The following is a 51,230-nucleotide window of genomic DNA, read 5'->3' as shown; positions in this document are numbered from 1 at the left end:
TGGGCTGTTCGCCCATTAAAGCGGTACGCGAGCTGGGTTCAGAACGTCGTGAGACAGTTCGGTCCCTATCTGTCGTGGGCGTAGGAAATTTGAGAGGAGCTGTCCTTAGTACGAGAGGACCGGGATGGACGTACCGCTGGTGCACCAGTTGTTCCGCCAGGAGCATGGCTGGGTAGCTACGTACGGACGGGATAAGCGCTGAAAGCATCTAAGCGTGAAGCCCCCCTCAAGATGAGATTTCCCAGTTTGTAAGACCCCTTGAAGACGACGAGGTAGATAGGTTGGAGGTGGAAGTGCAGCAATGCATGGAGCTGACCAATACTAATCGGTCGAGGGCTTATCCAATCTTTAAATCGCAGATTTGTTTCGGATTCAGTTTTCAGGAATCAAGTTCCTGTATGGATTTACATGGCACCAGATCGTTTGGAGAGATACCCAAGTGGCTATAAGGGGACCCTCTGCTAAGGGGTTAGACTGCGTAAGCGGTGCGAGGGTTCGAATCCCTCTCTCTCCGCCATTCCAAATCCATAACCTAATTATTGTGGCGGCGTAGCTCAGCTGGCTAGAGCGTACGGTTCATACCCGTGAGGTCGGGGGTTCGATCCCCTCTGCCGCTACCATATTCCCGGAGGCTTAGCTCAGCTGGGAGAGCATCTGCCTTACAAGCAGAGGGTCGGGGGTTCGATCCCCTCAGCCTCCACCATTTTTACCCTGTAAGACATTTAACACTGTGCCGGTGTAGCTCAATTGGTAGAGCAACTGACTTGTAATCAGTAGGTTGGGGGTTCAAGTCCTCTCGCCGGCACCATTCTTTTTACAAATGCGGAACCGTGGTGTAGTTGGCCTAACATGCCTGCCTGTCACGCAGGAGATCGCGGGTTCGAATCCCGTCGGTTCCGCCATTTTAGTTTTTGGCTTGTTGTATGGCTCGGTAGCTCAGTCGGTAGAGCAAAGGACTGAAAATCCTTGTGTCGGGGGTTCGATTCCCTCCCGCGCCACCATAACGTGGAGGCTTAGCGAAGTGGCCAAACGCATCAGACTGTAAATCTGCTCACGTACGTGTTCGGTGGTTCGAATCCATCAGCCTCCACCAGTTTTATGAGCCATTAGCTCAGTTGGTAGAGCACCTGACTTTTAATCAGGGTGTCGAAGGTTCGAGTCCTTCATGGCTCATTCCAAACAGAAAGTCATCATCTCCGGATGGTGGCTTTTTTGTATTTTCTGGAGAGTTTTCATTTTGTTTCATTATCCAGTTTAAAAATTTCTGCTTCGTTTAATTATAAGTTTATAATAACGAATAGAAATGAGGGTATTCCTGTGAGATATGATGCGGTTATTGTTGGAGGCGGGTTAGCCGGCCTTCAGGCAGCTATACAATTAGGACGCTACTCTGTGCACCGTGTACTGGTCATTGATGCAGGCGTAGGAAGATCAACGCTGTGCCGGAGCTATCATAATATACTCGGATGGCCCGATGGTATATCGGGTGAGGAGCTGCGCCAGACAGGCCGGCAGCAGGCGCAGACAGCAGGTGTGGAGTTTATAACGGACAGAATTGTCACGGCACAAAAGAGGGATGATCACTTCCTGTTAACAGGACAGCAGGGACAACAGTATGAAGGGACGACCTTGCTGCTTGCAACAGGGGTAATGGACCGTTTCCCGGAGCTTCCGGGAATAAAAGCAACTATGGGCAGAACCCTTTACGTATGTCCTGACTGCGACGGCTACGAAATTGAGAACCGGCAGACGGTCCTGCTGGGCTCTGGCGATGCCGGTGCGAATATGGCTTTTATTTTACGTGAGCGTACCGGGGATCTTACTTATATTAATCATGAACGTGAACCAGTTTCTCAAGAAAATATAGGCCGTCTCCTTGATGAGGGAATCAGGTACATTGAAAAGGCAGCTGCCAAGGTTGTTCATGAAAATGACGGATATATTAAGCAGGTTATCTTGGAGGATGGGGAAACGGTTCCGGCAGAGCGTGGGTTTATAGCTTTTGGCAAAAATCCCGTTCATTCGGAGCTTGCTGCCCAGCTGGGGGTAAGACTCCATAAGAATAAACATGCGGAAGCCGATAAGCGCTCTTTAATGACAAATGTCGAGCATCTGTGGGTAGCCGGTGATCTTGCTGTTCATGCCGAACAGGCTACGGTTGCTATGGGTGAAGGGGCGATTGCCGGGATCTGGATGAATAAAGTGCTTAAAAAGCTTAATCCCCCTAAACTTCCATTGTCCAAACATGCAGTTTACAGTACTGAAGGCACTGATTAGAGGAATTCATGTTATATCTCATATCCTTCTGAAGGCCCTTGCCGCATCTTATTGCAAAATATGATAAAATAGGCGAAAAGAGCAAAAGTGGTGGAGCATGGTGACTATGGATAGTGAGGCATTGCGTCAAAGGTTGGAGCAGCTCACGGGAAAAAGAACCGGAATCAAACAGCTCGGGAGGCAGCATTCGGCTTCCCTTTTTGGTGCAGGCACTGAACAGCAGGACCAGCCTGTTACGCATGAAGGACATCTATGGGTTCCTTTATATGAGAATGAGGGCCGATTTACCGCACTTTGGGTCGAGATGGAGGGCCTGTCTCCGCTGGAGTTGCAATTGGTCAATTATGCGGCTCGTAATTATGCTGTCGCCCTCAAGGCTACCGGTATAAAGGAAGAGGGTGAGGTCGAGGCGCGTCAGCTCAGCGTCTGGCTCAACTCCCAGCTGGAGCAGGAAAAGATTGATGCAGAAATACCTGATGATATGACACTTAAGGGCCGTTTATTCGGCGATATGATTCCTTTTCTGCTGGTCAGTGAAAATGTCCATAATCCGCAGATGACCTACCGTACTTTAATGAAGCTCCTGCGTAATTATTTCGAGAATGAAATTCTGCTTATCCCCCTGCAGGAGAAGGAGTGGCTAATTTTGGCCCGTAAGGAACTGCTCACCGGCGGAGATGATAAGGAAGACGAGGAAGAAAGTGAAGATGAGCTCCTGGCACAGACCAGCATGGGACTGCATGAGCTGATTGCCAGTGAGTGGGTGGGGGTATTCCATCTGGCTGTGGCCCCGGCAATTATCCCGGTAAAGGGCCTGACAGGCTCAGTGGCTCTTCTGCGTGAGACTATAGTGCTCGGCCGGATTTTTCAGGTCGGTGATTATATCCATCTGCCGTGGGAGCTGCACATGGAGCGCCTGATTAACAGTATTCCCGACAGCCGGCGGCGGCAGCTGCTTGGACAGATCGGCGATTACTCTTCCGTGCTGGCGGACAAGGAGATGCTGCTTACACTGGAGACGTTCTTTGAAATGGACTGCAATGTAAGCGAGACGGCCAAGAAGCTGTACATCCACCGGAACACACTGCTGTACAGGCTGGATAAGATCAAGCAGGAAACAGGAGCCGATGTCCGGAGCTTCGGAGATGCGGCAATTGTGAAGTTAGCCATGTTATTGTATAAAGTGACGAAAAGAAAATAGGTTTTTTGTGAACGTTACAAATAGCCAGTTCTGCACGTCTGGGGTAAGATAAATGTACAAGAAAGCGATTTATTTTTATCCTAATTAATTAACTCGAGGGGGAAATACAATGGCAGGCGTACGTTTAGAGCACATTTTCAAAAAATACCCGGGTTCCGATAAAGCAACAGTAATGGATATCAATCTTGATATTAAAGATAAGGAATTTCTCGTACTGGTTGGTCCTTCCGGTTGCGGTAAATCCACAACACTGCGTATGATCGCAGGTCTGGAAGAAATCTCTGAAGGAAAAATGTACATTGGCGACCGTGTAGTTAATGACGTTGCTCCTAAAGACCGCGACATCGCGATGGTATTCCAATCCTACGCTTTGTATCCGCACATGAGCGTATATCAGAACATGGCATTCGGTCTGAAACTGCGTAAAGTGAAGAAAGAAGAAATCGACAAGAAAGTACGCGAAGCTGCGAAGATCCTCGATATCGAGCACTTGCTGGAACGTAAACCAAAGGCTCTGTCCGGTGGTCAACGTCAACGTGTCGCTCTGGGCCGTGCGATCGTCCGTGATCCGCAAGTCTTCCTGATGGATGAGCCGCTCTCCAACTTGGATGCTAAACTCCGTGGTCAGATGCGTGCCGAAATCACCAAGCTGGTTAAACGTCTTGAAACCACTTGTATCTACGTAACACATGACCAGACAGAAGCTATGACGATGGGTGACCGTATCGTAGTTATGTACGACGGTATCATTCAGCAGGCTGCTTCTCCTGAAGAGCTGTACAATGAGCCTACTAACCTGTTCGTAGCCGGATTCATCGGATCCCCTACAATGAACTTCATCAATGGTACACTGAGCGAAGTGAACGGTTCTGTACGCTTCCGCGCTGAAAACCTGGATGTTGAAGTTCCAGGCGGCAAAGCTACAATCCTGCGCAGCAAAGGTTACATCGGTAAAGAAGTTATCATGGGTCTTCGTCCGGAAGATATCCATGAAGAGCCAGTATTCCTGGAAGCTTCCCCGAACACAATCTTTACTTCCCTGGTAGACGTTACAGAAAACCTTGGTCACGAAATGCTCCTCTACTTGAGCGGAGTTGGCACAGGAACTGTAATTGCCCGTGTAGACGGACGTTCCACTACCCGTGAAGGCAGCAAGCCAAAATTGGCCATCGATATGAACAAAATTCATATTTTCGATAAAGAAACCGAACTGAACGTATTGCTGGGCTAAGATAGCAGTATCTTCCCTGCTTGAGAGGCCGCCTGAAAGGGCGGCCTTTTTGATATGTAGGCCCTCTCCGGACTATGCATAGTGACAGGCATTAAGATTGCATTCATAGACGTTATACATTAAGATAGCAGGAGAATTACCTACGGTTGGGTTTATAAGAATAGCTATCCAGACGCGGACAGCGGACTTGCCGCAGGCGACGAAAGGAAGAACATACATGGCTAAGAAGGTAAAAGTATCTGAATTGGTACAGCATTTTCAATTAGAAGTGGTTTCCGGGCATGAAGGTCTCAAAAGACCGATAACAGTGGATGACCTCAACCGTCCGGGGCTGGAAATGGCCGGTTATTTCGAATATTACCCTGAAGAGCGCGTGCAGCTGCTCGGCAAAACAGAGCTGGCGTTCTTCTCCATGCTTCCCGAGGAAGAGCGTAAGAGCCGCATCGAGGGAATCTGCACTGACAATACGCCATGTATTGTAATTACTAGAGCACTGGATGTACCGCAGGAGCTGATTGACACCAGTAATGAGAAGGGACTTCCGGTTCTGCGAAGCTCGATGGCGACAACGATTTTTTCCAGCCGGCTGACCAGCTTCCTGGAAGGCAGACTGGCTCCTACTGCAACCATTCATGGGGTTCTGGTCGATGTTAACGGTGTGGGCATGCTGATTACAGGCAGCAGTGGTATCGGTAAAAGTGAAACGGCACTTGAGCTGGTTAAACGCGGACACCGCCTGATTGCCGATGATGCAGTGGAAATCCGCCAAACCTCGGATAATCAGCTGCACGGAACTGCGCCTGAGCTGATCCGCCATCTGCTGGAAATCCGCGGGGTCGGGATTATTAATGTAATGACCTTGTTTGGTGCGGGTGCCATCCGTAATCATAAACGGATAACGCTTGTTGTACGTCTTGAAGCATGGCAGCAGGACAAACAATATGACCGGCTGGGGCTGGACGAGGAGACCACACGGATTATAGATACGGATGTTACGCTTGTAACCATTCCGGTGCGTCCGGGACGAAATCTTGCCGTTATTATTGAGGTTGCGGCCATGAACTACCGTCTGAAGCAAATGGGCTTTAACGCAGCTCTTCAGTTTACCAATAAACTTACAGCCACCATCTCTGAAGACATGGATGATCTGGACTAGGAGGAGTGTGTGAACATGTTTTTCTCATTGGCGATTAATCCCATTGTTTTCTCCATCGGGTCGCTGCCGGTACACTGGTATGGTCTGATTCTGGGGACCGGAGCGCTTGTAGGCCTGTTTTTGGCCATCCGGGAGGGTAAACGGTTTAATATTCCGCAGGAATTTTTCATGGATTTGCTGCTGCTGGGTGTGCCTTCGGCCATTATCGGTGCGCGGATCTACTTCGTTGCCTTCATGTGGGACGATTATAAGGACAACCTGATTGATGTCTTTAAAATCTGGAACGGCGGTATTGCCATATACGGCGCCTTAATCGGAGCTATCATCTGTGGCATTATCTATTTCCGATACAAAGGGTACCCGTTCTGGCGAATCGTGGATATATGCGCACCGAGTCTGCTTGCCGGACAAATGATTGGCCGTTGGGGCAACTTTGTTAATCAGGAAGCCTATGGCGGTCCGATCGAAGAATCTTTCCTGCGTGACAAGCTGCATCTGCCGGACTTCATTGTTAATCAAATGTACATAGGTGATGCGTTTCACCATCCGACGTTTTTGTATGAATCGCTGTGGAGTCTGCTGGGGATTGCACTGCTGATGGTACTGCGCCGCCAGAAATTTGTACGGGCCGGTGAGATCTTCCTTTCCTACTTCATCTGGTACTCCATTGGACGCTTCTTCATTGAAGCACTGCGCACCGACAGCCTGGGCTTCAATGGAAGCAGCGGTGTAGCTTCACTGATTGACGGGCTCTGGAGCCCGATGAAATGGCTGGGCTTTGAACAGGGCTATTTCGATCCGGCATACGGGAACATCCGGATCTCACAGCTGCTTGCCCTGCTGATTATCATCGCGGCGATTATCATTATTGTCGTACGCAGAGTGACCGGCCAGGCGAATGCTTATTACTCTGACCCTATTGTCAGCACGAAGGCTGCAGCCAGTGAACCGGTTGTGCCGGAGCATGCCGCGGTTACTCCGCACAAAGCCCCGCAGGATGTACAGTCTGAAGCAGACAAAGCGGAGAATGAGCAACGTAAGGAGTAAAGATTGAAATGATAGAATATGTGTTGTTCGATCTGGATGGAACCATTGTTAATACTAACGAGCTGATCATAAACTCATTTATGCATGCGCTCAAGGAGAATAATCTGCCCCCGCTAAGCCGGGAGCAGATTATTCCTCATATGGGGACAACGCTGCAGCAGCAGATAAGCACTTTCTCCGGTCTGGTGGATACAAGTGCACTTGAACTGTCCTACCGTGCGTATAACAACGCTCACCATGATGAGCTGATTGCAGCCTTTCCGCATGTAAATGAGACGATGGACGAGCTGCTGCGGCGCGGGATCAAGCTGGGTATTGTCACGACTAAGATTCGGCCGACTACCCTTAGAGCGCTGGAGATGTTTGATCTGCTCAAGTACATGGAGACCATTGTTACCGTGAATGACGTAGAACACCCCAAGCCACACCCGGAGCCGGTGCTGACGGCACTTCGCAACCTGAATGCAGATCCGCAGCGGACGCTTATGGTCGGGGACAGTGCAGTTGATATCCAATCAGCCCAGGCAGCCGGGGTTCGTGTAGCCGGAGTCTCATGGTCGCTAAAAGGGGAAGAGACGCTGCGTAAATATCATCCGGATTATATCATTCAGGATATGACCGATTTACTGACTATTGTAGAGCAAGGGTGAAATGAACCGTGAGAAAAGTTACCCGTTATCCGGTCGAAGGGCATAACTCGCTCTGGTATATTTATCGTACGGTCAGCCCCTGGAAGGGTGTGCGCAATTTCATCTTTATCCAGATTGCCAGGTACTGTCCAATTCTGCCGGTCAAAAACTGGATTTACCGCAGCATACTCGGTATGAAGGTCGGAAAGCATACGGCGTTCGGCCTTATGGCGATGGTCGATGTGTTTTTTCCGGAGAAGATAACAGTCGGCGAAAATTCAATCATTGGCTACAATACGACGATTCTGGCGCATGAGTATCTCATCAAGGAGTATCGTCTGGGTGAGGTCATTATCGGTGAAAATGTACTGATCGGAGCGAACACAACCATTCTGCCGGGCGTTACGATTGGGGACGGGGCCGTTGTTGCCGCAGGCTCGGTAGTCCACAAGGACGTGGCGCCCGGCTCCTTTGTCGGCGGCAATCCGCTCCGGGAGCTGCATCCGGCTTCCGCAGGAGCGCTGCAGGAAGAAGAATAACAGACAGGATACCGGAATAGCCCTGCAGTTTCAGAATGCGTGTACCGGCGCAGAAGCTGCAGGGTTATTTTAATGTAACAGGGGGCTGCAGCGGAGATTATCGTACTGTTCTTAAAAAATTCAGAAAGCTTTAAGTGCCCCGGCAGAGAAAGAAGCGGTATACTTGTACTTATGATAAAGGTGTAGCTGACACAAGGACGCTGCAGAAAATACATCAGAATGAATAAACAGCATAGGAAGGCTTCCTGATGGGTTCAGTCATCATGTTCCGCTCGCTTGGCGTCTATATGAACAGCCATTATAAGCAGAGAAGAGGATAATTATCATGAATGAAGCCAGACCGGAAAGACTGCCGCAGCTGGATATTTACCGCGCCCTGGCGATTACGGGCGTTCTGCATGTACATTCTTCATCTTTTGCCGCCGGGGAGCAGGCGCTGAATTCTCCCTATTATTACTGGCTTAACTGGATCAATATCTTTTTCAAGTTCGGGACTCCGTCGTTTATTTTTCTCAGCAGCTTTGTGCTGTTCTACAATTATTACGGGCGTCCGGTTACGAAAAGTCTGATCGGCAGCTTTTACCGGCGCAGGCTGAAGTACATTTTGCTGCCCTATCTTCTTGCTTCAACCGGATATTACGCGCTGACGCTGTATGTGAACGGAGTACTGATGCAGCAGCCGGCAGAGAACCTGTCCAGCTTTCTTGAAGCGCTTTTCTCAGGATCGGCATATGCGCATTTGTATTTTGTCTTTATCAGTATCCAGTTCTATCTGCTGTTTCCCTTACTATTGAAGCTGCTGCAGAGCTCGGAATTTTGGGTAAAGTGGGCTTTCCCGCTTGGACTGCTGCTGCAATGGGGATTTATTTTCTGGAACAAATATCAGCTTCATATCGTGGAGAAGGGCAGTCTGGCTATCTCTTATCTGGCTTATTATATGCTCGGTGCGTATATCGCAGTTAACTTTGAAAAGGTGAAGCAGTGGCTGGTAAAGCCATGGAGCGGACTTACGGCTATGCATAAAAAGCTGACCGTGCTGCTGTTTACCGCCTGGCTGGCGGCAGCTTTTATCCATGTCCAGTTATGGTATGAAGCCCGCCGCTTCGGCAACTGGACAGATTCTTTGTGGTATGAGCTGCTATGGAATGTGCATACACTGCTGTCGGCGCTGGTGCTGCTGTACGTAACTTTTTTGCTCTACAGGAAGGCTCCGCGCCGGCTGGTTGCTTTTTTGACAAGGCTGGGGGAGCTGTCGTTCGCAATCTATTTGATTCATCCGCTGCTGCTCGCCGTGTACAGACGGTTCCGCTACGGCATTTCGCCTGATTCATTGCTCTATGTGGGGTTTATCTACGGAGGGCTTCTGGTTGCGCTGGCTGGCAGCTGGATTATCGTGCAGTTTGCTTTCCGCAGATTTCCGCTGGGCTGGATTGCTTTCGGCAATGTGCCGCGTTCACTGGCCTCTGAAGCTAAGGTGAAGCAGGCGGGAAGTGGGCAGGCGCGCTCTGAGATGAAAGGAAATCATGGGCTATAAAAGGGACTAATCATAAGCTGGGTAATGAGCATCTGAGATGCGGAGCTTAACAGGAGGAAGGTAAATGCGACAAAAGGAAAGAATTCCGCAGCTGGATATTTTCCGGGCAATTGCAATTTTTGCGGTACTGGCGATTCACGCCACTTCACGGACATTATCGGAGACACTGGACACAGGGATGTTTCATCCGTTTTTGTTCATCAATAAATTCAGCCAGTTTGCAGTGCCGTCTTTTGTATTTTTAAGCGGATTTGTACTGTTTTATAACTATATCGACCGTCCGCTCAGCGGGAAGACACTGGGGAAATTTTATAGCCGGCGGCTGATTTATATTATTGTGCCTTATTTCGTTTTTTCGCTGCTGTATTTTATCCTGAAAATGACGGCCGGGTATACCTGGAACATGCCGCTGGAGGATATGGCAGCCAAGCTGTGGAAGTACCTCTGGACGGGGACGGCTTATACCCATCTGTATTACATCATTATTATTATCCAGTTCTATGTTCTGTTTCCGCTTATGCTGTGGTGCCTGCAAAAGGCCCGTAAGCTTGCTGCCTGGGCACCGGTCCTCGGACTTGCCCTGCAATGGGGCTTCGTGCTGCTGAACAAATATATGACGAACAACGGATACTGGCAGCTGTCCAAGGGCAGTCTCTCAATCACCTATTTCTCCTATTTCCTGCTGGGAGCGGCGGTTGCCGTGTACTACAGCTCTCTGAAAAAATGGCTGATTCCTTCCCGCGAGGGCTGGAAATCCGGCAGAGGCGGAGTCTGGATCGCACTGTGGCTGTTATGGGCGGCGGCGGGCGTTATCCATGTGCAGCTGTGGTTCAACAACTACACCAGGAAAACAGTGATCAACAGCCTCTGGTATGAGGGTTTTTCTAACCTTCATGCGCTGCTGTCCTGTCTGGTGCTGCTGCAGCTGTCTTTCCTGCTGTATGGAGCGGGCCGCAGTCTGCTGACGCGTATGCTGATCTCAGTGGGCGCGTGCTCGTTTGGCATTTATCTCGTACATCCGGCGGTTCTGTTTTTTTACCGGAAGATTCCGTTTCATGGCGGTTCACTGGCCTATACGGCGGCTATTGCGGGAGGATTCCTGGCGGCCCTCCTGCTCTCTTGGGTGGTCGTGGCAGTAGCCTTCCGTTATATTAAGCCGGCCTGGATTTTGTTCGGATCAGCGCCGCAGAAACCGAAATCCAAAGCAGCTGTATAAACCTGAATAAAGCGCCGGCATGGTCTGTGTGATGCAGACTGTGCCGGCGCTTTATTTATGATGGGTAGGCCGCTGCTTATTCTCCTGCCTGTTCACGCTGGAACTGGGCTATGGCTTCATACTGGCTCTCCAGGCTGCGGAAGACTGAGATAAAGATAGGCAGCAGCTGCTTGTAAACCTTGGCATGCGCTTCTACCGGTTCATGCCGGTAAGTGGAGCCGATCATGTCAAATACAATATCGAGCGATGCAGCCCGCCCGGTAGCATACAGCCCCAGCACGACTGCTCCAAGGCAGGAGCTCTCAATACTCTCCGGTATGATGACCTCCTGGTCAAAAATATCGGCCATCATCTGCCGCCAGAGCGCGGAGCGGGCAAATCCGCCGGTAGCGAGAATCCGGCTTGGGCGGCCAATGCGCTCCTCCATGGCCAGGAGCACGGTGTACATGTTGAAAATGACACCCTCCAGCACGGAACGGATCATATGCTCCTTGCGGTGGGTCATGCTCAGCCCGAAGAAGGAGCCGCGTGCATCCGGATTCCATAACGGAGCTCGTTCACCGGTGAGGTATGGATGAAACAGCAGCCCGTTGCTGCCCGGAGGCACCTGCTCGGCTATACGCGTGAGTACCTCGTAAGGATCAATACCAAGACGCTTCGCGGTTTCCACTTCCGAGGCGGCGAACTCATCGCGCACCCAGCGGAACAGCATGCCGCCATTGTTCACCGGACCGCCGATCACCCAGTGATTCTCGGTCAGTGCATAGCAGAAAATCCGGCCCTTCGGATCAGTCAGCGGGCGGTCCACCACGGTACGGATGGCGCCGCTCGTACCGATGGTAGCAGCTACTACGCCAGGTTCGATCGCGCCTACGCCAAGATTGGACAATACCCCGTCACTGGCGCCAATGACGAATGGGGTTGAATCAAGCAGTCCAAGCTGCTCTGCAAAGCCGGGAAGCAGCCCTTCGATTACCCGGGTAGTCGGCACAGGTTCGGACAGCTTGTCGGCGGTTATTCCGGCAATAGACAGTGCCTCCGGGTCCCAGTCGAGATTCTCCAGATTGAACATGCCAGTGCAGGATGCAATGGAATGATCGACAACATATTTACCAAACAGCTTGGCGAAGACATATTCCTTAATGGAAATGAATTTATAGGTCTGCCGGAACAGCTCCGGCTGCTCCTCACCCAGCCACATCAGCTTGGTAATAGGCGACATAGGATGAACCGGTGTGCCTGTGCGCAGGTACAGTTCATGTCCGTTCAGCTCATTTTTGAGACGGGCGGCAGCAGCGCTGCTCCGGTTATCGGCCCAGGTAATACAGGCGGTAAGAGGCTTGCCGGCAGAATCAACAGCGATTACGCTGTGCATCGCGGAGCTGAAGGAGAGAAACAGCAGCTCGTCCGGACGGATGGCGCTTTGCTGCATCACTGCTGCTATCGTATGAAGGACAGCGTCCAGGATCTGATCCGGGTCCTGCTCGGCGACGGAGGGAGACGGCTGATGCAGCGGGTAACCTTCACTCGCCTGAGTTACGATGCTTCCATCCTCTCTGAAGAGGACGGACTTGGTGCTTGTAGTTCCAATATCAACGCCGATCATATACGATGGATTCAAGTTCACAGTCCTTCTTTCTGCTTGAGAATAGATACTTGGAACGCTAAATGCGAAAAATGCTGTGGAATTATATTAGTTCATTATAGTATCCGCAGAGCAGAGTGGCAAAGATAGGAATCATCAAGTTGGGTAAGTAACGAAAGAGGGGCTGGAGAAGAGGTGTCATCCGGTGTAAAGGTAAGGTATTATTGACGTAGGAAGACAGTCCATGATACGATGTTCCCACCACTTTACTTTACTACCACTTTACCATAGTAAAGCGAATTACATATATATTTATGAACTCTGACGAGGTGACCCATGAAGATGTCCAAGCCGAAGGGATTCGAAAAACCGGCGGGTGTGCGCGATTATCTGCCGCGCGCAGTCAAGAAGCTGCGCAAGATTGAACACGATGTGCTGCACTGCATGAGCCGCTGGGGATATCAGCAGATGATAACCCCTACACTGGAATATTACGATACGGTTGGTGTGGCCAGCTCTACATCCGACCAGAAACTTTATAAACTGCTGAACAACCGGGGGCAGGCGCTGGTGCTCCGCTCGGAAATGACAGCTCCGGTAGCGCGGGTGGTATCCTCCCTGCTCAAGGATGAGCCGCTTCCGCTGCGTCTGTCTTACCACGCCAATGTCTTCCGGGCTATTGAAGAGGAAGCGGGCCGGGAGGCGGAATTCTTCCAGACCGGCGTGGAGCTGGTCGGTGATGATTCCCCTGAGGCGGATGCCGAGGTTGTTGCGCTGGCGATTGCCTCGCTGCAGGCAGCCGGGGTAAAGTCCTTCAAGATCGCCATGGGCCATGTGGGCTTCCTTGACGGCTTGTTTCAGGAAGCCGTACCGAACCTGCCGGAGGCGCAGGAGGAGCTCAAGAGCCATTTGCTCGGCCGCGACTATGTAGCCTTCAGAGATACGCTGCGGCGGCTTGACCTGACGGATGACCAGAAGAATGAGCTGTACGGGCTGCTGCGCCTGCGCGGCGGCAAGGAAATCTGCGGGCAGGCGCTGGAGCTCAGTAGCCACCCGCTGGCACGTACCTCCATCGAGCATTTGTGCAAGGTGTGGGAAGTGCTTGTATCGTATGGGGTTTCGGAGCATGTGCTGATCGACCTGACCATGATTGGTGATTTCTCCTATTATACCGGAATGACCTTTGAAGGCTATGCGTCTGAGCTTGGCTTCCCGGTATGCAGCGGGGGACGTTACGACAACCTGCTGCAGCAGTTTGGCCGGGCGGTTCCGTCAACAGGCTTCTCCCTGAAAACGAACCGGATTCTGGACGGAGTAACGGGTATGCCGGAGGAAGAGGAGCTGCCTGTTCTGATCCAGTATGATGCGCAGCGGCGGACCGAGGGACTGGCGGAAGCCGCAAGACTGCGGTCCGAGGGGCACATGGTGGTAACCCGGCTTGCCGCAGGCCCGGAGGATCTGAAGACCGTAAAACGGCTTGATCCGGAGACGGTTCTGGCAGACGGCGGGCAGTACGGTGAAATCTATACCTTCGTGTCCTTTGTAAGCGAGCATGGCTAAGCGGAAGAGAAACAGATGAACTTATAAAGCAGTAAAAGAGTGATAAGAAACGGAGGCAAGTGACATGGGGCAGATATTGAAGGTAGCCATGCCGAAAGGCCGGATTTACAATAAAGCGGCAGAGATGTTCCGCCAGGCGGGCCTGCCGATTCCCCCGGACGGGGAGGAGTCGCGCAAGCTGGTCATTTCATTGCCTGAGGCGGGGATGGAATTCATTCTGGCCAAGCCGGTTGATGTGCCGACCTATGTGGAATATGGCGTAGCGGACATCGGAATTGTCGGAAAGGACGTGCTGCTCGAAGAGGAACGTGATGTGTATGAGCTGCTTGATCTGGGCATTGCGCGCTGCCGGATGTCCATTATCGGCCTGCCCAACTGGCAGCCGGGCATTCAGCAGCGGGTAGCCACCAAATATCCGAATGTCGCATCGCGTTATTTCCGGGAGCAGGGCCAGCAGGTAGAGGTTGTGAAGCTGAACGGCTCCATTGAGCTTGCGCCGCTGATCGGTCTGGCCGACCGGATCGTCGATATGGTGGAGACGGGCCAGACACTGAAGGATAACGGGCTTGTCGAGATGAAGAGCATCTTCGAAATTACGAGCCGCCTTGTGGCCAACCGGGTAAGCTACCGGATGAAAAATAATGAGATCCAGCAGCTGTGCGACCGTCTGCAGGCCGTTATCGGCGAGCCGGGACTACAGCTGAAATAATAACGGGAAGCTAAGCAACAGCCAGTCTCACGAAGATGTACGGGCAGGCGAATGCTAAATAGAAGGCGCTGGGATACAGGAACAAAGCTTTACATGTGCAAAAGGGGGAAGCGGCGGTGAAGGTGAAGTCGAGCAAGGATTTTAAGCTGCAGCGGGATGTGGAGTACGGAACGCCGGAGCAGAACGAGACCGTAAAGCAAATCGTAGCTACTATAAAAAAAGAAGGCGATGCCGCGCTGCTCCGGTACACGGAGCAGTTTGACCGCACGGTGCTGACTGCAACGGAGCTGCGGGTGACGCCAGAGGAGCTGCAGGCTGCGTACAGCCAGGTGGAGGATTCATTCGTTACCGCGATCCGCGCCGCTGCGGTGAATATCCGGGCGTTCCACGCCCGCCAGAAGCGCAGCTCATGGATGGATCTGCAGCCGGACGGCACGATCCTCGGCCAGATCATCCGCCCGCTGAAGCGGGTGGGCGTCTATGTTCCCGGAGGCACGGCGGCTTATCCGTCGTCCGTGCTGATGAACGTCATTCCGGCACAGATTGCCGGTGTGCCGGAGATCGTCATGGTCACCCCGCCGGCCACGGGCGGCAAGGCGGGGATTGACCCTTACATTCTCGTTGCCGCCGCTGAAGCGGGCGTAAACGAGATTTACCGGGTAGGCGGCGCCCAGGCGGTCGCCGCCCTGGCCTTCGGCACGGAATCAATCGCGCCGGTCGATAAGATCTGCGGGCCGGGCAACATTTATGTTGCCCTTGCCAAACGCGAGGTCTACGGCGCTGTCGATATCGACAGCATCGCCGGACCGAGTGAAATCGTCGTGCTCGCCGACGATACCGCCGAGCCGGCCTACGTCGCGGCCGACCTGCTCTCCCAGGCCGAGCATGACACAATGGCCTCGGCCATTTTGGTGACGCCATCGCAGAGCCTGGCGGACAGCGTTGCTGCCGAGGTGGAGCGGCAGCTGCGGGACCTGCCGCGCGAGGCGGTGGCGCGCGCCTCGGTCGAGAACCACGGCGCGATTATCGTAACGGAATCGCTGCAGGAGGGCATTGAGGTGGTCAACCGGCTGGCGCCGGAGCACCTCGAGGTTGTGGCGGCTGATCCGATGGGCCTGCTGGGCAGCATCGAGAATGCCGGGGCGATCTTCCTCGGCCCCTACAGCTCGGAGCCGGTGGGCGATTATTTTGCCGGACCGAATCACATTATACCGACCAACGGTACGGCGCGGTTTGCTTCGCCGGTCGATGTGGACGATTTTATCAAAAAATCAAGCCTGATCTACTATAGCAAGGAAGCGCTCCTGCGCGACGGGGAGACGATTATGGAGCTGGCCAGACGTGAAGGTCTTGAGGGCCATGCAAGGGCGATTCAAATCAGACTGGAGAACGAAGCGAAGGGTGGAGCAGAAGATGGAGAATAACAATAATGAGCTGGCAGAACGCAAGGCCGGACTTAGCCGCACAACAAATGAAACGGACATTAAGCTGTCGCTTGGCGTTGACGGCAGCGGTGTTGCCGAGCTGGAAACGGATGTGCCTTTCCTGAATCATATGCTGGATCTGTTCGCCAAGCACGGCCAGTTCGACCTGTCGGTGCAGGCCCGTGGAGATATTGATATAGATGACCACCACACTGTGGAGGATATCGGCATTTGTCTGGGACAGGCGCTGCGTGAAGCGCTGGGCGATAAAAAAGGAATCAAACGTTATGCCAGCGTGTTTGTTCCGATGGATGAGGCCCTGGCGCAGGTTGTGATCGATATCAGTAACCGTCCGCATTTTGAGTACCGTGCCGAGTATCCGTCACAGCAGGTAGGCAGCTTCTCTACGGAGCTTGTACATGAGTTCCTCTGGAAGTTCGCGCTGGAGGCACGGATTACGCTGCACGTTATTGTGCACTACGGCTCCAATACCCACCACATGATTGAGGCGGTATTCAAGGCCCTGGGCCGGGCGCTGGATGAAGCGACACTGATTGATCCGCGTGTAAAGGGCGTGCCTTCTACGAAGGGAGTGCTGTAGCATGACCGTTGCAATCGTCGATTACGGCATGGGCAACCTGCACAGTGTCAGCAAAGCCGTGGAGCGGCTGGGCTACGAAAGTCTGGTGACAGGCAAGGCTGAGGAGATTTTTGCAGCGGACAGCGTCATCCTGCCGGGAGTCGGTGCGTTTGGCGATGCGATGGAGCAGCTGCGCGCAAGCGGTCTCGACGGGATCGTGAAGCAGGCTGCCGCCGGCGGCCAGCCTGTACTCGGCATCTGCCTGGGCATGCAGCTGCTGTTCAGCAGCAGCGAGGAGCACGGAGAGCATACCGGACTGGATATGCTTCCGGGAGCGGTCGTCCGGTTCGCCGCACGTGAAGGCTACAAGGTGCCGCATATGGGCTGGAACCGCTTAAGCTTCCGCCAGCCGCAAAGTCCGCTGCTTGAGGGGCTTGAAGAAGGGCATGTGTATTTTGTCCACTCCTATCATGCACAGGTGGAGCAGGAAAGTGACCTGATTGCCGTCACAGATTACGGGCATCCGGTAACGGCAGTAGTCGGACGGGATAACGTGTATGGCATGCAGTTTCACCCGGAGAAAAGCGGGGAGCTGGGCATGAAGCTGCTGAGAAATTTTTTGCAGATTAAGAACGGGCAGAAGCGGGCGTAAGCACGCTATCAATCTATTATAGGGAAAGCAGGGGCGCCAGATGTCTTCTTTTATCGTATATCCGGCAATTGATATCCGGGATGGAAAATGTGTAAGACTGCAGCAGGGGGATTATGCCCAGGAGACGATTTACAACGACAGTCCGGTCGAGGTGGCAAAATCGTGGGAAGAGCAAGGCGGGAAATTCATCCACCTCGTCGATCTGGACGGTGCCAAAGCCGGCCATCCGGTAAATGATGTTATCATCGGCGCAATCGCCAAAAATGCAAATGTTCCTGTACAGGTCGGCGGTGGGCTGCGCTCGCTTGCTGATGTGGAGAAGCTGCTCGGGCTCGGTGTCAGCCGGGTGATTATCGGAACGGCGGCCATCAACGACCATGCTTTTACGGAAGCGGTGCTGGCCAAGTATGGCGATAAAGTGGCTATCGGGATTGATGCCCGTAACGGATACGTGGCAACCCACGGCTGGCTTAACACTTCGGAAGTGCGTGCCGAGGATCTGGCAAAAGAGCTCGCGGGCAAGGGAGCGGAAACGTTCATCTACACCGACATCTCGCGCGACGGTATGATGCAGGGCCCGAACATTGAAGGTATCCTCTCCATGGCTGCTGCCAGCGGACGGACCGTTATCGCCTCCGGCGGCGTCACCGTCTTGGATGACCTGCTGCGCCTTAACGTACATAGCGGCAGCGGTATCGGCGGAGCCATCGTCGGCAAGGCGCTGTACACCGGCAATATCAACTTGACCGAAGCGCTTTCAGCGCTTGGGCAGAGATAGAAGCAAGTAGCATTTAAAGGTTTTTGCAGTTTTGCACTTTTGTGTTTTTACAGTTTTGCACTTTTGCGTTTTCGCAGCTTTGCACTTTTGCAGGAGCGCCTATTGTTCAAGCGGCCCCGCAGGGGCTAGCGCTGCCTGCTCCTTGTTGCCGGGTGCTCCTCGGTCTCTCCTAAGACAGCTATCCGGGTGTCCAGAGGGCCGGGGCCCTTGGGGTCCCCCTTGGCTAAGGGGGATTTAGGGGGATCGAAAATGCCTTTTGTCTGGGTTTTTTGATCTGAAAAGCCTTTGGTAAGCCTTTAGGTTTGATTGGTTTGATCGAATTTTTTTGATTTTAAGTATTTTTACTGAAAATTTTACACGGTAAGGTTTTACTTTTGGAGGGATGCCGCATGTTAGCCAAACGTATCATTCCCTGCCTGGACGTAAAGGACGGGCGGGTAGTCAAGGGTGTGAATTTTGTTAATCTTCGCGATGCCGGGGACCCGGTGGAGCTGGCGGCGATCTATGACCGTGAAGGTGCTGACGAGCTGGTGTTCCTGGACATTTCCGCCTCGGTGGAAGGGCGGGCGACCATGGTTGAGGTTGTCCGCCAGACCGCCGGGGAGATCGCGATTCCTTTTACAGTCGGCGGCGGCATCTCGACTCCGGACGATATGAAGCGGATTCTGCGCGCCGGTGCCGATAAGATCGGCATCAACACGGCTGCAGTGAACAATCCCCAGCTTATTCTTGAAGGGGCGCGCCGCTTTGGCTCCCAATGTATTGTAGTGGCAATGGATGCCAAATATAATGAGGCTTGGGGCGAATGGGAAGTGTATACGCACGGCGGTCGCAAGCCAACCGGTATCCGGGCGCTGTCCTGGGCGAAGGAGGCTGAACGGATGGGCGCCGGCGAGATTCTGCTCACCAGCATGGATGCTGACGGAACCAAGGACGGATTCGATCTGAAGCTGACAGCAGCGGTGAGCAGCCTGGTAGGCATTCCTGTCATCGCTTCCGGCGGAGCCGGTAAGATCGGTGACTTCTACGATGTATTTACCGAAGGTAAGGCCGATGCAGGGCTTGCCGCTACTATTTTTCACTATAAAGAAATTGCAATACATGATCTGAAGGCAGACTTGAAGTCTAAAGGGGTAGAAATCCGATGAGCCAAGAACAAGAAGCCATTATCGAAAATATCCGCTGGAACGAATCCGGGCTGCTGCCTGCTGTTGTTCAGGATGCTCGTACGTTGGAGGTGCTGATGTTCGCCTACATGAACCCGGAGTCGCTGCGGCTCTCGCTTGAGACCGGACAGACCTGGTTCTGGAGCCGTTCCCGCAGTGAGCTGTGGCATAAGGGCGGAACCTCGGGCAACACCCAGGCGATTACTTCCATTCATTACGACTGTGACAGTGATACGCTGCTGGTGAAGGTGGTTCCGGAGGGACCTGCCTGCCATACAGGTGAAAATACATGCTTTTACCGCGAAATCCCGCTTACCGGTCAGGCAGCAGCTGCGCCTCAGCGCACCGCAATTGCAGATGAAGGGCGTTTTGCCGTACTGGGCGAGCTGGAGCGGGTGATTGCCGAGCGGGAAATCGAGCGTCCGGAGGGTGCTTATACAACCTATCTGTTCGATAAAGGCGTAGACAAGATTCTTAAAAAGGTGGGCGAGGAAGCTTCCGAGACGATTATCGCCGCCAAAAATAAAGACAATGCCGAGCTCCGCCTCGAAGTGAGCGATCTGATCTATCACCTGCTGGTGCTGCTGCAGGAGCGCAAACTGCCGCTGGATGAGATTCTGGACGAGCTGAGCGCCCGCCATGAACGTCCGCGCCGCGACTAGGAGGGGATAGAGGGATGCATATCGACTATCATACCCATCATGAGCGCTGCGGTCATGCGGTAGGGAAGCTGGAGGAGTATGTGCAGCGCGGGATTGAGCTTGGCCTGCAGCAGCTGGGCCTGTCCGATCATCTGCCGCTGATTCATGTGAATCCGGACAGCTACTACCCTGAAATGGCCATGCCGCTGGCAGAGCTTCCGCGGTATGTCGAGGAATGCCTGACGCTGAAGGAGCGCTACCGCGGAATCATTGATCTGCGTGTGGGGCTGGAAGCGGATTATATTGAAGGCTATGAGGAGCAGATCCGCGAGCTTTTGTCACCCTATCCGTGGGATTATCTGATCGGCTCTGTGCATTTTCTCGGGGAATGGGATATTACGGATCACCGGCAGACCGGCGGCTGGGAAGGCAAGGATGTAATGGAGGTATACCGCCGTTATTATGATGCCGTACGGAAGTCGGCGTTATCGGGATTATATGATATTATAGGACATATGGATGTGATCAAACGGTTCGGCTACGGCCCGCAGACTCCGGAGGAGAAGGCCGAAGCCAGGGAACTGGAGCTTAGCGCGCTGAAGGCGATCGCCTCAAGCGGGATTGCCATGGAGCTGAATGCTTCCGGACTGACCAAGCCCTGTGCCGAAATGTTCCCGGCGGAGCATGTATTGCAGCAGGCGTTTACGCTGGGCATTCCGCTTACACTCGGCTCTGATGCCCACGACCCGGCCAAGCTGGGTGACGGGCTGCAGGAAGCCCGCAGTCTGCTATGGCATACCGGCTTCCGCGAGGTGGCGGTGTTTGAAGGCCGGCGCCGTTCATCGGTACCGTTTGAGCTTAAATTATGATCTAAATTATGATCCCAGGAGGGTATTATGCAGCATCATCAATTGCGTATTTTTTCCGGTTCGTCAAATCCGAAGCTGGCCGCAGACATTGCGGAACGTCTTGGTGCACCCCTCAGCCCGATTAAGCTGACCCGTTTCAAGAGCGGTGAGATTTATGTGCATTATGAGGAGAGCATCCGGAACTGCGACGTATTTTTGGTGCAATCCCTCGCTCATCCTATTAATGAGCTGTTCGTAGAGCTGCTTGTGATGATTGATGCCGCCAAACGCGCCTCGGCAAGGACAGTGAACATTATCGTTCCTTACTACGGCTATGCCCGGCAGGAGCGGAAATCTGCACCCCGGGAGCCGATCTCGGCCAAAATGGTTGCCGATGTGCTGACCACTGCAGGGGCAACCCGGGTCATTACCATTGATCTGCATGCGGCTGCCATTCAGGGCTTCTTCAACATTCCGGTGGATCATCTGACTGCGCTTGATCTGATCAGCGGTTACCTGAAGGTTAAGAATATCTCGAACCCTGTGGTGGTATCGCCGGATGCAGGACGTGCCTCCATGGCCGAGAAGCTGGCCAGCCGGCTGGATTCACCGTTTGCGATTATGATCAAGAAACGTCCGGCACATAATGAATCCGTCATCACTCATGTGATAGGAGATGTTGAGGGAAGAACGCCAATCATCATCGAGGACCTGATTGATACCGGCACGACAATTGTGAATGTGGTTGAGGGACTGAAGGAGCGGGGAGCCGGCAACAGTATTGTCTGTGCGACACACGGGCTGTTCTCCGGTGATGCGCTGACACGCATGGATCATGACAATATTGATGAGATTGTTGTCACCGACTCGATTGCGCTGCCAGACGATCACTCTACACGTTACAAGGTGCTGTCCGTTGCGCCGATGCTGGCAGAAGCCACACGCATTATCATTGAAGGCGGATCTATTGATAAATTGTTCAGAGACGCGGGGATTTGATTCCCGCGTTTTTTGCTGTGCTTGCGGCGGTGAAGGAGCTGCTTCATCTATTTTCCTGAGGAGCCACCTTCCCTTAGCTTGAGAATCCCCCGCTCACTTGTGTTATACTGTGTGAAGCAGCTAAGCCCAGAGATGGAAACGATAGACTGCTTTAGGATAGGAGCCCGGAGTGCCCTTTACGGCACAACTCTCCTGTTTTTGCGCGAGGATAAGGAAGCTTACAAAGGGAGGTGCCTTGCTTCCATGATTGAGAGAACTTCAGATGAGACGGAGTTAAGCAATGTCATTCCGGTGACTCTGGATGCCAATTTTTTCTTTGAAAGAGCCGTTCGGTCGCTGGACCGCTTTCAATATGATAAGGCATTAAAGAATTTCCGCAAAGCTGTTGAATATGAGCCGGAGAATCCGGTAAATCACTGTAACATGGCAGGCATCTTATCGGAGATGGGTAATTATAAAGCATCCAATGAGATTCTGACCCATGTGCTGGAAAAGATCGACCCGGCGATGACGGAATGCCACTTCTATATGGCTAACAATTATGCCAATATGGAGAGCTTCGAGGAGGCAGAGCGCTCGCTGATGACGTATCTGGAGCAGGATGGCGCCGGTGAGTATCTGGCGGAGTCCGAGGAGCTGATGGAGCTGCTGCAGTATGAGCTGGACCGTCCGGCTCCGCTGATCAAGATCCGCAGCCGTGAAGGGGTTGTGGAGCACGACCGTGCCCGTGCCCTGCTTGAGGAAGGGAAGTTTCCCCAGGCGGTGGATCTGCTGGAGGAGATCGTGAAAGTGACTCCTGACTTTCTGGCAGCCCATAACAATCTGGCATTAGCCTACTTCTATATGGGCCGTTTTGCAAGAGCGAAGGAATGTCTCGGAGAGGTGCTGGAGCAGGACCCGGGAAATCTGCATGCCCTGTGCAATATGGCTATCTTTCTGCAGTATGCCGGGGACCGTGACCAGCTGGATACGCTGCTTGCAAGGCTTGAGACCACCGTGCCCTTCCATAAGGAGCATGTGTTCAAAATGGCCACCACGATGGGCATTCTGGGCCGGCACAAGACGGCCTACAGTCACTTCCGCCGCCTGCTGAAGGATGAAGAGGTTGGCGCAGACGCGAGCCTGTTCCATTATTGCGCTGCTGCTGCGAGCAACAGCGGATTGCACAGCGACGCCTTGCGCTGCTGGCGGCAGGCCTCCAAGCTTGATCCGGCATCGCCCGTACCGGCTTTCTTCCTGGCCCAGCTGCAGCAGGCGCTGGCAGAGGGCCGGGCAATGTCGCCGGTCAGCTATAATTACCAGCTGCCCTTTCAGGAGCAGCTGAAGCAGTGGAAGAACAATGCGAGCAGCTTCACAGCTGAAGTTCGCAGCAATCCGCTGCTGCGGGCCTCCTTCTTCTGGGCGCTGCGCTACGGCGATTCCGGGACCAGAATGCAGGTTACCGAGGCGCTCCGCTGGATTGAGGACGAAGAGATGTCCGAGGTGCTGGGAGAATTGCTGCAGCAGGAACCGCTCCAGGAGGAGAAGCTGCAGGAAGCGGCGCTGATCAGCCTGCAGCGGCTGATCGGAAGCAGCCTGAAGGAAAACCCCGTTTCGGCAGAAGAGCAGGAACTGGCGCAGGGGGATTTGCCTTCTTCAACAGAGAAGGTATAACCCCGGCAAGGTAATATAAGCAAGCAGGTATAAATGAAGCGGGATTCTGCATCCTTATATTGTTTACCAGAAACAGTGAGAGGGCTTCTTCTGAAGCTCCGCCGCTGTTTCTTCTTATAAATCATTACCTACTCGTAAGGAGGCCATAGTGATGTACAAAACGATTGTAATCGGAACAGGCCCGGCAGGGCTGACTGCCGCTATTTATCTAGCCCGCGCCAATCTCAGCCCGCTCGTAATTGAAGGCTTGCAGCCGGGCGGACAACTGACAACGACGACAGAAGTGGAGAACTTTCCTGGCTTTCCTGAGGGAATTCTCGGCCCTGATCTGATGGAGAATATGCGCAAGCAGGCTGAGCGCTTCGGTGCACAGTTCAAGAACGGCTGGGTGGAATCGGTCGATTTCTCACAGCGTCCGTTCAAAGTGAAGGTGGATGGGCTGGGTGTGCTTGAGGCGGAATCGGTCATTATTTCAACCGGCGCTTCGGCGCGGTATCTGGGAATTCCGGGCGAGCAGGAGAATGTAGGGCGCGGGGTAAGCACATGCGCCACCTGTGACGGATTCTTTTTCCGCGGCAAAAAAATTATTGTTGTCGGAGGCGGAGACTCCGCCATGGAGGAGGCCAGCTTCCTGACCCGCTTCGCTTCTAACGTAACGCTGGTTCACCGCCGTGAGGAGCTGCGCGCTTCCAAGATCATGCAGGACCGGGCGCGTGATAACAGCAAGGTAACTTGGGCGCTGAACCGTACCCCGCTGGCCGTAACAGTCGGAGATACAGGCATAGTCAAAGGATTAACCGTCCGCAATAATGAGACAGGCCAGGAAGAGCTCATTGAAGCAGACGGCGTATTTGTCGCTATCGGCCACACGCCGAATACAGGCTTTCTGGGCGGGCAGATTACAACGGATGCCAATGGATACATTGTGGTGAACCCGGGTACGACGGAGACGAACATTCCGGGCGTATTCGCCTGCGGCGACGTGCAGGATACCCGCTACCGGCAGGCCATCTCTGCAGCCGGAACCGGATGTATGGCCGCGATGGATGCCGAGAAGTATCTGGAGGGCACAATGGTGCATGACTGGAGCGAAAGCCTTGATAAGTAAAGTTTGAAGTATACTACAGGATCAAGCCGGTAATTCCGCTTATGCGGGATGCCGGTTTTTTTGTGCGGGGAACGGCTGATTACCCTTGGCAGTAACCCGCGCAGCAGCAAGGTGCAGGCGGCATTCGATTTATTTAAAAAATAAAGTACATACCGGCTCCAACTTAGTGATTGCAATCACAATCTGTGATTAGGGCCTATGCTAAGCTGATGTTGAGAAGAGTTCTCAATATGTGGGTTAAAGGAATGGTGTCCATGAACAAAGTGCTGAAGATGGATGAGTCCATATTCGAGTTGGTGAGCCGGCATCCCGAAGTAAGCGGCATTATGGTGGAGCTGGGGTTTCAGGATATTGCCAAACCGGGGATGCTGCAGACCGCAGGCCGGTTCATGACCCTGTCGAAGGGAATCAAACTGAAGAAAATGGATCCTGAAACCGTTAGGCAGACCTTTGTCCGTCATGGTTTCGAGATTGTTGAATAGAAGTATTCCGCATATAAAGGAGAGAGTATCATGAGTGAATTAATTAATAACCGTGAAGTGGATGTACCCGAGCAGACCCGCCGCCAGGCGATGCTCAAGGAAATTATTAAAGAGCTGCATGCCGGCAAAAGTGTAGATGAGGTCAAAGCGCGCTTTGCTGAAGCGGTTGGCGATGTGACGGTAGCGGAAATTTCTGCAATGGAGCATTCGCTGATGACGGAGGAAGGTATTCCGGTAGAAGAAGTCCAGCGGCTGTGTTCGGTCCATACCGCAATCTTTAAAGGCTCGATCGAGCAAATTCACCGTTCCTCGAAGCCGGAGGAGCAGCCTGGTCATCCGGTGCACACCTTCAAGCAGGAGAACCGGGAAATTGAGCGGCTGGTTAACTTCCGTCTGGAGCTGCATGCCGGCAAGTTCCTGAAGAATGAGAGCGACGAAATGATTTTCAAGCTGCTGGAGGATTTGAGTCTGCTGCTTGATCTTGATAAGCACTACAGCCGCAAGGAGAATCTGCTGTTCCCTTACCTGGAAAAGTACGGTATCTACGGGCCGACTAAAGTTATGTGGGGTGTGGATGACGGCATCCGTGCGATGATTAAAGGGGCTAAGGCAGCACTTAGCCAGTACAAGGGCAACAAGGAAGAGATCGGTGAACAGCTGGCTCAGATTATACAGGAAGTTAACGAAATGATCTTTAAGGAAGAAAATATTCTGCTGCCGATGGCGCTCGACAAGCTGACTGAGGATGAATGGGTCAAAATTGCCCGCGAAAGCGACGAGATCGGCTTCTGTCTGACAGCGCCGGAGCAGGAGTGGATACCGGAACGCTCACCTGAACCGGAAGGTGCCGCGGTCTCTGCTGAGGAGCAGCAGGCAGGCGAAAGCCCGCAGGGCTTTATCCGGTTTGAAACCGGCCTGCTGTCGCTGCACCAGTTGGAGACTATCATGAACCATCTGCCGGTTGACCTGACCTTTATCGATGAAAATGATGTGGTCCGTTATTTCTCCCACGGTAAGGAGCGGATATTTGCCCGGACCAAAGCGGTCATTGGCCGTACCGTCCAGAACTGCCATCCGCCGCAAAGTGTGCATGTCGTGGAGAAGCTGCTGGAAGACTTCAAGGCAGGACGCAAGGATGCCGAGGATTTCTGGATTAGTATAAAGGATAAGTTCATCTATATCCGTTACTTTGCAGTCCGGGATGAAGCCGGCCGTTACATGGGAACGCTGGAGTTCACCCAGAATATCGCCCCGATCCGCGCGCTGGAAGGACAGAAACGGATTTTATCGGAATAGAGTTAATTCTTCATAAGGTGCGGGCCTCAGGGCCTGTGCCTTTTTCTGCTGGCAGAGAGTGTAACCTGCTATGAGGATACCTGTAATAGTGTACAAGTCATAGATTATAGTGATAACGCATACAACGTTAATATGGCCGATTAAGGAAGCCCCGACGCCTGCTCTGCCAGTCTCTTTTTGTCCAGCCTGGTTTTTAGAGTAGGGTATACAGCCGGGTGTGCCGCCTTTCCTTGACCGCAGGGGAGGCTTCTATTATAGTGGGTACGTAGGATTAACTATTTTAGCATAGAAAAAGGTGGCTTGTTACATGTCTGAGAATATCTACGTTGGCGTGGATTTAGGTGGAACCACGATTAAGGTTGGAATCTGCAATGCCGAGGGAACCCTGCTGCACACTTACGAGGGACCTACGGGGACTGCGGATGGCGTCGATGCCGTTATCGATAACATCGAGAAGTATGTACGCCTGATTGTGGAAGAATCCCCGTACTCCTGGGAACAGCTCGCCGGTGTGGGAGCAGGCCTGGCCGGATTTACGAATATTCGTGAAGGAATCATCATTCTTGCGCCTAACATAGGATTTAGAGATGTGCCGATCCGTTCCATCCTGGAAGGACGCCTTAACAAGCCAGTCAAAATAGACAATGATGCGAATGTGGCTGCGCTGGGTGAAGCCTGGAGCGGCGCAGGCCGCGGCATTGAGAACTGCGTCTGCTATACACTGGGAACCGGTGTGGGCGGCGGTATTATCATTAACGGCAAGGTATACCAGGGCTTCGGCGGTCTGGCCGGAGAGCTGGGCCATATCTCGGTTGTGCCTGATCTGGAAGCCATTCAATGCGGCTGCGGCAATATGGGCTGCCTGGAGACCGTATCCTCGGCCACCGGCATTATCCGTATGGCTAACGACGCTGTAGCACGCGGAGACCGTACTTCGCTCTCTTCGGTGGAGAAGATTGCAGCGAAGGAAGTATTCGATGCTGCAAAAGCGGGCGACGAGGTCGCACTGCGCATTGTTAACCGTGCCGCATTTTACCTGGGCAAGTCCATGGCGGCAGTTGCTGCCGTGCTGAATCCGGAAGTCTTTATCGTCGGCGGCGGAGTATCCAAGGCAGGCGACATTCTGTTTGATGAGGTGCGCCGTGTGTTCGCCAAGCTGGCTCCAGAGCCGCTGCAGAAGGGCGTTACCATCGTGCCTGCGGAGCTTGGAAATGATGCCGGTATTATTGGTGCGGCGGGTCTCCTGCTGCGTTCTTAATAAGCGGGACTTATTCATATACTAATCTTAGGGAGGGAACGCTCTCATGACCGAATTGGAGCACTCCGAAACGGCCGGCGCCACCCTGATCATTATTACAGGCATGTCGGGCGCAGGCAAAACAATTGCTGTTCAGAGTTTGGAAGACCTTGGTTTTTTCTGTGTGGATAATCTGCCGCCGGTGCTGATACCGAAATTTGCTGAACTGATTGAGCAGTCCAAAGGCAAGATCGCCAAAGTGGCACTCGTTATTGATTTGCGGGGACGGGAATTTTTTACGGCGCTTTCTGAATCGCTGACCTACATCAAAAATGAGTCAACGATCGGCTGCGAAATTCTCTTCCTCGATGCTACGGACTCCGTGCTTGTGCAGCGTTATAAGGAGAGCCGGCGGCATCATCCGCTGGCCCCCAAGGGGATGCCGCTTGACGGTATCCGGCTGGAGCGCCAGATGCTGGATGAGCTGAAGAATTCGGCTACCCTGTGTCTGGACACAAGCAGCATGAAGCCGGCCCAGCTGAAGGAGAAGATTGTCTCCAGATTTTCTCACCTTGGCAAAAGCACACTCTCCGTTAATATTACTTCGTTTGGTTTTAAGTATGGTATTCCGATTGATGCAGACCTCGTGTTTGACGTCCGCTTTTTGCCGAATCCGCACTATGTGGATCAACTGCGGCCCAAGACCGGCCAGGACAGCGATGTATACGACTATGTAATGAAATGGCCCGAAACGCAGGCTTTTCTGACCAAGCTGCTGGATATGCTTCATTTCCTGATTCCTCAATACCGCAAAGAGGGCAAGTCCCAGATTATTATCGGCATCGGCTGTACCGGCGGGAAACACCGTTCAGTCGCCATATCCGAGTATCTGGGTAAGATGCTGGGAGTCAGCGAGACGGAGACGGTAGCGGTCAGCCATCGGGATTCCGAGCGTGACCGGCATTAACGAGAGAAGGGGTCTAAGTGTCCGAAGAACAAGAGAAACGTCCGAAGATCGTCGTAATGGGCGGCGGCACAGGACTTTCTGTTATGCTTCGCGGTTTGAAAGAGAAGCCGCTTGATATTACAGCAATTGTAACTGTGGCAGATGACGGAGGCAGCTCCGGTATTCTGCGCAGTGAGCTGCAGATGCCGCCTCCCGGCGATATCCGCAATGTGCTGACAGCCATGGCGGATGTAGAGCCGCTTATGGCGCAGATTATGAGATACCGCTTCAGCAGTGGGGAAGGACTTGCCGGGCATAGTCTCGGCAATCTTATTCTCGCGGCGCTTACCGATATCTCGGGTGATTTTGTGACCGCGGTGCGGGAGCTGAGCCGGCTGTTCGCTGTCCGCGGGCGTGTATTGCCCGCCGCCGGTGAAGCGGTGGTGCTGCATGCCGAGATGGCCGATGGTACAATTGTTACAGGTGAGTCCAAAATACCCGAGGCCGGCGGCCGGATCAAACAGGTGTTTTTGGAGCCCGCAGATGTGGAACCGCTGCCGGAGGCGCTGGAGGCGATCCGTGGTGCCGACGCCATTCTATGCGGTCCGGGCAGCCTGTACACCAGCATCCTGCCCAACCTGCTGGTGCCCAAGCTGGCAGAGGCTGTTGTAGAATCCGATGCGATCAAAATCTTCGTCTGCAATGTAATGACCCAGCCGGGCGAAACGGACAACTATACCGTCAGCGATCATCTCCAGGCCGTATATGATCACATCGGGCTGCATTTGTTCGATTATGTGATAGTCAACGACGGGGAGATCCCGGAGCAGGTACAGGTTAAATATGCCGAGAAGGGCGCACGCCCCGTGCTGCTTGACCGGGATGTGCTTGATGGCAACGGGTATAAGGTAATTGCTGATAAGCTGGTATTGTTCAAGACCTATTTGAGGCATGATACGGATAAGCTCAGCCACCATATTTACCAGCTGGTCAAGGATTGGATTTCCAGATAAACAAGCTTCAATGAACATGAAAGAGGTGAGCCCCTTGTCTTTTGCGGCACTTACCAAAAAAGAGCTGACGATGGTGGAGAGCCCGCCCTGCTGCGAGAAGGCGGAGATGTCGGCGCTGATCCGGATGAACGGGTCCGTGCAGCTTTCAAGCAAAAAGGTGGTTCTGGACATCTCGACGGAGAACGCCGCGATTGCAAGGCGGGTATATTCTTTGCTTAAGAAATATTACCAGGTCCATATCGAGCTGCTCGTGCGTAAAAAAATGCGTTTGAAGAAAAATAACGTCTATATTGTCCGAATCCCTAGCCGGGTGCAGGAGATCCTGAAGGACCTGCGGATTGTATCCGAGGGCTTCATCTTCAATGACGGAATTGACGAGGAAATCGTCAGAAAAAACTGCTGTAAACGGGCGTATCTCCGCGGAGCCTTCATGGCCGGCGGGTCGGTAAACAATCCCGAGGGCTCGTCCTATCATTTGGAAATCGCTTCCATGTATGAAGAGCACTGCAAAGCGCTGGTGGATCTGGCTGGTGAATTTCACCTGAACGCCCGCTGCATAGAGCGCAAAAAAGGCTTTATCCTATACATTAAGGAAGGCGAGAAGATCATCGAGTTCCTGAACCTGATCGGTGCGCACCAGGCGCTGTTCAAATTTGAGGATGTGCGGATTATGCGCGACATGCGCAACTCCGTAAACCGCATCGTCAACTGCGAAACGGCCAACCTGAACAAAACGATCAGTGCGGCTGTTCGGCAGATTGAGAACATCAAGCTGCTGCAGCGTGAGGTGGGGCTGGAGAGCCTTCCGGATAAGCTGCGCGAGGTCGCAGAAATCAGGCTGGCACACCCGGACATCAACCTGAAGGAAGTCGGTGAGATGCTGAAGGGGAATGTCAGTAAATCGGGAGTAAACCACCGTTTACGCAAAATTGACGAGCTGGCAGAGAAAGTCCGCGGCGGCTAATTATTTTTTTTCTAGTGTGGATGCGGTTATAATGATATAATATTATAAAATTAATGTGAAATTTTTGGGCAGATCTCAAATAGGGGGTAAGCGTTTCATGACAAAGCACCCGGTAGTTGTACGGTTGAAGACGGGGCTCCACGCTCGGCCGGCAGCATTGTTCGTGCAAGAAGCCAACAAGTTTTCGTCGGAGATTTTCGTGGAAAAAGACGATAAAAAAGTTAACGCCAAAAGCATCATGGGCATTATGAGCCTGGCGATCAGTTCCGGCACGGAGATTTATATCAGCGCGGATGGCGCCGATGCGGATCAGGCTGTAACCGCTTTGACAAGTCTTGTCAGCAAGGAAGAGCTGGAGAACCAATAGGTTTCCGCCTTGCTTACGATGTAGTTACAAAAAGCCCCTAACGGGGCTTTTTTTACTTTAACGAAAAAATGTTTTTGAAATGCGCACCTGAATGCAACTTTTACCAAAGAGGCCCGTCTAGAGGATACCAAACAAATAAAGGATCTGAAAGGGGATGTTAAGCATGAAGAAATGGGGCAAATCACTTGGAGCGGTACTGCTGGCAGGAAGCTTAATTGTTGGAGGAATGGGGCTGAGCAGTGTGTTCAAAGGACCTGAAAAGGCTTACGCCGCAGAGGAAATTACCCGCAATATTGTCAGCGTAACAGGTAAGGGCGAGTTGTCGATCAAGCCGGATATCGTCTATCTGTCGATTGGAGCGAATTCATCTGCGGCAACGGCGCAGGAAGCGCAGAAGGCCAATGCAGCCAAAATTGCCAAAGTGACAGAACAGCTCAAGACCACTTGGGGAATCGCCGACAAGGACATCCAGAGCACCCAGTTCAGCGTTCAGCCTAACTACACCTACAGCGAAAAGGACGGACAGCAGGTAAAAGGTTACATCGCACAGCACACACTGCAGGTGGCTTACCGTGACCTGACCAAGGTAGGAGCACTGCTCGATGCTGCTTCGGCTGCAGGCGCGAACAACATTGGCAGCGCACAATTTGCAATTGAAGATCCTTCCGCTTTTGAAGCACAGGTTATCGAAAAGGCTATGGCGAATGCGGATGTAAAAGCTGCAGCTATCGCCAAAGCGGCTAAACGCAGTCTGGGCCAGGTTGTTACCGTAACCCAGAACGATGTAGGCAATAACCCTGTGTACTACATGGAAAATGCGGCAATGAGCAAGGCTGCTGCAGATACTGCCGGAGGCACTTCGGTTGAACCGGGCCAGGTAAAGGTTACTACCCAGCTCAGCGTAGTATATGAATTGAAATAGGAAACGGAATAACGGGACCCTGCTTCAGCCTTCAACGGCACAGCGGGGTCTTTTTTTAGCTAATTAGACACTTTGGGGTAGAAATTCTCTCATTTTGTTTAAGGAAAAGTAACAAGACCCTTTAAATATGCTGTAAATGCTTAAGAAACTGTAAGGGAATTTGTAACAATCACGGCAGCCCTACTCTCTATAATAAGAGGAGTGGACCAGGGGGCCAGGCTTTCCGGGTCTTAGGGGGAACATCAAGTCAATCATCGTACCTGCGGAAGGAGAAATCGGAATGAATATTATACTTAAGGAACAAGCGCGCAAATGGGGAACGGGAATCATGGCGGCAAGCCTGCTGCTCGGAGGTGGAGTGCTGTCAGCGGGAGCCGCCCAAGCAGCACCGGCTGCAGCACAGGCTAAGGCGGCCCAGTCAACAGTAGTACTGAAATGGAACGGCAGCATTACGCAGCAGACCGGCATTCTCAGCGGGGGCAAGGTCTGGGTACCTGTCAGCTTCCTGCGGGATACACTGGGTATGCCCGTGACCTATGATAAAACCGATAAGACCTATTCCATCGGCAAAGGCAACACGCTGACCAAGCTGATGGTTTCGGATTACAGCATAGCTATTTCTGTAAATAATTATTTTCTGGGCGACTATGAAGCGAAAAATATAAATAACCGGCTGTATATACCGTATGACCTGATGACGGATTATCTGGGCTATCAGGGGGACTGGAGCGCGGCTACCGGCCGTCTGAACGTCATGAAGCAGAAGCAAAATCCTATTACGATCACTACCGAAAGCTTTGTAAAGGAGTCTGAGGTTGCTCCGATCAAGCTGGATTACCCGCAGGTGAGCGGGCTGGCTAATGCTGCAGCACAGAAGTCGATCAATGATACGATCAAGCAGCTTGTCCTTAATTATGCGGCAGATGCCGAGAAACAAATTGCCAACAGGGCACAGGATGACCGGCCATATGAGTTCCAGGGCGGATATGTAGTTACGTACAATAAGGACGGGGTGCTCAGCCTGGTAACTGAACAGTACGGCTATACCGGTGGTGCGCACGGAATGACCCTCCGCAATGCCTTCACATTCTCGCTGAAGGACGGTAAACGCCTGCTGATCGGTGATCTGCTGAAGGCCAATCCGAATTATAAAAAAGAGCTCAACACCAAGCTTTCTAAGCGGATTAAGGCTGAGGGCGGTTACCTCGGCGGATTTACCGGACTAAACACAGAGAAATATTTTTATTTAAAAGAAGGCAAGCTTGTCGTGTTCTTCCAGCTGTACGAATACACCGCATATGCTTCGGGGTTCCCGCAGTTTGACTTTACCTTTAAGGAATTGCTGCCCGATGGAAGCAGTCCATTCGCAGCTTTTAAATAAAGGCCCAGTCTGCACCTCCGTGCATTGTAAAGAGCCCTTCTGCTGCCCCTTTAGGGCGCTGGAGGGCTTTTTGCCGCCTGAATCCTCCGCACATACATATAAGGATGTCATGCCGTTACGGGGCGCCTCTCCTGTTCATATGCTGTAGAAAGTACCGCTTAACAGGAAGGGGGAAGAAAAGGATGAGCTATCAGTATACGGCGATCGGGGACTCCCTGACCACAGGCTTCGGAGCACTGCCCGGAAACGGGTTCGTGCCGGTCTACCGGAGAATGGCGGAGGCCCGCCTGAGAACGCCAGTCCGGCTGACGAACCTTGGTGTAAACGGACTGACTACAGACGGTCTGGAGCAGCGGCTGAAGGGCAATTATAACTTCCGTCTGGCCGTACAGGAGGCTGACATGATCACAATCTCCATTGGCGGCAATGACCTGATCAAAGCTGCCAAGGCTGCCGGCAGCCATCCCGGTGATCTGTCACCGCTGCTGCAGCAGGCTCTGCGCGGCTGCAAACGGAATATCAGTGATATCATGGGTACGCTGTCACAGCTCAAGGCCGGCATGAATAAGCCGTACATCATCCGGATTGTCGGATTGTACAATCCCTATCCGCAGATAGATGAAGCTACGGAATGGGTCCGGCAGTTCAACCGGTATACTGCCGGCTACAGCAGCCGGGTCTGCGGATTTGCCTCTATTTACAATGAGTTCGCCGGCAATGAGCGCGGCTTATTGTTTCTTGACCATATCCATCCTAACAGCAGGGGCTACCGGGTCATTGCGAATAAGCTGGACGGCTTGGGGTATGGGCGGCTGGGTTAAGTTTATACGGGTTTGGAACTGAATATATAAGTATGTAAATATATAGAAGTATGTAAAAAAAGGCTGCCGGGACCCTTAAGGGTCTCGGCAGCCTTTTATGCTGTTATTCAGCTTACACGCCGGCTGGCAGTGTCTTCTCGATAACTTTATCGACGATACCGTACTCGGCTGCATCAGCAGCACTCATGAAGTAATCGCGGTCTGTATCCTTCTCAATACGTTCCAGCGGCTGGCCGGTACGCTCGGAGAGGATGCGGTTCAGCTTGTCGCGCAGCTTCAGGATGCGGCGGGCGCGGATTTCGATATCCGTTGCCTGGCCCTGAGCCCCGCCCAGCGGCTGGTGAATCATGATTTCGCTGTTCGGCAGCGCAAAGCGCTTGCCCTTGGCACCGGCGTTCAGCAGGAAGGCTCCCATGGAAGCAGCCATACCTACGCAGATTGTGGATACATCCGGTTTGATGTATTGCATTGTATCAAAGATAGCCATGCCGGCTGTGATCGAACCGCCCGGGCTGTTGATATACAGGTGAATGTCCTTATCCGGGTCTTCGGCAGCCAGGAACAGCATTTGTGCGATGATGGAATTGGCTACCACGTCATTAACATCCGTTCCAAGGAAAATAATGCGGTCCTTCAGCAGGCGGGAATAGATGTCATAAGCGCGTTCGCCGCGGTTGCTCTGTTCTACTACCATTGGAATATAACTCACGTGTAAAACCTCCTTGAATGGGTTCTTCGGAATGTGTTCATTTTTTACTGTTACCGTATTAACCACATGATAAACAAAATCAAACAAAAAGTCAAAGAAAGTCAAACTTAGTTTTAAAAAAAAGAGCCGACAAGCGGCTCTTTGGTTAATTAACAGTAGGACTACTGCTAAATTATGTACAAACATGAAAATAATGGCGCGCCCGCCAAGAATCGAACTTGGATCTCAGGCTTCGGAGGCCTACGTCATATCCATTGGACCACGGGCGCAACAGAATTTATTATAATACATGAAATCAGAAATTGCAATAAACATTAAAAGGGTCCTTTAAAATAACTTTGTGTACTTTTAAAAATTCCCGTTTTCTGCTCGTTCACCAGAGGGAACACTGGCTGTTTCGGCTGTGCCCAGGGGGATTCAAGACTCTTACACCCTGTGATAGATGTATAAGATGAAAAGCGGTTGAGAATTATACTCTCGGATGACTTGCACTCCGCGTAATATTTGGTTAGAATATGAGTGGGACTTAAAAAGTTAACCCGGGACATTTTGAGACCACGAACAAGGGAATAGAGAAAGACGAAGTTGCAGGAGTGAAAGCATGCGCAATTTATTGGAAATCCAAAAGCAGCTTCTGCCGGATCTCATGGAAACCCTTAAGAGGCGTTACACGATTCTACATCAGATCATGCTGTCCGATATTATTGGGCGCAGAACACTGGCCGCGTCGCTGGATATGACCGAGCGGGTGCTGCGTGCCGAGACGGATCTTCTGAAATCGCAAGGGCTCATTGAGATCGAGAATGTCGGCATGCGCATTAGCGATGCCGGTCGCAGAACGCTTGACCTGCTGGAGCCGATCGCCAAGAGCCTGTTCGGCTTGGATGATCTGGAAGAGAAGATCCGCTCAACGTATGATCTTAGCAAAGTTATTATCGTGCCTGGGGATTGTGAATCATCTCCGTTCACCAAGCGTGAGCTGGGACGTGCAGGCGCCAAGGCCTTTCTCGGTGTGCTGCGCGGTGACGATACCATTGCTGTAACAGGCGGCTCTACACTGGCTGAGATGGCCGATCAGCTGACCCTGCCCTTATCCGCCTCCTATAAGAATGCATGGGTTGTCCCTGCACGCGGAGGGCTTGGAGAGAGCATGGAGATTCAGGCCAATACGATTGCTTCTACCATGGCCAAGCGGATCGGAGCGAATTACCGTCTGCTGCATGTGCCGGATCTGCTCAGCGAGGAAGCCTACCAGTCGCTGGGGCATGACTCGAACATCGGGGAGATTGTACAAATTATCCGCAGATCGCGTATCATTGTTCATGGGATCGGTGATGCACTGGAAATGACCCGCCGCCGCAGGCTGGATGAGACTACGGTCTCGGAGATTCAGGCTGAAGGTGCGGTTGCCGAATCGTTCGGCTACTATTTCAATGAAGCCGGCGAGGTTGTTCATACCATGCGTACGATCGGACTCCGTTTAGAGGATATACTCCGTACAGAGGTCGTTATCGGTATCGCAGGGGGCAAACGCAAAGCCAAAGCAATCCACGCAATGCTGCGCTTCGGGCAAGAGGATATTCTGGTTATTGATGAGGCGGCTGCCGTCGAAATCGGCAAAGAAATCGACACAGAGTTGCAGCATGTGCTATAGATTCCAGGATATGGGGAGCTTTCGCAGTTATTTTGCATTATACTTAACATTGTTGTCTTGACGAGCTTCACGGCTTGTCTTGAATAAATAAAACGAAATCTAGGAGGAACTATTCAATGAGTGTAAAAGTTGGTATTAACGGTTTTGGACGTATTGGACGCCTTGCATTCCGCCGTATTCAAAATGTAGAAGGTATCGAAGTGGTAGCAATCAACGACTTGACTGACGCTAAGATGCTTGCTCATTTGCTTAAATATGATACAACTCAAGGTAAATTCCAGGGAGACGTTGAAGTTCATGACGGATTCTTCAAAGTAAACGGTAAAGAAGTTAAGGTTCTTGCGAACCGTAACCCGGAAGAACTGCCTTGGGGCGACCTCGGCGTAGACATCGTTCTGGAGTGCACAGGCTTCTTCACAACTAAAGAAGCTGCTGAAAAGCACCTTAAAGGCGGAGCTAAAAAAGTAGTTATCTCTGCTCCAGCTACAGGCGACATGAAAACTGTTGTTTACAACGTTAACCATGACATCCTTGATGGTTCCGAAACAGTTATCTCCGGCGCATCTTGCACAACCAACTGCCTGGCTCCAATGGCAAAAGTCCTGAACGACAAGTTCGGTGTGGTTGAAGGCCTGATGACTACAATCCACGCTTACACTGGCGACCAGAACACTCTTGATGCTCCACACGCTAAAGGTGACTTCAGACGCGCTCGTGCAGCTGCTGAGAACATCATCCCTAACACTACCGGTGCTGCAAAAGCAATCGGTCTGGTTATTCCAGAACTGAAAGGCAAACTTGACGGAGCAGCACAACGCGTGCCTGTTGCTACAGGTTCCCTGACTGAGCTGGTTACTGTTCTTGAGAAGAACGTAACTGTTGAAGAAATCAACGCAGCAATGAAGGAAGCTTCCGATCCAGAAACTTACGGCTACACTGAAGATGAAATCGTATCTTCCGACATCAAGGGCATGACTTTCGGTTCCCTGTACGATGCAACACAAACCAAAGTCCTGACTGTTGGCGACAAACAACTGGTTAAAACTGTTGCTTGGTACGACAACGAAATGTCCTACACTGCACAGCTGGTTCGCACTTTGGAACACTTCGCAAAACTGGCTAAGTAAGACCGGCTTAACATAAGCAGCATCTATAGAGCGGAAACAGAAGTTCCTTGTTTCCGCTCTTTCTAAATTTGGGTGTGGAGGAAGACTAATCATGAACAAAAAAAGCGTCCGTGATGTAGAAGTAGCAGGCAAACGCGTATTCGTGCGCGTCGATTTTAACGTTCCGGTGGAAGACGGCAAGATCACAGATGATACCCGTATCCGCGAAACCCTTCCAACGATTAAGTACCTGATCGAAAACGGTGCTAAGGTCATTTTGGCGAGCCACATGGGCCGTCCAAAGGGCCAATTCGTTGATTCCATGCGTCTTACCGTTGCTGCAGAGCGTCTGTCCGAGCTGCTCGGCAAACCGGTAGCCAAAGCTGATGAAGCTGTCGGCGAGGCTGTTAAAGCGCAAATCGCTGAGCTGAACGACGGCGACGTGCTTGTGCTTGAGAATGTCCGTTTCTATCCGGGCGAAGAAAAGAACGATCCTGAACTGGCTAAGCAGTTCGCTGAACTGGCTGACCTGTTCGTAAATGACGCGTTCGGCGCGGCTCACCGTGCTCATGCTTCTACTGAAGGTATCGCTCACTTCCTGCCGGCTGTATCCGGTCTTCTGATGGAGAAGGAATTGTCCGTACTGGGCAAAGCTCTTTCGAACCCTGAGCGTCCTTTCACTGCCATCATCGGCGGTTCCAAGGTTAAGGACAAAATCGACGTTATCGACAACCTCTTGAACCTGGCTGACAATGTTCTGATCGGCGGCGGCCTTTCTTATACATTCACCAAAGCTCAAGGCTATGAAATCGGCAAATCGCTGGTAGACAACGATAAAATCGACGCTGCGCTCGGATTCATCGAGAAGGCTAAAAAACTGGGCAAAAACTTCGTACTTCCGGTTGACGTTGTTGTCGCTGACAAGTTCGGTGCGGATGCCAACACCAAAATTGTAGATGTTACTGAAATTCCTGCTGACTGGGAAGGTCTGGACATCGGTCCTAAAACCCGTGAAATCTACGCCAATATCATTAAAGATTCCAAGCTGGTTGTATGGAACGGACCTATGGGCGTATTCGAAATCGATATCTTTGCTGAAGGAACCAAGGCAGTAGCGCAGGCTTGCGCAACAACTGAAGGTTACACTGTCATCGGCGGCGGCGATTCCGCAGCTGCAGCAGAAAAATTCCAGCTGGCTGACCAAATGGATCACATCTCTACTGGCGGCGGCGCATCCCTGGAGTTCATGGAAGGTAAGGCACTTCCTGGCGTAGAAGCACTGAACGACAAGTAAGAGGCAAAGAAGGAGGCAATACAAGATTATGAGCAGAACACCTATTATCGCCGGCAACTGGAAAATGTTCAAAACCGTTCCGGAAGCAGAAGGCTTTATCGCTGAAGTTAAAGGCCAGGCAGAAGTAGAAGGCGTGGAAACTGTCATTTGCGCTCCTTTCACCAACCTGCCTGCACTGGTAGCAGCGGTTAAAGGTACATCCATCAAAATCGGTGCACAGAACCTGCACTTCGAAGACAACGGTGCTTACACAGGTGAAATCAGCGGCGTTATGCTGAAAGATCTGGGCGTAGACTACGTTATCATCGGCCACTCCGAGCGCCGCGCTTATTTCGGCGAAACGGATGAAATTGTAAACAAAAAAATGCACGCGGCATTCCGCCACGGCATTACTCCAATCGTATGTGTCGGCGAAAAGCTTGAAGAGCGCGAAGCTGACCAGACCAAGGAAGTTTGCAAGGTTCAAACTGAAGGTGCCTTTGCCGGTCTGAGTGCTGAACAGGCAGCTCAGGTTGTTATCGCTTATGAGCCAATCTGGGCGATCGGTACAGGTAAATCCTCTACTTCCCAGGACGCTAACGAAGTTATTGCTTACATCCGTACCCTTGTAAAAGACCTGTACGATGAAGCAACAGCCGAAGCTGTACGTATTCAATACGGCGGCAGCGTGAAGCCGGAGAATGTAACGGAGTACATGAGTCAAAGCGACATCGACGGCGCTCTCGTCGGCGGTGCCAGCCTGCAGCCTGCTTCCTTCGTTTCACTCGTTGAGGGGGCATTGTAAGGATGTCATCTCCAAGACCGGTAGCATTAATCATCATGGACGGATTCGGATTGCGGAATACGGATGAAGGCAACGCGGTTGCCCAAGCCAATAAGCCGAACTACGACCGTTACCTGAAGCAATATCCGAACACTACGCTTACCGCCTGCGGCGAAGCTGTAGGTCTGCCTGAAGGACAAATGGGCAACTCGGAAGTAGGTCACCTTAACATCGGCGCAGGCCGGATCGTATACCAGGATCTGACCCGTATCGACAAGTCGATCCGTGACGGTGAATTCTTTGAGAACGAAACGCTGGTTGCTGCTGTAAGAAGCGCCAAGTCCACCGGCAAAAAGCTTCACCTGTATGCGCTCGTTTCCGACGGCGGCGTGCACAGTCACATCAATCACCTGTTCGCCATGCTCGATCTGGCCAAGAAAGAAGATATGCACGAAGTGTATATCCATGCTTTCATGGACGGACGCGACGTTGCGCCTGACAGCGGACAAAAGTTCGTTCAGGATCTGATCGCGAAGATCGAAGAAGTTGGCGTAGGTACAATCGCTACGGTATCCGGACGTTACTACGCGATGGACCGTGACAAGCGCTGGGAGCGTGTAGAGAAGGCTTACCGGGCAATGGTATATGGCGAAGGCCCTAAATATACCGATGCGCTGCAGGCCATCACTGCATCCTACCAGAATTCCGTGTATGATGAATTCGTAGAGCCTAGCGTAATCGTTGACAGCAACGACCAGCCGGTAGGAGTAGTGGAAAGCGGCGATTCTGTCGTATTCCTGAACTTCCGTCCTGACCGTGCGATCCAGCTGTCGCAGGTATTCACGAACTCTGATTTCCGCGGTTTCGACCGTGGTCCTTTGTTCCCGCAGGATCTGCACTTCGTGTGCCTGACTACGTTCAGTGAAACGGTACAGGGCTATGTAGCCTACTCACCGAAGAACCTGGACAATACTCTGGGTGAAGTGCTTGTACAGAACAACAAGAAGCAGCTGCGTATTGCGGAAACTGAAAAGTACCCGCACGTAACCTTCTTCTTCAGCGGCGGACGCGACGAAGAGCTTCCGGGCGAAACCCGCATCCTGATTAACTCGCCAAAAGTGGCAACCTATGATCTGAAGCCTGAGATGAGCGCATACGAAGTGGCGGCGGCCTGCGTAGCTGAAATCGAGGCGGACAGACAGGATGCCATCATCCTGAACTTTGCGAACCCTGATATGGTTGGACACTCCGGCATGCTGGAGCCTACGATCAAGGCGGTTGAAGTTACGGATGAATGTGTGGGTAAAGTCGTTGATGCAGTTGTTGCCAAGGGCGGCGTTGCGATCATCATTGCCGACCACGGTAATGCGGATATGGTATTTGACGAGCAGGGACGTCCGTTCACCGCTCACACCACCAATCCGGTTCCGTTCATTGTAACCACTGAGAATGTTGTTCTGCGCGAATCCGGTATCCTTGCCGATGTAGCACCGACCATTCTGGATCTGATGGGACTTCCGCAGCCTGCGGAAATGACCGGACAATCCATGATTGCCAGCCGCAAATAAGCAGGAGCCTAACGAACGCTTTGCAATAACCAAAACCATAGTTAAAAGGAGATTAACTTACATGACTATTATTTCTGATGTATATGCACGCGAAGTCCTTGACTCCCGCGGTAACCCTACTGTAGAGGTTGACGTTTACCTGGAATCCGGCGCTAAAGGCCGCGCTATCGTTCCTTCCGGCGCTTCCACTGGCGCTCATGAAGCTGTAGAGCTTCGTGACGGCGACAAATCCCGTTACCTGGGCAAAGGCGTTCTGAAGGCTGTTGAGAACGTAAACGAAATCATCGCTCCAGAAGTAATCGGTATGGACGCTCTTGACCAAGTGGGCATCGACAAGCTGATGATCACTCTGGACGGAACTCCTAACAAAGGCAAGCTGGGCGCTAACGCAATCCTGGCTGTATCCATGGCAGTAGCTCGCGCAGCTGCAGCAGCTCTGGATATTCCTTTGTACGTATACCTGGGCGGATTCAACGCTAAAGCACTGCCAGTACCAATGATGAACATCATCAACGGTGGTGAGCATGCTGATAACAACATCGACGTTCAAGAGTTCATGGTTCTGCCAGTAGGCGCTCCAAGCTTCAAAGAAGCTCTGCGTACAGGTGCTGAAATCTTCCACAACCTGAAATCCGTACTGCAGTCCAAAGGCCTGAACACAGCTGTAGGTGACGAAGGCGGCTTCGCTCCTAACCTTGGTTCCAACGAAGAAGCAATCACTACAATCATCGAAGCTATCGAAAAAGCCGGCTACAAACCAGGTGTTGACGTATTCCTGGGTATGGACGTTGCTTCCACTGAGTTCTACAAAGATGGCAAGTACACACTTGCTGGCGAAGGCAAATCCTACACTTCCGCTGAGTATGTTGACCTGCTGGCTTCCTGGGTTGAGAAGTACCCAATCATCACAATCGAAGACGGTATGTCCGAAGACGACTGGGATGGCTGGAAATTGCTCACTGAAAAATTGGGCGACAAAGTTCAATTGGTTGGTGACGACCTGTTCGTTACTAACACTGAGCGTCTTGCTACAGGTATCGAAAAAGGTATCGGTAACTCCATCCTGGTTAAGGTTAACCAGATTGGTACACTGACTGAAACTTTCGATGCTATCGAAATGGCTAAACGTGCAGGCTACACTGCTGTTATCTCCCACCGTTCCGGTGAGTCCGAAGACAGCACAATCGCTGACATCGCTGTTGCTACCAATGCTGGCCAGATCAAAACAGGTGCTCCTTCCCGTACAGACCGCGTTGCCAAGTACAACCAACTGCTTCGCATCGAAGACGAACTGGGTGAACTGGCTCAATACAACGGCCTGAAATCCTTCTACAACCTCAAAAGATAATTTCTTTTGATATAGCTTTAAGAGCCTGCCGGTTTACGGCGGGCTTTTTTTGTGATGGCCGCAGGGATAAGGTTGTATTCGCTTTAACGCTATGATAAAATAAAAATGCTGTTTATGAATCGTGAAATCTAAATTACCATAGATAGTGATGCTTGACGTAGGAGGTGGAAGTGAATGGATATCTTTTTGAAAATTGTGCTCCTGATTTTTTCCGTCGGTCTGATTGCGGTCGTTCTTCTGCAAAAAGGGAAAAGCGCAGGTCTTTCCGGTGCCATCTCCGGCGGTGCTGAGCATCTCTTCGGTAAAACCAAAGCTCGCGGTATGGAACTCGTACTGCAGCGTGTAACAGTTGCATTGGCAGCCGGATTCTTTATCATGTCAATCGTTGTTGCCATTTTTGTTGACTAAACTGCATACACTAAGCCTTCGCTCTGTTCTGAATGGAATGGGGCGGGGGCTTTTTATTTTTGCATTTTTGAGCCTGCGTTAACCTTGGGATAATCATAACAGGGATGGGCGGGATTGATTTCGTGTATACTAGGGTATGAAGTATATAGAGGTAAAATTTACTTGATGCAAGAAAAACCAAAGAGGACAAGACGTACATATTTGCCGGCAGCATACGATGCTGCGAAAGGGCCGAGGTGACTTATTTGATAACACAGGAAATATTACTCGATTTTATGCGGGAAACCGCTTATAAGCCGCTGACTTACGATGAGCTGGTCAGCCATTTTGCGATAGAGGATAGCGCTTCGTTCAAGGCGTTTGAGGATTTGCTCTCCGAACTGGAGCAGGACGGCCGGATCGTACTGACCCGGAATAACCGTTATGGTGTGCCGGAGCGGATGGATCTTTTAAGGGGGCGGCTGCAGGCGCATGCTAAGGGCTTCGCTTTCCTGATTCCTGATGACCGCGACCATCCTGATGTCTACGTTCATGCCAATGATCTCAAAGGTGCAATGAACGGCGATATTGTGCTGATCCGGATTACCTCCAAAAGTCCGTCCGGCGGGCGGATGGAAGGTGAAGTGGTGCGGATTGTCAAGCGCGGCGTATTGCAGACTGTCGGTGTGTTCCAGAGCCTGGAGACTTACGGATTTGTGCTGCCTGATGATAAGCGGATAAACCGTGACATTTTTATTCCGAAGCAGTCGTTTGGCGGTGCGGTTGACGGCGAAAAGGTTGTCGTGCGCATCGTTAATTATCCTGAGGGCCGGGCAGCGGCAGAGGGGGAAATCATCGAGATTCTCGGGCACAAGGATGACCCGGGTGTTGATATTCTTTCCGTTATCCGCAAGCATCAGCTGCCGGAGGCTTTTCCTGCTGAGGTAATGCGGGAAGCGGAGCAGGCTCCGGATTCCATTACGGAAGAAGAGATTGTACAGCAGGGCCGGCGCGATCTGCGCGGACTGAACATTGTGACCATCGACGGCGCTGATGCCAAGGACCTTGATGATGCGGTTAATGTGCAGCGTCTGGAGAACGGAAACTACAAGCTGGGCGTTCATATTGCCGATGTCGGTTATTACGTGCGTGAGGGCTCGGAGCTGGATAAGGAAGCTTATGACCGGGGATGCAGCGTCTACCTGGTAGACCGGGTTATTCCGATGCTGCCGCACCGGCTCTCGAACGGGATCTGCAGTCTTAATCCCAAGGTGGACCGGCTCACCATGTCCTGTGAGATGGAGTTCAACGAGCATATGAAGGTCGTGAAGCATGATGTCTTTACGAGCGTTATCCGTACCAAAGAAAGAATGACCTATTCCGACGTCCGCAAAATTGTGGAGGATGAAGATCCGGAGCTGCTGGAGCGCTACAGCCCGCTGATCGAGGATTTCCGTCTGATGAAAGAGCTGGCGATGAAGCTGCGGGCGGCCCGGATGCGGCGCGGGGCGGTTGATTTTGACTTTGAAGAAAGCAAGATTATCGTTGATGAGACAGGCAAGGCGATTGATATCGTAAAACGCGAGCGTTCCGTGGCTGAGCAGATTATTGAGGAGTTTATGCTGGCGGCTAACGAGACGGTGGCTGAGCATTTCCACTGGCTGAAGGTGCCGTTCCTGTACCGGATACATGAGGACCCGGATCAGGAGAAGCTGCAGAACTTCATGGCTTTTGCCGCTAACTTCGGCTACCATGTCAAAGGCCGGGGGAATTCCATTCACCCGCGTGCCCTGCAGGATCTGCTGGAGCAGATCGAAGGGACGAAGGAACAGACCGTAATCAGCACCATGATGCTGCGCTCGATGAAGCAGGCGAAGTATGATGCCGAGAGCACAGGCCACTTTGGACTGGCTGCCGAATACTATTCCCATTTCACTTCACCGATCCGCCGTTATCCTGACCTTGTCATTCACCGCGTAATGCGTGAGGTGCTGGAGAACGGCGGGGCGCTGACCGAGAAACGGCATGAGTATCTGGCCAGCCGGATGCCGGATATTGCCCAGCAGTCCTCGGAGCGTGAGCGCGTAGCCGTTGAAGCTGAACGTGATACCGAACAGCTGAAGAAGGCTGAGTATATGCAGGATAAGGTCGGTGAGGAGTTCGAGGCGATGGTCAGCAGTGTGACCAGCTTCGGGATGTTCATCGAGCTTGAAAATACTGTCGAAGGCCTGATCCGTCTCAGCGCCCTGACGGATGACTATTACCACTTTGACGAAGCCCATATGGCGCTGATCGGTGAGCGCACCTCCAAGGTATTCCGCATCGGTGACGAGGTGAAGATCCGTGTCGCCAAGGTGAACATGGACGACCACACCATCGACTTCGAGCTGGTCGACATGAAGCCGCGTGCTGCGGGTGAACACCGCAGCTACGGCGGCCGGCCGGGCAAAGGCGGCGGCTTCGCCGGGGGTAAAGGCGGGCGCGGCGGCAAGGACCGCGGCGGCTTTGGTAAAACGGGCGCCGCTGGTAAAGGCAAGGCTGGCGCAGGTAAAGGCGTTGCCGCCGGTAAGGGCAAGGCCGGCGGCAAGCGCAAAGCCGGTGCCGTGACCACCGGCACCTGGGAAACGGCGCCGCGCAGCGAGGCGGCGCCTGGCAGCGGCGCGCCGGCGGATGCGCCTGCGCGCGGCAAGCGCGGGGGCGGCGGCCCGGCTGAGGCCGCGCGCCGTGCCTTTGCCGCCCTGAACGGCGAAGCGGGCGGCAGTGGCAGTGCGCCGCGCGAGCGCAGCGGCGGCGGAAGAGGCCGCGGCGGAGCGGCTGGAGGCGATGCCGCAGGGCGCGGCATCAGCTTCAGCTTCGGCTCCGGCAAGGGCGGCTACGGCGCGCCGCTCGGCGACGGCGCGGGCAGCGGCGAGCTGCGCGGGGTTGACGCGAACACCCGGTTCACGAGCCGGGAGGATCGCGGGTTCGAGAGCCGCGGCAGCAGCAGCGGCAAGGACAAGGGCCGCCGCAAGAAGAAAGGCGGCGTCTTCACCAGCCCGGCTGTCACGCCGGGCGGCCAGGGGAGCGGCAACGCGGAGAACGCCGTGCGCCGCAAGAAAAAGAAGAAGAAGTCTCAGGAATAGACTGAGACTGAGGGGCGCCCCGAGCAGCTTATATGGCTGCTTGGGGTGCTTTTTTTGCATGGAGCTGTGACCTGCGGACTGCTTGTTCAGCACAACGAACCTAACGGACTCAGACGCCGTTATTCTCTGCATATTACCCTCCTGCAGCTTGTTGCGGACTCCAGTGACCTTATGTGTTGCTAAAATGTGAAAATTGCAGTAATCCAGCATAAATAGCGTTATCTATGTCCGTTAGAATATCAAACGGCACGAATATCACCCAATAAGGTCCCCTGAGTCCGTTACAGTAACCAATTGTGTACATCTCTCCTGACACAGTGGGTAGTACAGTATGAAGGGAGTCCCCTAAAGGAGTACAGTTATGCTGTAATGACCGTTAATTGAGGATGATATAGCATAGTGCATACCCTTTTATCTAACTACCTGACATACAGTTGTCAAAATAGAGGTGGGCGAGCAAGCCGATGTCCTGCAATGTCAATACAAGTGCTTCCTTGCGCTTAGCGGATCCATTTTGATACAATATAGATCTGACACTAACTCCGCTTCCTGCGGGGAAATCGATTCAAGGAGTGACTTTCATGGGTAAAAAAGCAGACGGGAAAGTGCTCGCCCAGAACAAAAAAGCTTCCCATGATTATTTTATCGAGGACACTTATGAAGCGGGTATGGTGCTGACCGGTACAGAGATCAAGTCGCTGCGTAATGGCCGCGCTAACATTGGTGATGCGTTCGCTACCATCCGTAACGGCGAGATTCATATCCACAATATGCACATTAGCCCTTTTGAGCAGGGTAACCGTTCCAATCCTGACGATCCGACGCGTACGCGCAAGCTGCTGATGCACAAGGTGCAGATTAACAAGCTGCTCGGCTTATCCAAGCAGGATGGCTACTCGATAGTGCCGCTGAAGATCTATGTGCGTAACGGCTATGCCAAGCTGCTGATCGGCCTCGGTAAAGGTAAGAAGCAATACGACAAACGCGACTCTGCCGCCAAAAAGGACGCTCAACGCGATATCCAGCGAGCGCTGCGGGAAAAGCAGAAGATCGCCAGATAAGCTGCTAACGTGTTACCGCAAGCAGGAATTCCAGATTGCTCCTTCAATTCCTTTAACCCACGTGTTAAAGTGTTGATAAATGTGCTATACTGTGTAAGTAAGATTTTTGCTTCGTGGCAGTCCTCAGGTTAGAGGCTGCAGATTGGATCTCTCTTGCTTAGAAGATCCGCTTGATCCGAAGCGCCCTTTTTAATGAGGGGCCGTTCTTGGATTCGACGGGGGTAGTTCGAGCATGAGCAGCGAGTAGTGGGGACGCGTCCGCTTCATCAACGCTAAAGCCTATTAAACGGCAAACAAAACAACAACTACGCTTTCGCAGCTTAATAACCTGTGTGCGTGCTTCTACCCTGCATCGCCCATGTGACAGGGATAGGGGCTAACAAGTAGTGGGATACGCTGTCTGGTCTCCGCCTGGGGTCAGCAGAAGAAGATAATCAGGCTGACCCAACGTATAGCCGGTTACGGGGCGATACTCGGGTGACATCAAATCTGTAACTACACTCGTAGAAACTTATGTGCCGTTATCTTCGGACAGGGGTTCGACTCCCCTCGGCTCCATATGGAGTATCAGAAAAAGACCCTTGGGGGTCTTTTTTTCGTGTTATCATACTCGACGCGGATGGTTTATCCGCGTGGCTATAGGGTTTCTTCCTTGTGTGATGTCGAATAAGAAATAGTTCTGAGCAATCAGGTTTATTTGGGCCGGCGTGTATGGAACCGGAAACGCAGTGCGGATGATTTAATTGTGACCGAAGATGCTCATCCTCCGATCATCGACATGGAACTGTGGAATGCCGCTCAGGCTTCCTTATTGATTCGCAGACAGTCCAATTAATAGTAGCTTTATTTATCAGCAGGTATGCCCACATGGGTGTGCCTGCTTTTTTTATGCCCAAAAATCGATATACGAGAGGAAAGTGTATTTATGAAGGTAGCCTATTATGTCCGTGTGTCATTCAAGCGTCAAGCAGAGAAAGAGTTATCCATTCCAGCTCAAATAAAAGCCATACAACAATACTGCATGGAGAAAAACTGGAGTATCGTCTGTGAATTTATTGAAAAAGGGAAATCTGCCAAAACGGATGATCGGCCGGAATTTCAGAAGATGATCGCTTTAGCCAAACGTTCCAATCGTCCTTTGATGCGGTGATCGTCCACAAGTTCGACAGGTTTTCCCGCAAACGTGACGACCATGTTATTTACAAGGCGTTGCTTAATCAATGTGGGGTGAAGGTCATTTCTACTACGGAGAAAACGGAAGGGGAGACACCGCAGGATATGCTGCTGGAGGGAATGCTTGAAAACATCTCTGAGTTCTTCATTGCCAATCTTGCTGTAGAGGTGCGGAAAGGAATGGCTCAGAATGCCAAACTGGGTTACAACAATGGTGGAATGCCGCCATACGGATATCGGACGGAACACATCGCTTTGGGACAGCAGAATACGAAATCGGTGTGGGTGCCGGGGCCACGTGAAGAGATTGATATTATCCGGTGGTTATTTAATCAGTATGTTTTTGAAAACAAAGGCTACCATAAAATCGCATCTGAATTGAATCAACAGCAAGTGCCTACGCAAAAAGGCGGAACATGGTCGGCCAGTACCATCCGTGCAATCATTATTAATGAATCGTATATCGGAAGCAAAGTGTGGAATAAGCAAGACTATCAAACCAAGGGGAAAAAGTGGAGAGATCGCTCCGAATGGATCATTACCGAGAATGCTCATCCAGCGTTGATTACGAAGGAACTATTTGAACAGTGCCAGGCCGCTGCCAATCGACGCAACAATGGTGGAGGTGAAACTCATAAGCCCTTCGGTAATAAGACCGCGTAGCATCATGGTCTGCGACAAATGCGGATCGCGAATGGTTGGTTGGCAACTCTGCATCCACACGCAGTAAGAGCGGTGGACAGCGATACTACACTTGTGGCGGATATCTGAGAAAGGGAAAAGAATTCTGTTCATATGTCGGCTGGAGAAAAGAGCGTGTGGAAGAGGTTGTGACAAATAAGCTCAGAACAACGCTGATGCGGTTGTCGATGGATAACCAGTTGGAGGAAGAGATTCGCATGTACCATAACGAGAAGAACAAGCATGTCATTGCTCAAGTATCGAGCCTTGCGGCCGGGATCGAATTTTTGGAGAAACGTGTAGATGCTGTTGTAGGTGACATGAACGCAGGGAAAGGAAAGTCATTTCATCAGGAGATGTTGGATGAGATGAAGACGGAGTTAGTGGAGAAGAAGGCAGAGCATGCGGCATTGTCGGAAGGGCTACGAAAGTTCGATGTTCCAGAGGAATACATCGCGTCTGTGAAATATGATATTCAGACATTAATTGGTCTGCTGGATGCAGAGGTTCAGAATCCGCAGATGTTGCATCAGATCGTGAGTAAGTTTGTATCGAAGGTGGTTGTGCAGAGGGAGACGAAGAATGTTTATGTGAAGGTGCAATTTGTGAATGCGGATGATGTTTTGTACGAGAAGAACATTGTAGCCGAAATGTAATAAAGCTCTCTGTATGGAGCGGTCGACAATTCTTCTGACAGTAAATTCATGGTATGAGAATATTGCCATATAACATTCCAATATCTTGAAGGAGTTGATAGAGTTGTCGGCTGAACTTCGTATAAGCATTCAAGGTGCGAATCCCCCTGCTTGGACTCTGGGAAAGCAAAATGACTCTTACTTCTCATACTACGAGAATGAACATGGCGAACAATGGGTAGCAAAACGTGAAGGTGATACTCTTCGGATTTCTGGTCTTGATATCGGCTGGAAGGAGTATCAACTCACGATTAAGGAAGCAGAGGCTGAATATAGCCGAATTCTTGATCAAATCATTGCTCGTACGCTTATGCAGGCGAAGAGCGTTCCTGAGAGTCTTAGCCAAACTTATTTAGAAACGGCTGTTGCACGATTACGGGAGTATGAAGGAGAGATGCCTCTTGCTCAAGTTGTTTTAGAGGTTAGTGAATTATTGTGGTTAGCTTCTGTGTTAAATGCTGCTATTCCGCAGATGAAATGGTCAAAAGAACGAAACTAATAATAAAGGGATGGGATAAATTGTGTTGCAGCCAGGCGAAATAGTGAAATTTAATAGTATGAAAAACTTTAGACATCTCTCACCTTTGGGTGCCGGAGGTACTGGAGATGCTCATCTCTTTAAAGATGAAACGACCGACATGCTATTTGCTTTTAAAAAGTATTCGCCAAAAGGTTCTAATGATACTGATGATACATTTAGACGTTTTGTTGATGAGATAAAGATTTTATTCAAGGTGTCTCATCATAATATAGTTAGAAACTTTAATTATTATTTATACCCTGAAGCTAAATCAGGTTATTTGCAAATGGAATATGTAGACAGAGTAGCTATTCACAAATTTGAACCAACCTTTCGAAAGACTTGGACAGACATATTTAAAGAGGTTATATATGCCTTTGAATATCTAGAAGAAAATCAAATATTACATAGAGATATTAGACCGTCTAATATAATGATAGATAAGGACGAAAATGTAAAGATCATTGATTTTGGCTTCGGAAAAAAACTACAGGTTGAGGAAAAAGAGGGGAGAAGTGTATTTCTCAATTGGCCTGTTACACAGCTACCTAATGAAACACAATTAGAAGGAGTATATAATCATCAGACTGAAATCTATTTCATTGGAAAACTATTTCAAAGTATTCTTAGGGATAGAATTAAAAAAGACAATTTTAAATTTGATTATATTGTTGATAAGATGACCAAAATTGATCCATGTGATCGTTATGGCTCTTTCAATGAAATATCCCAAGTCATATCAGCTGGAGTAATGAGTGAAATAAATTTCTCGAATCTCGAATAAGGAAAAGGAGACATATAAACATTTTGCGGATGCCTTAGTCAGTCATATATCTAACTATTATGATAAGTACGACCCAATAAACGATATTGAAACTCTCAAGCCCCCTAATCGAATTGGAGTCCTCAAGATGCATAAGGTACACTAATAGAGAAGGGGATGAGGAACATGAAGAGCAATAAGTTGTACGACGAACAACGGATCAAAGTTGCCCAAGAAGCGATTAATGGAACAAAGATATCTTTCCTTGCCCGTAAGTATTCAGTTTCTCCGAGCACGATTGCGAACTGGGTGAAGTTCTACAAAGAACGATTCGGTGAGCAGGCAACACCCTCTGTTAGCGAACGTATCGAAGATGCAAAACGTGTTCAGGAGTTAGAGGACAAGATGGACACTGCGATTAAAC

49 protein-coding genes, 9 tRNA genes, 1 rRNA gene, 1 other RNA gene and 1 pseudogene are annotated in these 51,230 nt (G+C 51.7%); 58 read left to right on the top strand and 3 right to left on the bottom strand.

What is annotated here, in order from left to right; translation table 11 throughout:
- From BLR64_RS24520 to BLR64_RS24435, 18 genes are all read left to right on the top strand, one after another.
- Positions 1-345, top strand: a 23S ribosomal RNA gene (locus tag BLR64_RS24520); the annotation flags it as partial.
- Positions 346-425: 80 nt separating this feature from the next.
- Positions 426-517 (top strand) — tRNA-Ser (locus tag BLR64_RS24515).
- Between the two features lie 26 nt (positions 518-543).
- Positions 544-620, top strand: a tRNA-Met gene (locus BLR64_RS24510).
- Positions 621-627: 7 nt separating this feature from the next.
- A tRNA-Val gene (locus tag BLR64_RS24505) sits at positions 628-703 on the top strand.
- 29 nt (positions 704-732) lie between these two features.
- Positions 733-808, top strand: a tRNA-Thr gene (locus tag BLR64_RS24500).
- A 16-nt stretch (positions 809-824) separates the two neighbouring features.
- Positions 825-902, top strand: a tRNA-Asp gene (locus BLR64_RS24495).
- Positions 903-925: 23 nt separating this feature from the next.
- Positions 926-1,001, top strand: a tRNA-Phe gene (locus BLR64_RS24490).
- A 6-nt stretch (positions 1,002-1,007) separates the two neighbouring features.
- A tRNA-Tyr gene (locus tag BLR64_RS24485) sits at positions 1,008-1,093 on the top strand.
- Positions 1,094-1,100: 7 nt separating this feature from the next.
- Positions 1,101-1,173, top strand: a tRNA-Lys gene (locus BLR64_RS24480).
- Positions 1,174-1,317: 144 nt separating this feature from the next.
- Complete coding sequence (locus BLR64_RS24475) at positions 1,318-2,277, top strand: NAD(P)/FAD-dependent oxidoreductase (protein WP_208607225.1); 960 nt, start codon at positions 1,318-1,320, stop codon at positions 2,275-2,277.
- A gap of 106 nt (positions 2,278-2,383) precedes the next feature.
- Positions 2,384-3,478 carry a PucR family transcriptional regulator gene (locus BLR64_RS24470; protein WP_090718645.1) on the top strand — a complete coding sequence of 365 codons (1,095 nt, stop codon included), beginning with the start codon at positions 2,384-2,386 and terminating at the stop codon, positions 3,476-3,478.
- 109 nt (positions 3,479-3,587) lie between these two features.
- A complete protein-coding gene (locus BLR64_RS24465; protein WP_090718643.1) occupies positions 3,588-4,709 on the top strand; it encodes an ABC transporter ATP-binding protein in 1,122 nt (373 codons plus the stop codon).
- 217 nt (positions 4,710-4,926) lie between these two features.
- Positions 4,927-5,865: an HPr(Ser) kinase/phosphatase gene (gene hprK, locus BLR64_RS24460; protein ID WP_090718642.1), complete on the top strand. Its 939-nt coding sequence runs from the start codon at positions 4,927-4,929 to the stop codon at positions 5,863-5,865.
- A gap of 15 nt (positions 5,866-5,880) precedes the next feature.
- Positions 5,881-6,912: a prolipoprotein diacylglyceryl transferase gene (gene lgt / locus BLR64_RS24455; RefSeq protein ID WP_090718639.1), complete on the top strand. Its 1,032-nt coding sequence runs from the start codon at positions 5,881-5,883 to the stop codon at positions 6,910-6,912.
- Positions 6,913-6,920: 8 nt separating this feature from the next.
- On the top strand, positions 6,921-7,562 hold the full coding sequence (gene ppaX, locus BLR64_RS24450) for a pyrophosphatase PpaX (RefSeq protein WP_090718637.1): 642 nt from the start codon (positions 6,921-6,923) through the stop codon (positions 7,560-7,562).
- A gap of 8 nt (positions 7,563-7,570) precedes the next feature.
- Positions 7,571-8,080: an acyltransferase gene (locus tag BLR64_RS24445; protein WP_090718635.1), complete on the top strand. Its 510-nt coding sequence runs from the start codon at positions 7,571-7,573 to the stop codon at positions 8,078-8,080.
- 325 nt (positions 8,081-8,405) lie between these two features.
- The gene (locus tag BLR64_RS24440; RefSeq protein ID WP_090718634.1) at positions 8,406-9,614 is read left to right on the top strand and encodes an acyltransferase; all 1,209 of its coding nucleotides are present in this window, start codon (positions 8,406-8,408) and stop codon (positions 9,612-9,614) included.
- A gap of 64 nt (positions 9,615-9,678) precedes the next feature.
- Complete coding sequence (locus BLR64_RS24435) at positions 9,679-10,830, top strand: acyltransferase (protein WP_090718632.1); 1,152 nt, start codon at positions 9,679-9,681, stop codon at positions 10,828-10,830.
- A 76-nt stretch (positions 10,831-10,906) separates the two neighbouring features.
- Here BLR64_RS24435 and gntK read toward each other — a convergent pair whose 3' ends face one another.
- Positions 10,907-12,436: a gluconokinase gene (gene gntK / locus BLR64_RS24430; protein WP_090718630.1), complete on the bottom strand. Its 1,530-nt coding sequence runs from the start codon at positions 12,434-12,436 to the stop codon at positions 10,907-10,909.
- Between the two features lie 321 nt (positions 12,437-12,757).
- Here gntK and BLR64_RS24425 point away from each other — a divergent pair, with 321 nt between their 5' ends.
- The 22 genes from BLR64_RS24425 (at position 12,758) to BLR64_RS24320 (ending at position 33,962) form a co-directional block, all read left to right on the top strand.
- The gene (locus BLR64_RS24425; protein ID WP_090718628.1) at positions 12,758-13,975 is read left to right on the top strand and encodes an ATP phosphoribosyltransferase regulatory subunit; all 1,218 of its coding nucleotides are present in this window, start codon (positions 12,758-12,760) and stop codon (positions 13,973-13,975) included.
- A gap of 64 nt (positions 13,976-14,039) precedes the next feature.
- A complete protein-coding gene (gene hisG / locus BLR64_RS24420) occupies positions 14,040-14,684 on the top strand; it encodes an ATP phosphoribosyltransferase (RefSeq protein WP_039869025.1) in 645 nt (214 codons plus the stop codon).
- A gap of 116 nt (positions 14,685-14,800) precedes the next feature.
- Positions 14,801-16,108: a histidinol dehydrogenase gene (gene hisD / locus BLR64_RS24415; RefSeq protein ID WP_090718626.1), complete on the top strand. Its 1,308-nt coding sequence runs from the start codon at positions 14,801-14,803 to the stop codon at positions 16,106-16,108.
- Positions 16,098-16,709, top strand: coding sequence for an imidazoleglycerol-phosphate dehydratase HisB (hisB, locus tag BLR64_RS24410; protein WP_090718624.1), 612 nt, complete (start codon positions 16,098-16,100; stop codon positions 16,707-16,709). Before hisD ends, hisB begins: the two co-directional genes overlap by 11 nt.
- Position 16,710: 1 nt before the next feature.
- A complete protein-coding gene (gene hisH / locus BLR64_RS24405; protein WP_090718622.1) occupies positions 16,711-17,340 on the top strand; it encodes an imidazole glycerol phosphate synthase subunit HisH in 630 nt (209 codons plus the stop codon).
- Between the two features lie 40 nt (positions 17,341-17,380).
- Entirely contained in the window at positions 17,381-18,118 is a 738-nt protein-coding gene (gene hisA / locus BLR64_RS24400) for a 1-(5-phosphoribosyl)-5-[(5-phosphoribosylamino)methylideneamino]imidazole-4-carboxamide isomerase (RefSeq protein WP_090718620.1), read from the top strand.
- Between the two features lie 389 nt (positions 18,119-18,507).
- The gene (hisF, locus tag BLR64_RS24395) at positions 18,508-19,266 is read left to right on the top strand and encodes an imidazole glycerol phosphate synthase subunit HisF (RefSeq protein ID WP_090718618.1); all 759 of its coding nucleotides are present in this window, start codon (positions 18,508-18,510) and stop codon (positions 19,264-19,266) included.
- The gene (gene hisIE, locus BLR64_RS24390; protein ID WP_090718616.1) at positions 19,263-19,946 is read left to right on the top strand and encodes a bifunctional phosphoribosyl-AMP cyclohydrolase/phosphoribosyl-ATP diphosphatase HisIE; all 684 of its coding nucleotides are present in this window, start codon (positions 19,263-19,265) and stop codon (positions 19,944-19,946) included. The genes hisF and hisIE overlap by 4 nt, the downstream gene beginning before the upstream one ends.
- Before the next feature lie 14 nt (positions 19,947-19,960).
- On the top strand, positions 19,961-20,794 hold the full coding sequence (hisJ, locus tag BLR64_RS24385) for a histidinol-phosphatase HisJ (protein WP_090718615.1): 834 nt from the start codon (positions 19,961-19,963) through the stop codon (positions 20,792-20,794).
- A gap of 27 nt (positions 20,795-20,821) precedes the next feature.
- Complete coding sequence (locus BLR64_RS24380) at positions 20,822-21,772, top strand: ribose-phosphate diphosphokinase (protein WP_039869041.1); 951 nt, start codon at positions 20,822-20,824, stop codon at positions 21,770-21,772.
- Positions 21,773-22,015: 243 nt separating this feature from the next.
- Positions 22,016-23,425, top strand: coding sequence for a tetratricopeptide repeat protein (locus BLR64_RS24375; protein WP_244157842.1), 1,410 nt, complete (start codon positions 22,016-22,018; stop codon positions 23,423-23,425).
- A 151-nt stretch (positions 23,426-23,576) separates the two neighbouring features.
- The gene (gene trxB, locus BLR64_RS24370; RefSeq protein ID WP_090718613.1) at positions 23,577-24,533 is read left to right on the top strand and encodes a thioredoxin-disulfide reductase; all 957 of its coding nucleotides are present in this window, start codon (positions 23,577-23,579) and stop codon (positions 24,531-24,533) included.
- 254 nt (positions 24,534-24,787) lie between these two features.
- Positions 24,788-25,015 carry a DUF1858 domain-containing protein gene (locus BLR64_RS24365; RefSeq protein WP_090718648.1) on the top strand — a complete coding sequence of 76 codons (228 nt, stop codon included), beginning with the start codon at positions 24,788-24,790 and terminating at the stop codon, positions 25,013-25,015.
- A gap of 30 nt (positions 25,016-25,045) precedes the next feature.
- Entirely contained in the window at positions 25,046-26,311 is a 1,266-nt protein-coding gene (locus tag BLR64_RS24360) for a DUF438 domain-containing protein (RefSeq protein ID WP_090718611.1), read from the top strand.
- 307 nt (positions 26,312-26,618) lie between these two features.
- Positions 26,619-27,569: an ROK family glucokinase gene (locus BLR64_RS24355; protein WP_090718609.1), complete on the top strand. Its 951-nt coding sequence runs from the start codon at positions 26,619-26,621 to the stop codon at positions 27,567-27,569.
- A 46-nt stretch (positions 27,570-27,615) separates the two neighbouring features.
- On the top strand, positions 27,616-28,515 hold the full coding sequence (gene rapZ / locus BLR64_RS24350; protein WP_068721683.1) for an RNase adapter RapZ: 900 nt from the start codon (positions 27,616-27,618) through the stop codon (positions 28,513-28,515).
- A gap of 56 nt (positions 28,516-28,571) precedes the next feature.
- Positions 28,572-29,507, top strand: coding sequence for a gluconeogenesis factor YvcK family protein (locus tag BLR64_RS24345; RefSeq protein ID WP_167360777.1), 936 nt, complete (start codon positions 28,572-28,574; stop codon positions 29,505-29,507).
- A gap of 34 nt (positions 29,508-29,541) precedes the next feature.
- Positions 29,542-30,471: a DNA-binding protein WhiA gene (whiA, locus tag BLR64_RS24340; protein WP_068721687.1), complete on the top strand. Its 930-nt coding sequence runs from the start codon at positions 29,542-29,544 to the stop codon at positions 30,469-30,471.
- Positions 30,472-30,568: 97 nt separating this feature from the next.
- On the top strand, positions 30,569-30,838 hold the full coding sequence (locus tag BLR64_RS24335) for an HPr family phosphocarrier protein (RefSeq protein WP_019914358.1): 270 nt from the start codon (positions 30,569-30,571) through the stop codon (positions 30,836-30,838).
- Between the two features lie 163 nt (positions 30,839-31,001).
- Positions 31,002-31,760 (top strand): SIMPL domain-containing protein, encoded by a 759-nt coding sequence (locus tag BLR64_RS24330; protein WP_090718606.1) that lies wholly within the window; start codon positions 31,002-31,004, stop codon positions 31,758-31,760.
- 280 nt (positions 31,761-32,040) lie between these two features.
- Positions 32,041-33,141: a PdaC/SigV domain-containing protein gene (locus BLR64_RS24325; RefSeq protein ID WP_090718604.1), complete on the top strand. Its 1,101-nt coding sequence runs from the start codon at positions 32,041-32,043 to the stop codon at positions 33,139-33,141.
- A 182-nt stretch (positions 33,142-33,323) separates the two neighbouring features.
- A complete protein-coding gene (locus BLR64_RS24320) occupies positions 33,324-33,962 on the top strand; it encodes a GDSL-type esterase/lipase family protein (RefSeq protein WP_090718602.1) in 639 nt (212 codons plus the stop codon).
- Between the two features lie 112 nt (positions 33,963-34,074).
- On the opposite strand, the gene clpP is transcribed toward BLR64_RS24320, so the two are convergent.
- Positions 34,075-34,671, bottom strand: coding sequence for an ATP-dependent Clp endopeptidase proteolytic subunit ClpP (gene clpP, locus BLR64_RS24315; RefSeq protein ID WP_068721693.1), 597 nt, complete (start codon positions 34,669-34,671; stop codon positions 34,075-34,077).
- Between the two features lie 194 nt (positions 34,672-34,865).
- Positions 34,866-34,940, bottom strand: a tRNA-Arg gene (locus BLR64_RS24310).
- Positions 34,941-35,272: 332 nt separating this feature from the next.
- On the opposite strand from BLR64_RS24310, the gene BLR64_RS24305 reads away from it, so the two are divergent.
- From BLR64_RS24305 to BLR64_RS24235, 18 genes and pseudogenes are all read left to right on the top strand, one after another.
- Positions 35,273-36,325 carry a sugar-binding transcriptional regulator gene (locus BLR64_RS24305; protein WP_090718600.1) on the top strand — a complete coding sequence of 351 codons (1,053 nt, stop codon included), beginning with the start codon at positions 35,273-35,275 and terminating at the stop codon, positions 36,323-36,325.
- A gap of 116 nt (positions 36,326-36,441) precedes the next feature.
- The gene (gene gap / locus BLR64_RS24300; RefSeq protein WP_068721698.1) at positions 36,442-37,452 is read left to right on the top strand and encodes a type I glyceraldehyde-3-phosphate dehydrogenase; all 1,011 of its coding nucleotides are present in this window, start codon (positions 36,442-36,444) and stop codon (positions 37,450-37,452) included.
- A 91-nt stretch (positions 37,453-37,543) separates the two neighbouring features.
- Positions 37,544-38,725 (top strand): phosphoglycerate kinase, encoded by a 1,182-nt coding sequence (locus BLR64_RS24295; protein WP_068721700.1) that lies wholly within the window; start codon positions 37,544-37,546, stop codon positions 38,723-38,725.
- A 28-nt stretch (positions 38,726-38,753) separates the two neighbouring features.
- Positions 38,754-39,509, top strand: coding sequence for a triose-phosphate isomerase (tpiA, locus tag BLR64_RS24290; RefSeq protein WP_090718598.1), 756 nt, complete (start codon positions 38,754-38,756; stop codon positions 39,507-39,509).
- Positions 39,510-39,511: 2 nt separating this feature from the next.
- On the top strand, positions 39,512-41,056 hold the full coding sequence (gene gpmI, locus BLR64_RS24285; protein ID WP_090718597.1) for a 2,3-bisphosphoglycerate-independent phosphoglycerate mutase: 1,545 nt from the start codon (positions 39,512-39,514) through the stop codon (positions 41,054-41,056).
- A 61-nt stretch (positions 41,057-41,117) separates the two neighbouring features.
- Positions 41,118-42,404 carry a phosphopyruvate hydratase gene (eno, locus tag BLR64_RS24280; RefSeq protein WP_090718595.1) on the top strand — a complete coding sequence of 429 codons (1,287 nt, stop codon included), beginning with the start codon at positions 41,118-41,120 and terminating at the stop codon, positions 42,402-42,404.
- Between the two features lie 174 nt (positions 42,405-42,578).
- Positions 42,579-42,812, top strand: a complete 234-nt coding sequence (gene secG / locus BLR64_RS24275; RefSeq protein ID WP_068721708.1) for a preprotein translocase subunit SecG — start codon at positions 42,579-42,581, stop codon at positions 42,810-42,812.
- Between the two features lie 245 nt (positions 42,813-43,057).
- Entirely contained in the window at positions 43,058-45,913 is a 2,856-nt protein-coding gene (gene rnr / locus BLR64_RS24270; protein ID WP_244157841.1) for a ribonuclease R, read from the top strand.
- Positions 45,914-46,494: 581 nt separating this feature from the next.
- Positions 46,495-46,974: an SsrA-binding protein SmpB gene (gene smpB / locus BLR64_RS24265; protein ID WP_090718591.1), complete on the top strand. Its 480-nt coding sequence runs from the start codon at positions 46,495-46,497 to the stop codon at positions 46,972-46,974.
- 196 nt (positions 46,975-47,170) lie between these two features.
- Positions 47,171-47,535: a transfer-messenger RNA gene (ssrA, locus tag BLR64_RS24260) on the top strand.
- A gap of 112 nt (positions 47,536-47,647) precedes the next feature.
- Positions 47,648-47,809, top strand: a complete 162-nt coding sequence (locus BLR64_RS24255; RefSeq protein ID WP_090718589.1) for a recombinase family protein — start codon at positions 47,648-47,650, stop codon at positions 47,807-47,809.
- 90 nt (positions 47,810-47,899) lie between these two features.
- Entirely contained in the window at positions 47,900-48,124 is a 225-nt protein-coding gene (locus tag BLR64_RS31085) for a recombinase family protein (protein ID WP_279615487.1), read from the top strand.
- Positions 48,121-48,810, top strand: a complete 690-nt coding sequence (locus BLR64_RS31080) for a recombinase family protein (RefSeq protein ID WP_279615486.1) — start codon at positions 48,121-48,123, stop codon at positions 48,808-48,810. The genes BLR64_RS31085 and BLR64_RS31080 overlap by 4 nt, the downstream gene beginning before the upstream one ends.
- Before the next feature lie 35 nt (positions 48,811-48,845).
- A pseudogene (locus BLR64_RS30920) lies at positions 48,846-48,935 on the top strand (hypothetical protein); the annotation flags it as partial.
- A gap of 42 nt (positions 48,936-48,977) precedes the next feature.
- Positions 48,978-49,484, top strand: coding sequence for a hypothetical protein (locus tag BLR64_RS30915; protein ID WP_244157844.1), 507 nt, complete (start codon positions 48,978-48,980; stop codon positions 49,482-49,484).
- 103 nt (positions 49,485-49,587) lie between these two features.
- Positions 49,588-50,022, top strand: coding sequence for a hypothetical protein (locus tag BLR64_RS24245; RefSeq protein WP_090718587.1), 435 nt, complete (start codon positions 49,588-49,590; stop codon positions 50,020-50,022).
- Between the two features lie 22 nt (positions 50,023-50,044).
- Positions 50,045-50,827 carry a protein kinase family protein gene (locus BLR64_RS24240; protein ID WP_090718585.1) on the top strand — a complete coding sequence of 261 codons (783 nt, stop codon included), beginning with the start codon at positions 50,045-50,047 and terminating at the stop codon, positions 50,825-50,827.
- 165 nt (positions 50,828-50,992) lie between these two features.
- On the top strand, positions 50,993-51,230 hold a 238-nt coding region (locus BLR64_RS24235; protein ID WP_167360776.1), incomplete at its 3' end, for a transposase.

This window comes from Paenibacillus typhae (genome assembly GCF_900099765.1).
Lineage (GTDB): Bacteria > Bacillota > Bacilli > Paenibacillales > Paenibacillaceae > Paenibacillus_AQ > Paenibacillus_AQ typhae.
The sequence above is the reverse complement of the archived record's forward strand: the minus strand, read 5'-3'. Positions and strand labels throughout refer to the sequence as shown.

Bases quoted from the DNA above. Each gene is read 5' to 3' on its own strand.
- BLR64_RS24470 (WP_090718645.1), top strand. From the start codon at position 2,384: ATGGATAGTGAGGCATTGCGTCAAAGGTTGGAGCAGCTCACGGGAAAA.
- BLR64_RS24465 (WP_090718643.1), top strand. From the start codon at position 3,588: ATGGCAGGCGTACGTTTAGAGCACATTTTCAAAAAATACCCGGGTTCC.
- hprK (WP_090718642.1), top strand. From the start codon at position 4,927: ATGGCTAAGAAGGTAAAAGTATCTGAATTGGTACAGCATTTTCAATTA.
- lgt (WP_090718639.1), top strand. From the start codon at position 5,881: ATGTTTTTCTCATTGGCGATTAATCCCATTGTTTTCTCCATCGGGTCG.
- ppaX (WP_090718637.1), top strand. From the start codon at position 6,921: ATGATAGAATATGTGTTGTTCGATCTGGATGGAACCATTGTTAATACT.
- BLR64_RS24440 (WP_090718634.1), top strand. From the start codon at position 8,406: ATGAATGAAGCCAGACCGGAAAGACTGCCGCAGCTGGATATTTACCGC.
- BLR64_RS24435 (WP_090718632.1), top strand. From the start codon at position 9,679: ATGCGACAAAAGGAAAGAATTCCGCAGCTGGATATTTTCCGGGCAATT.
- gntK (WP_090718630.1), bottom strand. From the start codon at position 12,436: ATGATCGGCGTTGATATTGGAACTACAAGCACCAAGTCCGTCCTCTTC.
- BLR64_RS24425 (WP_090718628.1), top strand. From the start codon at position 12,758: ATGTCCAAGCCGAAGGGATTCGAAAAACCGGCGGGTGTGCGCGATTAT.
- hisG (WP_039869025.1), top strand. From the start codon at position 14,040: ATGGGGCAGATATTGAAGGTAGCCATGCCGAAAGGCCGGATTTACAAT.
- hisB (WP_090718624.1), top strand. From the start codon at position 16,098: ATGGAGAATAACAATAATGAGCTGGCAGAACGCAAGGCCGGACTTAGC.
- hisH (WP_090718622.1), top strand. From the start codon at position 16,711: ATGACCGTTGCAATCGTCGATTACGGCATGGGCAACCTGCACAGTGTC.
- hisA (WP_090718620.1), top strand. From the start codon at position 17,381: ATGTCTTCTTTTATCGTATATCCGGCAATTGATATCCGGGATGGAAAA.
- hisF (WP_090718618.1), top strand. From the start codon at position 18,508: ATGTTAGCCAAACGTATCATTCCCTGCCTGGACGTAAAGGACGGGCGG.
- hisIE (WP_090718616.1), top strand. From the start codon at position 19,263: ATGAGCCAAGAACAAGAAGCCATTATCGAAAATATCCGCTGGAACGAA.
- hisJ (WP_090718615.1), top strand. From the start codon at position 19,961: ATGCATATCGACTATCATACCCATCATGAGCGCTGCGGTCATGCGGTA.
- BLR64_RS24380 (WP_039869041.1), top strand. From the start codon at position 20,822: ATGCAGCATCATCAATTGCGTATTTTTTCCGGTTCGTCAAATCCGAAG.
- BLR64_RS24375 (WP_244157842.1), top strand. From the start codon at position 22,016: ATGATTGAGAGAACTTCAGATGAGACGGAGTTAAGCAATGTCATTCCG.
- trxB (WP_090718613.1), top strand. From the start codon at position 23,577: ATGTACAAAACGATTGTAATCGGAACAGGCCCGGCAGGGCTGACTGCC.
- BLR64_RS24365 (WP_090718648.1), top strand. From the start codon at position 24,788: ATGAACAAAGTGCTGAAGATGGATGAGTCCATATTCGAGTTGGTGAGC.
- BLR64_RS24360 (WP_090718611.1), top strand. From the start codon at position 25,046: ATGAGTGAATTAATTAATAACCGTGAAGTGGATGTACCCGAGCAGACC.
- BLR64_RS24355 (WP_090718609.1), top strand. From the start codon at position 26,619: ATGTCTGAGAATATCTACGTTGGCGTGGATTTAGGTGGAACCACGATT.
- rapZ (WP_068721683.1), top strand. From the start codon at position 27,616: ATGACCGAATTGGAGCACTCCGAAACGGCCGGCGCCACCCTGATCATT.
- BLR64_RS24345 (WP_167360777.1), top strand. From the start codon at position 28,572: ATGGGCGGCGGCACAGGACTTTCTGTTATGCTTCGCGGTTTGAAAGAG.
- BLR64_RS24335 (WP_019914358.1), top strand. From the start codon at position 30,569: ATGACAAAGCACCCGGTAGTTGTACGGTTGAAGACGGGGCTCCACGCT.
- BLR64_RS24330 (WP_090718606.1), top strand. From the start codon at position 31,002: ATGAAGAAATGGGGCAAATCACTTGGAGCGGTACTGCTGGCAGGAAGC.
- BLR64_RS24325 (WP_090718604.1), top strand. From the start codon at position 32,041: ATGAATATTATACTTAAGGAACAAGCGCGCAAATGGGGAACGGGAATC.
- BLR64_RS24320 (WP_090718602.1), top strand. From the start codon at position 33,324: ATGAGCTATCAGTATACGGCGATCGGGGACTCCCTGACCACAGGCTTC.
- BLR64_RS24305 (WP_090718600.1), top strand. From the start codon at position 35,273: ATGCGCAATTTATTGGAAATCCAAAAGCAGCTTCTGCCGGATCTCATG.
- gap (WP_068721698.1), top strand. From the start codon at position 36,442: ATGAGTGTAAAAGTTGGTATTAACGGTTTTGGACGTATTGGACGCCTT.
- BLR64_RS24295 (WP_068721700.1), top strand. From the start codon at position 37,544: ATGAACAAAAAAAGCGTCCGTGATGTAGAAGTAGCAGGCAAACGCGTA.
- tpiA (WP_090718598.1), top strand. From the start codon at position 38,754: ATGAGCAGAACACCTATTATCGCCGGCAACTGGAAAATGTTCAAAACC.
- gpmI (WP_090718597.1), top strand. From the start codon at position 39,512: ATGTCATCTCCAAGACCGGTAGCATTAATCATCATGGACGGATTCGGA.
- eno (WP_090718595.1), top strand. From the start codon at position 41,118: ATGACTATTATTTCTGATGTATATGCACGCGAAGTCCTTGACTCCCGC.
- secG (WP_068721708.1), top strand. From the start codon at position 42,579: ATGGATATCTTTTTGAAAATTGTGCTCCTGATTTTTTCCGTCGGTCTG.
- smpB (WP_090718591.1), top strand. From the start codon at position 46,495: ATGGGTAAAAAAGCAGACGGGAAAGTGCTCGCCCAGAACAAAAAAGCT.
- BLR64_RS31085 (WP_279615487.1), top strand. From the start codon at position 47,900: ATGAAGGTAGCCTATTATGTCCGTGTGTCATTCAAGCGTCAAGCAGAG.